The organism is Microbispora catharanthi (assembly GCF_006334915.2).
GTDB classification, from domain to species: Bacteria; Actinomycetota; Actinomycetes; order Streptosporangiales; family Streptosporangiaceae; genus Microbispora; species Microbispora catharanthi.
In genome coordinates, this window is the sequence record NZ_VDMA02000029.1 from 56,158 (window position 1) to 110,670 (window position 54,513).

Annotated in this window: 61 protein-coding genes (2 of these 61 cut by a window edge); 26 read left to right on the plus strand and 35 right to left on the minus strand. The window is 71.8% G+C overall.

Annotated elements, in window-relative coordinates:
* Window positions 1–836: the 5' portion of a choline/ethanolamine kinase family protein gene (locus FH610_RS37195; RefSeq protein WP_139579922.1), read on the minus strand. It extends 82 nt beyond the left edge of the window; the window shows 836 of its 918 coding nt (coding positions 1–836); the start codon lies at window positions 834–836; the stop codon falls past the left edge of the window.
* Window positions 837–908: 72 nt separating this feature from the next.
* Here FH610_RS37195 and FH610_RS37200 point away from each other — a divergent pair, with 72 nt between their 5' ends.
* Window positions 909–3,332: a GcvT family protein gene (locus tag FH610_RS37200; protein WP_139579923.1), complete on the plus strand. Its 2,424-nt coding sequence runs from the start codon at window positions 909–911 to the stop codon at window positions 3,330–3,332.
* A 4-nt stretch (window positions 3,333–3,336) separates the two neighbouring features.
* Here FH610_RS37200 and FH610_RS37205 read toward each other — a convergent pair whose 3' ends face one another.
* Both FH610_RS37205 and FH610_RS37210 read right to left on the minus strand, forming a co-directional pair.
* Window positions 3,337–4,215: a sugar kinase gene (locus FH610_RS37205; RefSeq protein WP_139579924.1), complete on the minus strand. Its 879-nt coding sequence runs from the start codon at window positions 4,213–4,215 to the stop codon at window positions 3,337–3,339.
* Window positions 4,216–4,282: 67 nt separating this feature from the next.
* Entirely contained in the window at window positions 4,283–4,828 is a 546-nt protein-coding gene (locus FH610_RS37210) for a type 1 glutamine amidotransferase domain-containing protein (RefSeq protein ID WP_139579925.1), read from the minus strand.
* Window positions 4,829–4,919: 91 nt separating this feature from the next.
* On the opposite strand from FH610_RS37210, the gene FH610_RS37215 reads away from it, so the two are divergent.
* Window positions 4,920–5,690: a DUF72 domain-containing protein gene (locus FH610_RS37215; RefSeq protein ID WP_139579926.1), complete on the plus strand. Its 771-nt coding sequence runs from the start codon at window positions 4,920–4,922 to the stop codon at window positions 5,688–5,690.
* A 34-nt stretch (window positions 5,691–5,724) separates the two neighbouring features.
* Here the strand turns inward: FH610_RS37215 and FH610_RS37220 are convergent, their stop codons facing one another.
* Window positions 5,725–6,273 carry a hypothetical protein gene (locus tag FH610_RS37220; protein ID WP_139579927.1) on the minus strand — a complete coding sequence of 183 codons (549 nt, stop codon included), beginning with the start codon at window positions 6,271–6,273 and terminating at the stop codon, window positions 5,725–5,727.
* Window positions 6,274–6,496: 223 nt separating this feature from the next.
* Here FH610_RS37220 and glnII point away from each other — a divergent pair, with 223 nt between their 5' ends.
* The 6 genes from glnII to FH610_RS37250 all read left to right on the plus strand — a co-directional run bounded on the left by glnII (window position 6,497) and on the right by FH610_RS37250 (window position 12,141).
* Entirely contained in the window at window positions 6,497–7,510 is a 1,014-nt protein-coding gene (gene glnII / locus FH610_RS37225) for a glutamine synthetase (RefSeq protein WP_139579928.1), read from the plus strand.
* 101 nt (window positions 7,511–7,611) lie between these two features.
* Window positions 7,612–8,625 carry a glycerophosphodiester phosphodiesterase gene (locus FH610_RS37230; protein WP_240809420.1) on the plus strand — a complete coding sequence of 338 codons (1,014 nt, stop codon included), beginning with the start codon at window positions 7,612–7,614 and terminating at the stop codon, window positions 8,623–8,625.
* A 132-nt stretch (window positions 8,626–8,757) separates the two neighbouring features.
* On the plus strand, window positions 8,758–9,681 hold the full coding sequence (locus FH610_RS37235; protein ID WP_205826344.1) for a metal ABC transporter substrate-binding protein: 924 nt from the start codon (window positions 8,758–8,760) through the stop codon (window positions 9,679–9,681).
* Window positions 9,678–10,439: a metal ABC transporter ATP-binding protein gene (locus tag FH610_RS37240; RefSeq protein ID WP_139579931.1), complete on the plus strand. Its 762-nt coding sequence runs from the start codon at window positions 9,678–9,680 to the stop codon at window positions 10,437–10,439. Before FH610_RS37235 ends, FH610_RS37240 begins: the two co-directional genes overlap by 4 nt.
* On the plus strand, window positions 10,436–11,317 hold the full coding sequence (locus FH610_RS37245; protein WP_139579932.1) for a metal ABC transporter permease: 882 nt from the start codon (window positions 10,436–10,438) through the stop codon (window positions 11,315–11,317). Before FH610_RS37240 ends, FH610_RS37245 begins: the two co-directional genes overlap by 4 nt.
* A complete protein-coding gene (locus FH610_RS37250) occupies window positions 11,314–12,141 on the plus strand; it encodes a metal ABC transporter permease (protein WP_139579933.1) in 828 nt (275 codons plus the stop codon). The genes FH610_RS37245 and FH610_RS37250 overlap by 4 nt, the downstream gene beginning before the upstream one ends.
* Window positions 12,142–12,144: 3 nt before the next feature.
* On the opposite strand, the gene FH610_RS37255 is transcribed toward FH610_RS37250, so the two are convergent.
* From FH610_RS37255 to FH610_RS37265, 3 genes are all read right to left on the minus strand, one after another.
* Window positions 12,145–13,326: a zinc-dependent alcohol dehydrogenase gene (locus FH610_RS37255; protein ID WP_139579934.1), complete on the minus strand. Its 1,182-nt coding sequence runs from the start codon at window positions 13,324–13,326 to the stop codon at window positions 12,145–12,147.
* A 50-nt stretch (window positions 13,327–13,376) separates the two neighbouring features.
* Window positions 13,377–13,652, minus strand: a complete 276-nt coding sequence (locus FH610_RS37260; RefSeq protein WP_139579935.1) for an isoamylase early set domain-containing protein — start codon at window positions 13,650–13,652, stop codon at window positions 13,377–13,379.
* Between the two features lie 76 nt (window positions 13,653–13,728).
* A complete protein-coding gene (locus tag FH610_RS37265) occupies window positions 13,729–14,547 on the minus strand; it encodes an SAM-dependent methyltransferase (protein ID WP_205826345.1) in 819 nt (272 codons plus the stop codon).
* A 172-nt stretch (window positions 14,548–14,719) separates the two neighbouring features.
* Between FH610_RS37265 and FH610_RS37270 the strand changes: the two genes are divergently transcribed.
* On the plus strand, window positions 14,720–15,709 hold the full coding sequence (locus tag FH610_RS37270; protein ID WP_139579936.1) for a zinc-binding dehydrogenase: 990 nt from the start codon (window positions 14,720–14,722) through the stop codon (window positions 15,707–15,709).
* Between the two features lie 6 nt (window positions 15,710–15,715).
* Here FH610_RS37270 and FH610_RS37275 read toward each other — a convergent pair whose 3' ends face one another.
* The 3 genes from FH610_RS37275 to FH610_RS37280 form a co-directional block, all read right to left on the minus strand.
* Window positions 15,716–16,774, minus strand: a complete 1,059-nt coding sequence (locus FH610_RS37275) for a sulfite oxidase (protein ID WP_139579937.1) — start codon at window positions 16,772–16,774, stop codon at window positions 15,716–15,718.
* A gap of 36 nt (window positions 16,775–16,810) precedes the next feature.
* On the minus strand, window positions 16,811–16,975 hold the full coding sequence (locus tag FH610_RS43110) for a hypothetical protein (RefSeq protein WP_161628180.1): 165 nt from the start codon (window positions 16,973–16,975) through the stop codon (window positions 16,811–16,813).
* 94 nt (window positions 16,976–17,069) lie between these two features.
* On the minus strand, window positions 17,070–17,405 hold the full coding sequence (locus FH610_RS37280; RefSeq protein WP_139579938.1) for an ArsR/SmtB family transcription factor: 336 nt from the start codon (window positions 17,403–17,405) through the stop codon (window positions 17,070–17,072).
* Window positions 17,406–17,497: 92 nt separating this feature from the next.
* On the opposite strand from FH610_RS37280, the gene FH610_RS37285 reads away from it, so the two are divergent.
* Genes FH610_RS37285 through FH610_RS37295 form a run of 3 tightly spaced genes read left to right on the plus strand, consistent with a single transcriptional unit; the run spans window position 17,498 to window position 20,349 of the window.
* Complete coding sequence (locus tag FH610_RS37285; protein ID WP_139579939.1) at window positions 17,498–18,595, plus strand: NADH:flavin oxidoreductase/NADH oxidase; 1,098 nt, start codon at window positions 17,498–17,500, stop codon at window positions 18,593–18,595.
* Between the two features lie 29 nt (window positions 18,596–18,624).
* A complete protein-coding gene (locus FH610_RS37290) occupies window positions 18,625–19,590 on the plus strand; it encodes an LLM class F420-dependent oxidoreductase (RefSeq protein ID WP_139579940.1) in 966 nt (321 codons plus the stop codon).
* Between the two features lie 45 nt (window positions 19,591–19,635).
* The gene (locus FH610_RS37295; protein ID WP_139579941.1) at window positions 19,636–20,349 is read left to right on the plus strand and encodes a dienelactone hydrolase family protein; all 714 of its coding nucleotides are present in this window, start codon (window positions 19,636–19,638) and stop codon (window positions 20,347–20,349) included.
* On the opposite strand, the gene FH610_RS37300 is transcribed toward FH610_RS37295, so the two are convergent.
* A complete protein-coding gene (locus FH610_RS37300; protein ID WP_240809421.1) occupies window positions 20,331–21,290 on the minus strand; it encodes a sulfite exporter TauE/SafE family protein in 960 nt (319 codons plus the stop codon). The genes FH610_RS37295 and FH610_RS37300 overlap by 19 nt on opposite strands.
* A 284-nt stretch (window positions 21,291–21,574) precedes the next feature.
* Between FH610_RS37300 and FH610_RS37305 the strand changes: the two genes are divergently transcribed.
* The 6 genes from FH610_RS37305 (at window position 21,575) to hypF (ending at window position 29,911) form a co-directional block, all read left to right on the plus strand.
* Complete coding sequence (locus FH610_RS37305; RefSeq protein ID WP_240809422.1) at window positions 21,575–22,516, plus strand: ROK family protein; 942 nt, start codon at window positions 21,575–21,577, stop codon at window positions 22,514–22,516.
* A 34-nt stretch (window positions 22,517–22,550) separates the two neighbouring features.
* Window positions 22,551–24,521 carry a cellulase family glycosylhydrolase gene (locus tag FH610_RS37310; RefSeq protein ID WP_139579942.1) on the plus strand — a complete coding sequence of 657 codons (1,971 nt, stop codon included), beginning with the start codon at window positions 22,551–22,553 and terminating at the stop codon, window positions 24,519–24,521.
* 139 nt (window positions 24,522–24,660) lie between these two features.
* Window positions 24,661–26,253 (plus strand): PP2C family protein-serine/threonine phosphatase, encoded by a 1,593-nt coding sequence (locus FH610_RS37315; protein WP_139579943.1) that lies wholly within the window; start codon window positions 24,661–24,663, stop codon window positions 26,251–26,253.
* Window positions 26,253–27,314 carry a cobalamin B12-binding domain-containing protein gene (locus tag FH610_RS37320; RefSeq protein WP_139579987.1) on the plus strand — a complete coding sequence of 354 codons (1,062 nt, stop codon included), beginning with the start codon at window positions 26,253–26,255 and terminating at the stop codon, window positions 27,312–27,314. The genes FH610_RS37315 and FH610_RS37320 overlap by 1 nt, the downstream gene beginning before the upstream one ends.
* Window positions 27,314–27,640: an STAS domain-containing protein gene (locus tag FH610_RS37325; protein WP_139579944.1), complete on the plus strand. Its 327-nt coding sequence runs from the start codon at window positions 27,314–27,316 to the stop codon at window positions 27,638–27,640. The genes FH610_RS37320 and FH610_RS37325 overlap by 1 nt, the downstream gene beginning before the upstream one ends.
* Before the next feature lie 12 nt (window positions 27,641–27,652).
* Complete coding sequence (gene hypF, locus FH610_RS37330; RefSeq protein ID WP_139579945.1) at window positions 27,653–29,911, plus strand: carbamoyltransferase HypF; 2,259 nt, start codon at window positions 27,653–27,655, stop codon at window positions 29,909–29,911.
* Here hypF and FH610_RS37335 read toward each other — a convergent pair.
* The 21 genes from FH610_RS37335 to FH610_RS37430 all read right to left on the minus strand — a co-directional run bounded on the left by FH610_RS37335 (window position 29,908) and on the right by FH610_RS37430 (window position 44,677).
* Complete coding sequence (locus FH610_RS37335) at window positions 29,908–30,231, minus strand: hypothetical protein (protein ID WP_139579946.1); 324 nt, start codon at window positions 30,229–30,231, stop codon at window positions 29,908–29,910. The genes hypF and FH610_RS37335 overlap by 4 nt on opposite strands.
* 18 nt (window positions 30,232–30,249) lie before the next feature.
* Window positions 30,250–31,332, minus strand: coding sequence for a hydrogenase expression/formation protein HypE (gene hypE, locus FH610_RS37340; protein ID WP_139579947.1), 1,083 nt, complete (start codon window positions 31,330–31,332; stop codon window positions 30,250–30,252).
* On the minus strand, window positions 31,329–32,453 hold the full coding sequence (gene hypD / locus FH610_RS37345) for a hydrogenase formation protein HypD (RefSeq protein WP_139579948.1): 1,125 nt from the start codon (window positions 32,451–32,453) through the stop codon (window positions 31,329–31,331). Before hypD ends, hypE begins: the two co-directional genes overlap by 4 nt.
* 7 nt (window positions 32,454–32,460) lie before the next feature.
* Window positions 32,461–32,709, minus strand: a complete 249-nt coding sequence (locus FH610_RS37350) for a HypC/HybG/HupF family hydrogenase formation chaperone (protein WP_352241253.1) — start codon at window positions 32,707–32,709, stop codon at window positions 32,461–32,463.
* Entirely contained in the window at window positions 32,684–33,091 is a 408-nt protein-coding gene (locus FH610_RS37355) for a hydrogenase maturation nickel metallochaperone HypA/HybF (RefSeq protein WP_139579950.1), read from the minus strand. The genes FH610_RS37350 and FH610_RS37355 overlap by 26 nt, the downstream gene beginning before the upstream one ends.
* A 5-nt stretch (window positions 33,092–33,096) precedes the next feature.
* The gene (locus FH610_RS45765; RefSeq protein WP_420813763.1) at window positions 33,097–33,201 is read right to left on the minus strand and encodes a DUF6893 family small protein; all 105 of its coding nucleotides are present in this window, start codon (window positions 33,199–33,201) and stop codon (window positions 33,097–33,099) included.
* The gene (locus FH610_RS37360; protein WP_139579951.1) at window positions 33,195–33,662 is read right to left on the minus strand and encodes a hydrogenase maturation protease; all 468 of its coding nucleotides are present in this window, start codon (window positions 33,660–33,662) and stop codon (window positions 33,195–33,197) included. The genes FH610_RS45765 and FH610_RS37360 overlap by 7 nt, the downstream gene beginning before the upstream one ends.
* Window positions 33,659–34,936, minus strand: a complete 1,278-nt coding sequence (locus FH610_RS37365; protein ID WP_205826346.1) for a hypothetical protein — start codon at window positions 34,934–34,936, stop codon at window positions 33,659–33,661. The genes FH610_RS37360 and FH610_RS37365 overlap by 4 nt, the downstream gene beginning before the upstream one ends.
* Window positions 34,933–35,583 carry a DUF6084 family protein gene (locus tag FH610_RS37370; protein WP_139579952.1) on the minus strand — a complete coding sequence of 217 codons (651 nt, stop codon included), beginning with the start codon at window positions 35,581–35,583 and terminating at the stop codon, window positions 34,933–34,935. Before FH610_RS37370 ends, FH610_RS37365 begins: the two co-directional genes overlap by 4 nt.
* Window positions 35,584–35,585: 2 nt before the next feature.
* A complete protein-coding gene (locus FH610_RS37375; protein WP_139579953.1) occupies window positions 35,586–36,197 on the minus strand; it encodes a DUF5947 family protein in 612 nt (203 codons plus the stop codon).
* Entirely contained in the window at window positions 36,194–36,664 is a 471-nt protein-coding gene (locus FH610_RS37380) for a NifU family protein (RefSeq protein WP_139579954.1), read from the minus strand. Before FH610_RS37380 ends, FH610_RS37375 begins: the two co-directional genes overlap by 4 nt.
* A complete protein-coding gene (locus FH610_RS37385; protein WP_139579955.1) occupies window positions 36,661–38,436 on the minus strand; it encodes a nickel-dependent hydrogenase large subunit in 1,776 nt (591 codons plus the stop codon). Before FH610_RS37385 ends, FH610_RS37380 begins: the two co-directional genes overlap by 4 nt.
* 2 nt (window positions 38,437–38,438) lie before the next feature.
* On the minus strand, window positions 38,439–39,491 hold the full coding sequence (locus tag FH610_RS37390) for an NADH-quinone oxidoreductase subunit B family protein (protein ID WP_139579956.1): 1,053 nt from the start codon (window positions 39,489–39,491) through the stop codon (window positions 38,439–38,441).
* Window positions 39,478–40,182, minus strand: coding sequence for a D-sedoheptulose-7-phosphate isomerase (locus FH610_RS37395; RefSeq protein ID WP_240809423.1), 705 nt, complete (start codon window positions 40,180–40,182; stop codon window positions 39,478–39,480). The genes FH610_RS37390 and FH610_RS37395 overlap by 14 nt, the downstream gene beginning before the upstream one ends.
* On the minus strand, window positions 40,179–40,388 hold the full coding sequence (locus FH610_RS37400; protein ID WP_139579957.1) for a HypC/HybG/HupF family hydrogenase formation chaperone: 210 nt from the start codon (window positions 40,386–40,388) through the stop codon (window positions 40,179–40,181). The genes FH610_RS37395 and FH610_RS37400 overlap by 4 nt, the downstream gene beginning before the upstream one ends.
* Window positions 40,385–40,954 (minus strand): D-sedoheptulose-7-phosphate isomerase, encoded by a 570-nt coding sequence (locus FH610_RS37405; RefSeq protein WP_240809424.1) that lies wholly within the window; start codon window positions 40,952–40,954, stop codon window positions 40,385–40,387. The genes FH610_RS37400 and FH610_RS37405 overlap by 4 nt, the downstream gene beginning before the upstream one ends.
* A 236-nt stretch (window positions 40,955–41,190) precedes the next feature.
* Entirely contained in the window at window positions 41,191–41,463 is a 273-nt protein-coding gene (locus FH610_RS37410) for a GlsB/YeaQ/YmgE family stress response membrane protein (RefSeq protein WP_139579959.1), read from the minus strand.
* 76 nt (window positions 41,464–41,539) lie between these two features.
* Window positions 41,540–42,190 (minus strand): response regulator, encoded by a 651-nt coding sequence (locus FH610_RS37415; RefSeq protein ID WP_139579960.1) that lies wholly within the window; start codon window positions 42,188–42,190, stop codon window positions 41,540–41,542.
* Window positions 42,187–43,344, minus strand: a complete 1,158-nt coding sequence (locus FH610_RS37420; protein ID WP_139579961.1) for a sensor histidine kinase — start codon at window positions 43,342–43,344, stop codon at window positions 42,187–42,189. Before FH610_RS37420 ends, FH610_RS37415 begins: the two co-directional genes overlap by 4 nt.
* 67 nt (window positions 43,345–43,411) lie before the next feature.
* On the minus strand, window positions 43,412–44,446 hold the full coding sequence (locus FH610_RS37425) for a LacI family DNA-binding transcriptional regulator (RefSeq protein WP_139579962.1): 1,035 nt from the start codon (window positions 44,444–44,446) through the stop codon (window positions 43,412–43,414).
* Between the two features lie 9 nt (window positions 44,447–44,455).
* Complete coding sequence (locus FH610_RS37430) at window positions 44,456–44,677, minus strand: hypothetical protein (RefSeq protein ID WP_139579963.1); 222 nt, start codon at window positions 44,675–44,677, stop codon at window positions 44,456–44,458.
* 90 nt (window positions 44,678–44,767) lie between these two features.
* Between FH610_RS37430 and FH610_RS37435 the strand changes: the two genes are divergently transcribed.
* Both FH610_RS37435 and FH610_RS37440 read left to right on the plus strand, forming a co-directional pair.
* A complete protein-coding gene (locus FH610_RS37435; RefSeq protein ID WP_183533961.1) occupies window positions 44,768–45,403 on the plus strand; it encodes a phosphoribosyltransferase in 636 nt (211 codons plus the stop codon).
* A 76-nt stretch (window positions 45,404–45,479) separates the two neighbouring features.
* Complete coding sequence (locus tag FH610_RS37440; RefSeq protein WP_139579965.1) at window positions 45,480–45,932, plus strand: DUF2267 domain-containing protein; 453 nt, start codon at window positions 45,480–45,482, stop codon at window positions 45,930–45,932.
* Here FH610_RS37440 and FH610_RS37445 read toward each other — a convergent pair.
* Together FH610_RS37445 and fbp are read right to left on the minus strand one after the other, a co-directional pair.
* Window positions 45,902–46,114, minus strand: a complete 213-nt coding sequence (locus FH610_RS37445) for a DUF1918 domain-containing protein (protein ID WP_139579966.1) — start codon at window positions 46,112–46,114, stop codon at window positions 45,902–45,904. The two genes, FH610_RS37440 and FH610_RS37445, sit on opposite strands and share 31 nt — an antisense overlap.
* A gap of 6 nt (window positions 46,115–46,120) precedes the next feature.
* A complete protein-coding gene (fbp, locus tag FH610_RS37450) occupies window positions 46,121–47,242 on the minus strand; it encodes a fructose-1,6-bisphosphate aldolase/phosphatase (protein WP_139579967.1) in 1,122 nt (373 codons plus the stop codon).
* A gap of 100 nt (window positions 47,243–47,342) precedes the next feature.
* On the opposite strand from fbp, the gene FH610_RS37455 reads away from it, so the two are divergent.
* From FH610_RS37455 to FH610_RS37480, 6 genes are all read left to right on the plus strand, one after another.
* On the plus strand, window positions 47,343–47,774 hold the full coding sequence (locus FH610_RS37455; protein ID WP_139579968.1) for a CBS domain-containing protein: 432 nt from the start codon (window positions 47,343–47,345) through the stop codon (window positions 47,772–47,774).
* Window positions 47,775–49,076, plus strand: coding sequence for an acyltransferase family protein (locus FH610_RS37460; RefSeq protein ID WP_139579969.1), 1,302 nt, complete (start codon window positions 47,775–47,777; stop codon window positions 49,074–49,076).
* A complete protein-coding gene (locus FH610_RS37465) occupies window positions 49,073–49,954 on the plus strand; it encodes a YihY/virulence factor BrkB family protein (protein WP_139579970.1) in 882 nt (293 codons plus the stop codon). Before FH610_RS37460 ends, FH610_RS37465 begins: the two co-directional genes overlap by 4 nt.
* Before the next feature lie 81 nt (window positions 49,955–50,035).
* On the plus strand, window positions 50,036–51,250 hold the full coding sequence (locus FH610_RS37470) for an AI-2E family transporter (RefSeq protein ID WP_240809425.1): 1,215 nt from the start codon (window positions 50,036–50,038) through the stop codon (window positions 51,248–51,250).
* 52 nt (window positions 51,251–51,302) lie between these two features.
* Window positions 51,303–51,983 carry a hypothetical protein gene (locus FH610_RS37475; protein WP_139579971.1) on the plus strand — a complete coding sequence of 227 codons (681 nt, stop codon included), beginning with the start codon at window positions 51,303–51,305 and terminating at the stop codon, window positions 51,981–51,983.
* Between the two features lie 95 nt (window positions 51,984–52,078).
* A complete protein-coding gene (locus tag FH610_RS37480; protein WP_139579972.1) occupies window positions 52,079–54,007 on the plus strand; it encodes an HNH endonuclease signature motif containing protein in 1,929 nt (642 codons plus the stop codon).
* Between the two features lie 177 nt (window positions 54,008–54,184).
* Here the strand turns inward: FH610_RS37480 and FH610_RS37485 are convergent, their stop codons facing one another.
* On the minus strand, window positions 54,185–54,513 hold the 3' end of the coding sequence (locus FH610_RS37485; RefSeq protein WP_139579973.1) for a hypothetical protein. The gene runs 514 nt beyond the window's last position; only the last 329 of its 843 coding nucleotides appear in the window; its start codon lies beyond the right edge, outside the window — the gene reads right to left on this strand; it ends in the stop codon at window positions 54,185–54,187.

The following is a 54,513-nucleotide window of genomic DNA, read 5'->3' on the forward strand; positions in this document are numbered from 1 at the left end:
TTGTCGGCGGCCTCGGCGGAGTAGTCGAATCCGGGCAGGGCCCCACCGCGGACCAGCCCCTCGTGGATGACGAACCAGAGCGTCCAGGTGAGGTTGGACATGATCAGGTTCAGCCGCACCCGGGGGACGTGCTCGTCGTCGCCGAAGTAGGCCCGCGTGAGCCGTACGACCTCGTCGGGGTCGAAGTCGGACTCGGCGGCGATGTCCCCCAGCTCGAAACAGGGGTCGTTGTCGCCGGAGAGCTGGTAGTCGACGATCCGGACGCCGTCGCCGGTGGCGATCAGGTTCTCGGCCAGCAGGTCGTTGTGGCAGGGGACCGTGGGAAGCGGGCACCGGGCCAGCGCCGCCTCGATGTCGGCCGCGACCGGCAGCACGTCCTCGTATCCGGCGGGAAGGGCCAGGCCGTGGGCACGGCACCGCGCCACGTACTCCCGGAGCTTGCCGAAGATCGAGAAGTCGTTGCCGAAGCGGGGGCCGGTGTGCAGGCGGCGGCAGGCGTCCGCCACCTCCTCGATCCGCGCGGCCACGGCCGGGGCGTCGAGGGTGACCCCCTCGACGTACTCCAGGAGGAGGACGCCCGGCAGCACGTGGACGACGCCGGGGCCGATCCCGGACGACGCCGCGGCGACCGTGTTGGCGATCTCCTGGTCGAGCGGGATGCCGAGTCCGGTCTCGGCGATGCGCGGGTCGAGCACCCGCAGGAGCCAGCGGTCGCCGTCCTCGCTGTCGACCCTGGCGATGTGGTGGCTGAGCCCGCCCTTGATCGTCGTGAAGGTCAGCGGCCGCCCGGCCCAGGCCGTGACGAGATCCATTGCGTCTGCGACGGGATCTGGCATGCCCGGCTCCTTTTGGTCTACCTTCAGACCATTGATCCGATTGTCTGGGCCGGGTGTTACAGGACGGTACCGATGTCGCAACTTCCCGCAGACGCCCGCGCCGTCGTCATCGGCGGCGGAGTGGCCGGATGCAGCGTCGCCTATCACCTCGCCCGGCTCGGCTGGACCGACGTGATCCTGGTCGAGCGGCACGGCCTCACCGAGGGCACGACCTGGCACTCCGCCGGCTTCGTCGGCCAGCTCAGGTCCACCGTCACGCAGACCCGGATGATCATGTACTCGGCCGGCCTCTATCCGGAGTTGCGCGAGCTGACCGGGCTCGATCCGGGCTGGCACGGCGTGGGCGGCCTGCGCCTGGCCACCACCCCCGAGCGCATGGAGGAACTGCTGCGCCAGGCAGGGGCCGCCGAGACGTACGGGCTCGACCTGGAGGTGCTCGACCCCCGGGGCACACTCGACCGGCTGCCGCTGCTGGAGGTGGGCGACGTCCTCGGGGCGCTGTGGCTGCCGGGGGACGGGTGGCTCGACCCGGCCCGGCTCGGCCACGCCCTGGCCGAGGGCGCCCGCACGCTCGGCGTACGGATCTTCACGGGCGTGGAGGTCACCGGCGTCGACGTCCACGACGGCCGCGTGACCGCCGTACGGCTGCGCGGCGAGGACGGCGAGCACGTCGTGCGCACGGAGACCGTCGTCAACGCGGCGGGGGCGGCGGCCGGGGTGGTCGGCCGGATGGCCGGGGCCGACATCCCGATCGTGCCGATCAAGCACCAGTACGTGGTGACCCCGGCGTCCGGTGTCCCTGCGGACACGCCGACCGTCCGGGACCCGGACAACATCGTGTACTTCCGCGAGGAGGACGGCGGCATCCTCGTGGGCGGCTACATCAGGAGCCCGCAGGTCTGGGACGCCGACCGGCCGCTGTCCGAGCCCCGCACCCTCTTCACGCCCGACATGGCGAAGTTCCGCGAGTCGTGGGACTCGGCGGTCCGGCGGGTGCCGTCACTGAAGCCGGTCGGCGACGGCGACGACCCGGCGGCGTTCCGCAAGGTCGTGCACGGGCCGGAGGCGTTCACGCCCGACGGGGAGTTCCTGCTGGGGGAGACCGCGGTCGCCGGGCTGTGGGTGGCGGCCGGCTTCTGCGTGCACGGCCTGGCCGCCGCCGGCGGCGTGGGCAAGGTCATGGCCGAGTGGATCGTCGAGGGCGCTCCCGAATATGACGTCTTCGGCATGGATGTGCGCCGTTTCGGGGGGCATGCCCGATCCGTACGCTGGGCCCGCACCCGCGCCTTGGACTCCTACAGCACGTACTACGACATCGTCTATCCCGGTGAGGAGCGCACCGCCGCCCGGCCGCTGCGCCGTTCGCCTGCCTGGGTGCGGCACGAGGCGCTGGGCGCGTCCTTCGGGGAGAAGGCCGGTTGGGAGCGGGTCAACTGGTACCCGCCCACGTCGGACGCCGAGACCGCACGGACCGTACGGCCGAGGGGCTGGGCGGGCCGCGTATGGTCTCCCGCGATTCGCGAGGAGTGCCTGGCGACGCGGGACGCCGCCGGACTGTTCGATCAGACGTCCTTCGCCAAGCTGGAGATATCCGGATCCGTCGCTGACCTGGAACGGCTCGCGGGTAACACGCTGGACCGGCCGGTCGGCTCGGTCGTCTACACCCAGTTGCTCAACCGGCGCGGCGGCGTCGAGGCGGACGTGACCGTGACCCGGCTGGCGGAGGACCGGTTCCGCCTCGTCACCGGCACCGCGTTCGGGGCGCACGACGCCGCGCTGCTGCGCCGTCACGGGCTCGCGGTCGCCGACGTCACCTCCGCCTACGCGTGCTACTGCCTGTGGGGGCCTCGGGCGTACGGGATCCTGGCGTCGCTGACCGACGACGACCTGACCTTCGGCTACCTGCGGGCCGCCGAGATCAGCGTCGGGCACGTCCCGGTGCTCGCCCAGCGGGTCACGTTCGTGGGCGAGTTCGGCTGGGAGCTCTACTGCCCGGCCGAGTATGGGCTGACGCTGTGGGACGCCCTCATGGAGGCGGGCCTGCCGCACGGTATGCGGCCGGCGGGCTACCGCGCGCTCGACTCGCTGCGACTGGAGAAGGGCTACCGCGTCTGGGGCCTCGACGTCACGCCCGAGACCACCCCGCTGGAGGCCGGGCTCGGCTTCGCCGTACGGCCGGAGCGCCGGGCCGCCCTGCCGCGTCCCCGCACGGCGCTGCGCTGCCTGGTGCTCGACGACGAGCGTGACGTCTGCCTGGGCGGCGAGCCCGTCCGGCTGGACGGCCGTCCGGTATCCCGTGTGACCAGCGGCGGGTTCGGCCACCGGGTCGGCCGCTCGATCGCGTACGCCTATCTGCCGGTGAAGGTGGGGCCCGGCGAACGTGTCGAGGTCGGCGTCAACGGCCGCCGCGTGGCCGCCACCGTCACCCGTGAGCCGCTCTACGACCCGGACGGCTCCCGCGTCAAGGCCGAGCCCTGGGCGGCAGCCGGCAGGTGACCGGTCACGGGGGCAGTTCGCCGCGGGTGGGCAGGCCCTGCCAGGAGCTGTGGCTGGCGACCGCGAAGGCGGCCACCGAGATGCCGCGCTTGAGGCGGTCCGACGGGTGCAGCCCGTCCAGGATCGCGCTGAGGTAGCCCGCGACGAACGCGCCGCCGACCTCGGAGGGATCGACTGCGGTCACCGGGGCGGCCTGGGTGTCGTAGCGCAGGCCCTCGATGGTGGCGCTGGCTCCCTTGGCGCCCCGGGTCACGACCAGTTCGGGCGTGGACGCGAGCACGGGCTCCACGAGCATGAGCTCGTCCTGGGTCGCGAAGAGCACGTCGGCCGAGGCGGCGAGCTCCGTGAGCCCCTGCCGGGCCTCCTCCACGCTCTCCCACAGGTTCGCGCGGTGGTTGACGTCCACCGAGACGAGCACACCGGCGTCCCTGGCGATCTTGACGGCATGGTGGACGGCGCTCCAGGCGAGGCCGCTCAGCCCGAGGGTGACGCCGGTGACGTGCAGGATCCGCGCCGACTGGACGGCCTCACCGGGCACGTCGCCGGTCGACAGGTGCGACCCGGCCGAGCCCTCCCGGTAGTGGACGGCGTGCGACGAACGGCCGATGCGCCGCTGGCGGAGGATCAGCCCGGTCGCCGCCGTCTCGTCCACGCGTACGTGGGAGACGTTCACGCCTTCGCCGCGCAGCACGGTCAGCGTGCGCATGCCCAGTTCGTCGGCGCTGACCCGGCCCAGCCAGCTCACCGTGTGGCCGAGCCGGGCCAGGCCGACCGCCGTCGTCAGCTCGGGCCCCTCCACGTCGAGGCGGATGGTCATGTCATGCCGGAGCCGGTCGCCGGAGACGACGCCCAATGCCTCTCCGAGCGTGAAAACCTGGGTCATGCCGTAAGTCCGCGGGATCGCACCCGGAAAGCATGACAGAGCCTGATCTGCCCGGGAAAGTCCTCGCTCAGGCGCGGAACGCGTCCACGGCGGCCTGGCAGAAGGCCTTCAGGTCGTCCGGCTTCCGGCTGGTCACCAGGGTGTTCGGGCCACCCGTGCAGACCATGACCTCCTGGTCCACCCAGGTCGCCCCCGCGTTGCGCAGGTCGGTCTGGAGGCTGGGCCACGAGGTCAGCGTGCGCCCGCGCACCACGCCGGCCTCCACGAGGGTCCACGGCGCGTGGCAGATCGCCGCGACCGGCTTGCCCGCGTCGAAGAACTCCTTGACGAACCGTACGGCCTCCGGCCGCATCCGCAGGAAGTCGGGGTTGGCGACCCCGCCGGGGAGGACCAGCCCGTCGAATTCGGCGGCGGAGACCTCTCCGGCCACGGCGTCCACGGGGAAGGTGCCGGCCTTGTCGAGGTGGTTGAACGCCTGGATCTCCCCGCGCTCCACCGAGACCAGCCTCGGCGTGCCGCCCGCCTGCTGGACGGCCTGCCACGGCTCGGTGAGCTCGACCTGCTCGACCCCTTCGGGGGCGACGAGGAATGCGATCGTCTTGCCCTGGATCATCGTGCTCCCCTTTCGGCGCGTTTTTGCTTCTTCTTGACGTCGCGTGCCCCGCTGGCCGCGATCTATGCCGTCCGCTGGGTAGGGGAGGGACATGCCCGTGCTGGTGGGGACCTCTGGGTGGCAGTACGCCGACTGGCGCGACCTCGTCTACGGCGGCGTACCCCAGCGACTGTGGCTGGAGAGCTACGGCGAGATCTTCGCCACGGTCGAGAACAACAACGCCTTCTATCGGCTGCCGAAGCGGGAGACGTTCGAGTCGTGGCGGGAGCGCACGCCGCCCGACTTCGTCATGGCGGTCAAGGCCAGCCGCTTCCTGACGCACATCAAGCGGCTGAAGGACCCGGAGGAGCCGGTCGAGCGGCTGATGGGCGTGGCCGAGGGCCTCGGCCGGAAGCTGGGTCCCATCCTGCTGCAACTGCCGCCGACCCTGCAGGTGGACGCCGGGCGGCTGCGGGCCTGCCTGGCCCGGTTTCCGCGTGCCGTACGGGTCGCCGTCGAGCCGCGGCACGCCTCGTGGTGGACCGACGAGATCCGCGCCCTGCTGACCGAGTTCGGGGCCGCGTTGTGCTGGGCGGACCGGCTCGGCCGGCCGGCCGGGCCCCTGTGGCGTACGGCCGACTGGGTCTACCTGCGCTTCCACGAGGGAGGGGCGGAACCCTGGCCCAACTACGGGCGGCGTGCGCTGCGCAGTTGGGTGGACCGCCTGGGGGACGTGCCGGACGCCTACGTCTACTTCAACAACGACCCCGGTGGCGCCGCCGTACGCAACGCGATCACCTTCGCGGAGCTGGCGTGCGCGCAGGGGCGGGACGTCAGCAGGGCTCGGCTTCCCGAGCGGGCCCCCGAGCCCGTCCGGTCATGACCGGACGGGCGAGTGTCACCCCCGGCATGACGGATCAGGCGCGGCGCTCGTCGGACGCGTGACGCCCGCCCGCCACCAGCTGGTCGGGGGACGACTGCTGGGCGGGTACGGAGAGGCGGTTGTGCGGCGCGGTGGGACGCTCGGCCCGCTCCGCGCGCTCGGCCCGGTCGTCGACTCCGTCGCGGTCCCGGTCGACCTTCGGATACTGCTTGGTGACGGGCTCGGCGGCCGGGGTGGTCGTCGAGGTCGCCGAGGTGGCCGAGGTCGTCGTGGTCGTCTCGAGACGGCGCTCCAGGTCGCGCTTCTCGGCCTCCAGGCGGGACACGCGGTCGCGCTCCGCCAGGCGCGTTTCACGCATCCGGCGGCGCTTGACGGCGGCACGGCGCATGCCGCCGGTGATGAGCAGCAGGCCGGCGACGAACACGGCGGCGGTCACGACGCCGGCGATGAACAGCTCGAACGGGCTGAGATTGAACGTACGGTCCAGGACCGTGATCGGCATGGTGTTCGCGGTGTCGTTGACCGACACCTCGATGACGGCCGCCGCCGCGATCAGGATCAGAAGCAGGCCCAATAAGACCATTTGCCCTCACTCCCAAATACTGGTTGCCGTGCGGTTGCGATTCGTGGACGCTTCTCCGACTGCCCGCAGGGACGCGGATCATGTGCGCCGGGTCACAGCAGGGCCAAGGCAAAGGATGCGCGTTAACACCGTGTTCACAAACGGGCAAAAGCTACGAAATCCCAGAACGGCAATCTCGACGTGGCGGACGAACGCCAGGCCGCCTCGTTCGAAAGGGATCGACGTGACCTACAAGGCCGAGTACATCTGGATCGACGGCACGGAGCCGACCGCGAAGCTCCGCTCCAAGACCAAGGTCCTTGCCGACGGCGCCGAGCCGTCGCTGTGGGGCTTCGACGGGTCCAGCACCAACCAGGCCACCGGTCACTCCTCCGACTTGGTGCTCAAGCCGGTGTTCACCTGCCCCGACCCGATCCGCGGCGGTGACAACGTGCTGGTCATGTGCGAGGTCCTGCACACCGACATGACCCCGCACGCCAGCAACACCCGCGCCCCGCTCGTCGAGGTGGCCGAGCGGTTCGCCGAGCAGGACTCGTGGTTCGGCATCGAGCAGGAGTACACCTTCTTCAAGGAGGGCCGCCCGCTCGGCTTCCCGCTGGGCGGCTTCCCCGCCCCGCAGGGCGGCTACTACTGCGGGGTCGGCGCCGACGAGGTGTTCGGCCGTGACATCGTCGAGTTGCACCTCGACCGCTGCCTGGCCGCCGGCCTCGCGATCTCCGGCATCAACGCCGAGGTCATGCCCGGCCAGTGGGAGTTCCAGGTGGGGCCCGCGGGTCCGCTGGAGGTCGGCGACCACATGTGGGTCGCCCGCTGGCTGCTCTACCGCACCGCCGAGGAGTTCGACGTCGCCGCCACGCTCGACCCGAAGCCGGTGAAGGGCGACTGGAACGGCGCGGGCGCGCACACCAACTTCTCCACCAAGGCCATGCGCGAGGGCTACGAGCCGATCATCACCGCGTGCGAGGCCCTGGCCGACAACGCCATGGAGCACGTCAAGAACTACGGCCACGGCATCGAGGACCGCCTCACCGGCCACCACGAGACCGCCCCGTGGGACAAGTTCAGCTACGGCGTCTCCGACCGTGGCGCCTCGGTCCGCATCCCGTGGCAGGTCGAGGTGGACAAGAAGGGCTACATCGAGGACCGGCGCCCCAACGCCAACGTCGACCCCTACGTCGTCGCCCGCCTGATGGTCGACACCTGCTGCACCGCTCTGGAGAAGGCCGGCCAGGTCTGATCGGCTCCACGAGGAACTGACCCGGTTCCCCCATCTCCGTACGGCTCCCGCGTCCCGGCGCGGGAGCCGTACGCGTATACGGTGGCCGTACAGTGACGGCTGTGCCACATCTGCCGGAACCCGTCGTCATCGGCCACCGGGGCGCCAGCGCGCTGCGGCCCGAGCACACGCTGCCGTCGTACGAGACGGCGATCGCGCTCGGGGCCGACTACATCGAGCCCGACCTGGTCTCCACCAAGGACCACGTCCTGGTGGCCCGCCACGAGAACGAGATCTCGGGGACCACCGACGTGGCGAGCCACCCCGAGTTCGCCGGCCGCCGCACGACCAAGACCATCGACGGGGTGACGGTCACCGGCTGGTTCACCGAGGACTTCACGCTCGACGAACTGCGCACGCTGCGGGCCGTCGAGCGCATCCCCGACCTGCGCCCCGGCAACGCCGCCTTCGACGGCCTGGCCCCGATCCCGACGTTCGACGAGGTCGCGGAGCTGGCCAGGCGGCACGGCGTGGGCGTGTATCCGGAGACCAAGCACCCCACCTACTTCGCCTCCATCGGCCTGCCGCTGGAGGGGCCGCTGCTCGACGTGCTGGGCCGGCACGGCTGGCGCGACCGGCACGACCCGGTCTTCATCCAGTCGTTCGAAGCGGCCAACCTGCGCGAGCTGCGCGGGAAGACCCGGCTGCCGCTGATCCAGCTCGTCGGCGGCTCCGGCGCGCCGTACGACCGGATGGTCACGCCCGATGGGCTCGCGGAGGTCGCGACGTACGCGGACGGCATCGGCGTGGCGACCTCGCGGGTCGTCCCCACGGGACCCGACGGCCGCCTCCTCGCCCCCACGACGCTGGTGCGGGACGCTCACCGGGCCGGGCTCGACGTGCACGTGTGGACCGTGCGCGACGAGAACGCCCAGCTCCCGGCCGACTTCAGGCGCGGCGACCCGGCCTCCCCGGCGTACGCGCGGGCGACCGGCAACGTGATGGGCTGGCTGGCGATGCTCTACGACCTCGGCGTGGACGGCGTCTTCGCCGACAACCCCGGCACGGCCCGGGCCGTGCTGTCCGCGACGTCCATGGCCGCGCGGACGAAGGCGGCGATCTCAGGCCGGGGGTAGCGCCCTCGTGTTCCAGGTCGTGATCGCCAGGCCGAAGTGTCCTAAGTTGACAATGATTTTCATTTGCGAGACATTTGGAAGGGATGTTTCCCCTGATGCACTGACTTTGATATGCCGACTCGAGGATTCGTCGTGCTCTCGCCGCTCGCCCGTACGTTGTCGTCCGCCGCCCTGCTCGTGCTGTTCGCCGCCGGGTGCGGCGGCGGAGACAAGCCCCCTTCCCCCTCCGATCCGGCCCAGCCGCTGAAGGTGGTGGCGACCACCACGCAGGTGGCCGACTTCGCCCGCAACGTCGGCGGCGACCGGGTCAGCGTCCACCAGTTGCTCAAGCCGAACGTCGATCCCCACGACTACGAGCCGTCCCCGGCGGACATGCAGGCCATCGCCGAGGCCGACGTGCTCGTCAAGAACGGGGTGGACCTGGAGAAATGGCTGGACGAGACGATCTCGGCCGCCGGTTTCGACGGGCCGGTCGTCGACGCCTCCCAGGGCGTACGGATCCGCAACGGCGATCCGCACATCTGGCACAACCCGCTGAACGTCAAGACGATGGCCGCCACGATCGAGAAGGGGTTCGCCGCCGCCGATCCTGGCGACGCCGCGGCCTACCAGGCCAACCGGGTGGCGTACGACGCGAAACTGGACGCGCTCGACGGCGAGATCGCCAAGAAGATCGAGTCGGTCCCGGCCGACCGGCGCAAGCTCGTGACCAACCACGACGCCTTCGGCTACTACCTCGACCGTTACAAGCTGACGTTCGTCGGCTCGATCATCCCGAGCTTCGACACCTCGGCCGAGTTGTCCGCCAAGCAGGTGTCCGACCTCGTCGCCAAGATCAAGGCGACCGGGGTGGCCGCCATCTTCTCGGAGGCGTCGCTGCCGCCCAAGACGGCCGAGGCGATCGGCCGCGAGGCCGGAGTGACCGTCGTGGCCGGAGAGGACGCGCTGTACGGCGACTCGCTGGGCCCCGAGGGGTCGGCCGGTGCGACCTACCTGCAGATGGAGGAGCACAATACCGACACCATCGTCAACGCGTTGAGGGGGACCGCCGCATGAGTGAGCGCGCGCCGACCCTGGTGCTCGACCGGGCGAGCGTGGCCTACGGCGACGTCCCGGTCCTGGAAGAACTCGACGGCGTCGTCCACGAGGGCGAGGCCGTGGCGCTGATCGGTCCGAACGGCGCCGGGAAGTCCACGCTCATCAAGGCGCTGCTCGGCCTGGTGCCGGTCGTGCGCGGCCGGATCGAGGTGCTGGGCCGGCCCCCGGCGCAGGCCCGCCGCGACGTCGCCTACGTGCCGCAGGCCGACACGCTCGACCCGGACTTCCCGGTGTCGGTCGAGCAGGTGGTGATGATGGGCCGCTACCGGCGGATCGGCTGGCTGCGCCGCCCCTCCGCCGCCGACCGGGCCGAGGTGGCCGACGCCCTGGAGCGGGTCGGGCTGGCCGGGCGGGCCCGCGACCGGTTCGGCACGCTGTCGGGCGGGCAGCGCCAGCGGGTGCTGCTGGCCAGGGCCATCGCCGCCAAGCCGCGGATGCTGCTGCTCGACGAGCCGTTCAACGGCGTGGACGCGGTCAGCCAGCACGCGTTGCTGGAGGCGATCGGCTCGCTGAAGGCGCAGGGCGCCTCCGTCGTCGTCAGCACCCACGACCTCGCCATCGCGCACCTCGCCTGCGACGAGGTGTGCCTGCTCAACCGGCACCAGTTCGGGTTCGGCCCGACCGGCGACGTGCTGACGCCCGAGCGGCTGCGCGCGACGTACGGCGGGCACGCGCTCGAACTGCGCGGCGACCGCGTGATCGTGACCCAGACATGATTCTCTTCGAACCCTTCCACCTGCCGTTCATGGCCCGCGCGCTGGTCGAACTGGTCGTCCTCGGCGCGCTCGCGGGCACGGTCGGCGTGCTGGTGCTGCTGCGCCGGCTCGCCTTCGTCAGCGACACCCTGACGCACACCGTCTTTCCCGGAGTGGTCATCGGCCACCTCATGGCCGGAGACGGCGGCATCTTCTGGGGTGCGCTGGCCGCAGGAGTCGTCACGGCCGTCCTGCTCACGCTGCTCACCCAGCGCCGCCGGGTCAGCGAGGACGCCGCGCTCGCCATGCTGCTGACCACGCTGTTCGCGGTCGGCGTGGTGCTGGTGTCGCGGCAGACCGGCTTCACCTCCGACCTCACCGCGTTCCTGTTCGGGCGGGTGCTGACGGTCACCGAGGCGCAGCTCGCGCAGACCGCCGTCGTGACGGTCGTGGTCGTGGCGTTGCTGGCGGTGCTGCGGCGGCCGCTGCTGCTGCGCGCCTTCGACCCCGAGGGCGCCCAGGCGGCCGGTGTGCGCGTGGGCCTGCTCGACCTCGTGCTGAACATCGCGGTCGCGCTGGTCGTCGTGGCCGCCGTCAAGGCGGTCGGCACGGTTCTCGTGATCGCGCTGCTCATCGTGCCGGCCGCGGCGGCGCGCAGCCTGTCGGACCGGCTCGCGGTCATCGTGCCGCTGGCCTGCCTCGTCGGCGCGGCCGCCGGGTGGCTCGGGCTCGTCGTGAGCTACGAGGCGTCGGTCGGATACGGCGTCAGGCTCGCCTCCGGCGCGACCGTGGTGCTCGTCCTGGTGGCGATGTACGGCCTGGCCCACGCCGCCGGGTTCGTCCGCAGGAAGGCGGGGCTGAGCCGGGCCCGCCGCCGCTCGGTCCTGGAGGCGGCGTGAACTGGCTCGACTCCACCGTCCACCGGGCCCTCGTCGAGGCCGTCCTGGTCGGCGCGCTGGGAGGGGTGGTCGGGGTCTTCGTGATCGCGCGGCGGCTGCCGTTCTTCACGATGGCTCTCACGCACGCGACGTTCCCCGGCATCGTCGTCGCCGCCCTGCTCGGGGTGAACCTCTACCTCGGCGGCGGGCTGTTCGGGCTGCTGGTGGTCGCCGCCGTCCTCGTGTTCGGCCGGGGCCGGGGGCAGGACTTCACCACAGCGACCGGCATCGCGCTGTCGGGCGGCTTCGCGCTCGGCGTGGTGCTGGTGTCGGCCCAGGACGGCTTCACCAAGGACCTGGCGGCCTACACGGTGGGCGACGTCCTCGCCGTCGGCACGGGCGACCTGGTGGCGACCACCGCCGTCGCCGCGGGCGTGCTGCTCCTGCTCGCCCTGGTGGGCAAGGAACTGCTGCTCGCGGCGTTCGACCCGGTGGGGGCGGCGGCGCTCGGGCTGCCCACCGTGCTGCTGGACTTCGCGCTGCTCGCGGTCGTCGAGGTGACGGTGGTCGCCACCGTGCCCGCGCTGGGGACGATCCTCGCCGTGGCGCTGATCGTGGGCCCGGCCGCGACCGCCCGCCTGCTCACAGACAGGCTCGCGCCGCTGTTCCCGCTCGCCGCCGCGATCGGGGTCGCGTGCGCCCTCGCGGGCGTGTGGGTCTCCACGCAGTGGAACGTCGCGACCGGGGCCTCCATCGCCCTGTTCGTGGGCCTGGTGTTCGGGGCGGTCTTCCTCGGCACCGCCGTACGCGGCCGGGTCAGGCGGGCCGCGGCCGTCAGGGCTTGATCGTCAGGGCTTGAGCAGCACCTTGATCGCGCCGTCCTCCTTCTTCTGGAAGATCTCGTAGCCGTGCGGGGCCTGGTCGAGCGGCAGGCGGTGGGTCGCCAGGTCCTCGACCCCCAGGGGATCGCCGTCGCCGGTGAGGAGCGGCATGAGATCGTCCACCCACCGCTTTACGTGGGCCTGGCCCATCCTGAGCGTGACGCCCTTGTCGAACAGCTGCAGCATGGGCATGGGGTCGGTCATCCCGCCGTACACACCGCTGATCGAGATCGTGCCGCCGCGGCGTACGGTCTCGATGGCGTCCTGCAGGGCGGCGAGCCGGTCGAGGCCGGCGCGGGTCATCATGGCGGCGGCGGCCTTGTCGGGCAGCATCCCGGTGACCGTCTGGGCGAGCTTGCCCACGGTGTAGCCGTGCGCCTCCATGCCGACGGCGTCGATGACCGAGTCGGTGCCCCGGCCTCCGGTCATCGACCGGATCGCCTCGGGCACCTCGTCGGTCTCGTTTCCGTCGATCACCTCGATGCCGTGCCGCCGGGCCATCTCCAGGCGTTCGGGGACGATGTCCACGCCGATCACCCGGTAGCCGCGGTGGCGTGCGATGCGGGCGGACATCTGCCCGATCGGGCCGAGGCCGAAGACCGTGACGCTGCCGCCGTCGGGCACCTCGGCCCACTCGACGGCCTGCCAGGAGGTGGGCAGCACGTCGGAGAGGTAGACGAACCTCTCATCCGGCGGCCCGTCCGGCACCTTGATCGGCCCGAAGTGCGCCTGCGGGACACGCAGGTATTGCGCCTGGCCGCCGGGCACCTCGCCGTACAGCTTCGTGTAGCCGAAGAGCGCGGCGCCCGTGTCGTACTCACGGACCTGGGTGGTCTCACACTGGGCGTACAACGCGCGGTCGCACATGTAGCAGTGGCCGCACGAGATGTTGAACGGGATCACGACGCGGTCGCCGGGGGAGATGTGGGTGACCTCCGCGCCGACCTCCTCGACGATGCCCATCGGCTCGTGGCCGAGGACGTCGCCCTCGCCGATGAACGGGCCGAGCACCTCGTAGAGGTGCAGGTCGGAGCCGCAGATCGCGGTCGTGGTGACCCGGATGATCGCGTCGGTGGGTTCCTTGATGGCCGGGTCGGGGACCTCCTCCACCCGTACGTCGCGCTTGCCGTGCCAGGTAACTGCCTTCATGGTCTCCCCGTATGCCCTGCTTCCGGCGGGAGAAACGGTGTCCCTGTCTGTCAGAGGTGCAGCACGCTGCCCTGGTCGTCCACCTGGTCGGCGTTGTCGTCGTCGAACCACACGCCGCCCGTCGCGAGGTAGCGGAACCGGTGCGCGCCCGGCGGGAGGATCACCGACACGGTGCGGGTGCCGTTCCTGCGCCGCAGCAGTTCGTGGCGGCCGGGCAGCCACTCGTTGAAGTCGCCCACCACGCTGACCGTCCCCGAGGGCTCGTCAACGGGCAGGGTGAAAGTGATTCGGGTCTTCCGCCCGAACAGCCTGGTGCGCTTGAGCATGCCGCATAGCCTGGCGTATCACACCTAAAGGAAGAAACAAGTACACACAGGACGTAACACAATATTCACGGCCTTTTCAGAGCGCGTGCCCGACCCCGCAGAGGAACCACGTGGGCAGGTGGCGGCGGGCCTGCCGGGCGAGCAGGTTCTCGTCGTCGGGCCGCCAGTCGTCGAGCGGGACGAGCCCCGGTTCGATGAGCTGGAAACCGTCGAACAGCTCGTGGATCTGCTCGCGGCTCCGCAGCGTGATACCGCTGCTGGCCTGCCGGTAGACGGCCGCCCCCTCGCGGGCGTCGCCGGCCCGTTCCTCGTCGGTGACGTGCGACAGCACGAGGTGGCTTCCCGGGGCGACGGACTCCCTGAGGCGGGCCACGAGCTCGGTCGGCTTGTCGTCGTCGGAGAGGAAGTGCACCACGGCCACGAGCAGGATCGCGACCGGCTCCGCGAGGTCGATCACCGACCGCAGCTCCGGCTCGGCCAGGATCTCCTCGGGGCGCCGCAGGTCCCCCTGCACGGTGACGGTGGTGGCGGCGGTGCCCGACAGCAGGGCCCGGGAGTGCGCGAGCACGACCGGGTCGTTGTCCACGTACGCCACCCGGACGCCGGGGTCCATCTCGTGTGCCACCTCGTGGACGCTGCCCTCGGTCGGCAGCCCGGTGCCAATGTCGACGAACTGCCGGATCCCGGCCTCGGCCACCAGGTGGCGTACGGCCCGGCGCAGGAAGGCGCGGTTGCGGCGGGCGAGCGCGGGAGCCTCGGGTGCGACCTGCATGACCCGCTCGGCGGCTTCCCGGTCGGCCGCGAAATTGTCCTTTCCGCCGAGAAAGTAGTTGTACATGCGCGCGGGATTGGGGACGCGCGCATCGATACCGGGTGGCGGCGCGTCATCAGCCACGCAACATCTCCTCACTCACGGTAGTAAAGAGGACTTGGTGCGAGCATAAGGGCCGCCGGGAAAAAACCCAACGAAGAACGCCATAACTCTGTGACTCCACCTATCGGGCCGCGTGAGACCTAGGACCATCGCCCGATGTGGGGGCGTGGCTCGGAGCTCTATAACGGGACACATGTACGCCATTCGACTTCACGCCTTCGGCCCCGCCGAGAATCTCGTCTACGAGGAGGTCGAGGATCCCGAGCCGGGGCCCGGCCAGGTCCGCCTGGCCGTAAGGGCGGCCGGGGTGCACCTGGTCGACACCACGTTGCGGGCCGGGAAGTACGCCGGCGGCCCGATCCCCGTCCCCGACCTGCCCACGATCCCCGGCCGGGAGGTCGCCGGGGTCGTCGACGCCGTCGGCCCCGGGGCCGATCCCGGCCTGGTCGGCAGGCGGGTGGTGACCCACCTCGGCATGGCTCCCGGCGGCTATGCCGAACTGGCCGTACGGGACGCCTCGGCGATCCACGAGATCCCGGAGGGCCTCGGGTACGGCGAGGCGGTGGCGATGATCGGCACCGGCCGGACGACCATGGGCATCCTCGACGTCGCGGAGATCCGGGCGGACGACGTCGTCCTGGTGACGGCGGCGGCCGGAGGCATCGGCAACCTGCTCGTGCAGGCGGCGGCGAGGGCCGGCGCCACGGTCGTCGGGCTCGCGGGCGGCGAGGAGAAGACCCGCCGGGTGCTGACGCTGGGGGCACACCACGCCGTCGACTACACCGCTCCGGGCTGGCCCGACGAGGTGAGGGCGATCCTCGGCGACCGGGAGGTCACGCTGGCGCTCGACGGCGTCGGCGGGGACCTCGGGCGGACGACCCTGGAGTTGCTCGGGGTCGGCGGCAGGATCGTGCTGTTCGGCTGGGCGGACGCGCAGGGCGGCCCGACCGCGCTGACCACGGAGGACCTGTACGCGCGCGGCATCACCGCGGCGGTGGCGGTCGGCCCCCGGGTGCTGAAGCGGCCGGGTGGCCTGCGGGGCCTGGAGGAGCGGGCGCTGGCGGCCGCGGGGTCGGGCGCGCTGGTCCCGCTGGTGCAGAGCTTCCCGCTCAAGGACGCCGCCGCCGCGCACGCCGCCCTGGAGACCCGCGCGACCACGGGCAAGGTGGTGCTCGTCCCCTGAGCCCCGTCAGGCCACGAGCACGGGGTGGGGGAGCACCGAGTTGTGGCAGTAGCCGAGGTCGTTCCAGGGGGTGGCCTCGGGCTGGGAGCGGCCGTGCTCGTCGGTGGCCCGCACCCGCACGACATGCGCGCCGGGGGAGGGATCCCAGGGGAACCGCCAGCGGGTCCAGACGCTCGCGAGGCCGGGCCCGTCGAGGGCGGCAGGCCGCCATGGGCCGTCGTCGATCCGGTAGTCGACGGCGGCGACGCGGTCCTCCCCGGCGTACGCCCGGCCGCGGATCGTCTGCGGGCCCGGGTGCAGTCGCCCGGGCCAGGGCAGCTCGACCAGACTCGCGACCGGCGTGGAGGTGATCGGCACAGCCGGCCGGCCGGGGGCGAGGATCACGTAGTCCTCGGTGTTCCACGGCACGCGCAGCGGCCGGTCGGACACCTCGATCCGGCCCACCCACTTGATGCTCGCCGCGCCGAGCCAGCCGGAGACCACCACGCGGGCGGGGAAGCCGTGGTCGGGCGGCAGGATCTCGCCGTTCATGGCGAGCACGAGCAGGGTGTCGGGGGCCAGGGCCTTGGCGAGGGGCATCGGGCGGCGCCCGCGCGCCTCGTCGAGCCCTTCGGGCATGACCTCGACGGCGGCGTCCGTCAGGCCCGCCGGTTCGAGCAGGTCGCGCAGCGGGATCCCGGTCCACTCGGCGGTCGCGATCGCGCCGCGGCCCCATTGCACCCCGCCGAAGCGGTGGTCGTGCTCCGCGCCGAAGAGGGCGCGCCGGTTGCCCGCGCACTCCAGGGTGCGGACGACGGACACGAGCGGGAACCGGCGCCACAGGTCGTCGTAGGTGTACCGGACGGTGCGGCGCACACCGCCGCCCTCGACGCGCAGCGTCCAGGTTCTCGCGTCGAGACGGGGGGTCGGGGCGTGGTTGCGGACGAAGAAACGGTCAAGGGGAGTGAGCAGTCCCGGCAGGCGGTCGGGCCGGGTGCCGTAGTCGAGGCCGGTGCCCGCGTCCTCCATGAGGGCGGCGATGACCGGCTTCACCACCGCCGTGCGGATGTCGCGTGTCGCACGCATCGGCCCTTCCCTTCCGGACCGACGCGGTGACGGCCGTCAGCCCAGGTCGTGGCTCGCCCTCTGGGCCTGACGCTGCGCCCAGGACGCGAGGCGCGACCAGCGCCGGGCCGCGACCAGGCGGCTGGCGACGCGTGCGTTGTCGGCCTCGCGGTGCAACTCGGTGATGCGCTCGGTGGCCAGGGAGTAGTCGTAGAACATCATTACCGTCCAGGTCGCCGTTGTAACCGTCTTAAATTTCTTTGGCAGTTACCAAGGTACGGCAAAGGGGAGTAACTGGTCAACTCAATTTGGGCAGTTACGAGAGCCTGGCCCGCTGGGCGTCGTACGCGGTGACCACGGTGTCGAGCAGGCCGGGGAAGAGGGCGTCGAGGTCCTCGTGGCGCAGGGAGCTCATCTTCGCCGTCCCCCGGTAGACCTGCCTGATCACGCCCGCCTCGCGGAGCACCCGGAAGTGATGGGTGGTCGTCGACTTGCTGACCGCGAGGTCGATCGCCGAGCAGGAGGACTCGCCGCCGGCGGCCAGGAAGCACACAACCTGCAGGCGTACGGGGTCGGAGAGCGCGTGCAGCACGTCCTCCAGCCGGATCTCGGACCGGTCCGGATGGTCGAGCGTCCGGGGCTGAGGGGTCATCGGGGCCTCCTCTTGTACGAAGGTCTTCGTAGTTTGACAGATGCCATACTACGACAGCTATCGTACAAGGGTCCCGATGAGAGGAGCGCGGCGTGAGCGCGTTGTTCGAGCCCCTGACCCTGCGGAACCTGACCATTCCCAACCGCGTCTGGATGTCGCCGATGTGCCAGTACAGCGCGGCGGTGGAGGGGCCGGGGCAGGGCGTGCCCACCGACTGGCATCTCACCCATCTCGGCTCCCGGGCGGTGGGCGGGGCCGGGCTGATCATGGTCGAGGCCACCGCCGTGTCCCCCGAGGGCCGGATCAGCCCCGCCGACCTCGGCCTGTGGAACGAGCGCCAACAAGCACAGTTCGGCCGCATCACCCGGTTCCTCGCCGAGCACGGCGCGGTGCCCGGCATCCAGCTCGCCCACGCCGGGCGCAAGGCGTCCACCGACCGTCCGTGGCGCGGCGGCGCGCCGGTCGGCCCCGATGACCACGGCTGGCGGCCGGTCGCGCCCAGCCCGATCCCGTTCGACGAGGGCCACCCGGTGCCGCACGAGCTGAGCGAGGCGGACATCCGGCGGCTGGTGGACGGCTTCGCGGCGGCCGCGCGCCGCGCGCTCGCGGCCGGCTTCCGGGTGGTGGAGATCCACGGCGCCCACGGCTACCTGATCCACGAGTTCCTGTCGCCGTTCAGCAACCGGCGCACCGACGCGTACGGCGGCTCCTTCGCCGGCCGCGCCCGCTTCGCGCTGGAGGTGGTCGACGCGGTGCGCGCCGAGTGGCCGGACGAGCTGCCGGTGTTCTTCCGGGTCTCGGCCACCGACTGGCTGAGCGAGAACCCCGAGGACCCCCGCGAGGGCTGGACGGCCGACGACACCGTGCGGCTGGCCAAGGAGCTGCTCGCCCACGGAGTGGACCTGCTCGACGTCTCGACGGGCGGCAACGCGCCGAAGGCCCGGATCCCCGTGGAGCCGGGATATCAGGTGCCGTTCGCGGCCCGGGTGAAGGCGGAGACCGATCTGCCCACGTCGGCCGTCGGCCTCATCACCGAGCCGCGCCAGGCGGAGGAGATCGTCGCCTCCGGGCGGGCCGACGCGGTGATGCTCGGCCGTGAGCTGCTGCGCACCCCCTACTGGCCGAACCTCGCGGCGCGCGAGCTGGGGGCGGTTGGGCGCCGGCCCGACCAGTACCACCGCGCCGTCTGACCGGCGCGGACATGGGTAGGGGTGGCCGTATGGCAGAGATCGGTTTCACCCTGATGTGCGAGCAGACGCCCGCGAAGGAGCTGGTGGAGGACGCGGTCACCGCCGAGCGCGTGGGCTTCGACTACGCGGTCATCTCCGACCACTACTTCCCGTGGCTGGAGGAGATGGGCCACTCTCCGTACGCCTGGTCGGTGCTGGGCGCGGCGGCGCAGGCCACCGAACGGCTGCCGCTGATGACATACGTGACATGCCCGATCATGCGCTACCACCCGGCGGTGGTGGCGCAGAAGGCGGCCACGATGGGAGTGCTCAGCGACGGCCGCTTCACCCTCGGCGTGGGCGCGGGCGAGAACCTGAACGAGCACGTGGTGGGGCACGGCTGGCCGCCGGTCAACACCCGGCACGAGATGTTCCGCGAGGCCATCGAGGTCATCAAGGAGCTCTTCCAGGGCGGTTACCGCAACTACCGCGGCGAGTACTTCGACATCGACTCGGCCCGGCTGTTCGACCTGCCGGAACGGCCGGTGCCCATCGCGGTCGCCGCGTCCGGCGAGCAGTCGGTGGACATCGCGGCCGAGCTCGGCGACGGCCTCGTGGCGACCGACCCGGACGGGTCGCTGGTGGAGAAGTTCGCCGCGTCCGGCGGCGAGGGCAAGCCCGTCTACGGCCAGCTGGCCGTCTGCTACGACCCCGACAAGGACGCCGCGGTCGAGCGGGCGCACCGCCTGTGGCGCTGGTCGGTGGCAGGCTGGAAGGTCATGTCGGAGCTGCCCGCACCGGTCAACTTCGCCGCCGCGACCGAGACCGTACGGCCGGAGGACGTGGCGGAGAAGGTGCCCTGTGGCGCGGACGTCGGCGCCGTGGTCGAGGCCGTGCGGCAGTACACCGAGGCCGGCTTCACCCACCTCGCGCTCGTGCAGGTCGGACGGGAGCGCCAGCGGGAGTTCTTCGAGTGGTCGGAGAAGGAGCTCCTTCCCGCGCTGCGCGACCTGTAGGACGAGACGCGTATGATCGCCGTCGGCACGCGGATGGGAGGAACGATGCCCGAGCGCACGCAGACGGTGACGGTCGCGGACGGCGGCTTCGACCTGCGCCTGTGGATTCCGGAGCGGGGGAGCGGCCCGGGGCTGCTGCTGATCCCGGAGATCTGGGGCGTGAGCGACTACATCAGGGCGGTCGCCGCCGACCTCGCCGAGCTCGGTTACGTCGTGGGCGTGCCGGACCTGTTCTGGCGGCTGCGCCCCGGCTGGGCAGCCGCGCACGACGAGGAGGGGCTGCGCGCCTCGCTGGAGCTGTCGGCGGACTTCGACCCGGAGAAGGGGGCGGACGACTGCGCCGCCGCGCTGGCCGCGCTCGCGGCGCGGCCCGAGGTGACGGGCGGGACCGGCGCCCTGGGCTTCTGCCTCGGGGGCTCGCTGGCCTACGCGGTCGCCGCCCGCGCCGGCGGGAGCGACCTGTCGGCCGTGGTGTCCTTCTACGGCTCGGCCGTGCCGGACGCGCCGCAGCTGATGGGCGACGTCCGCTGCCCGATCCAGTTCCACTTCGGCGGCCGTGACCCCTACATCCCCCGCGACAGGGTGGCGGTCGTGGAGGACGCGGCGGCCGGACGGCCGAACGTGGAGGTCCACGTCCAGGAGGAGGCCGGCCACGCCTTCCACAACTTCTTCGCGCCGATGTTCCACAATCCGGAGGCGGGCCGTACGGCGTGGGGGCTGGCCATGGACTTCCTGCGCCGTCACCTCCCGGCGGCCTGAGCCTCCCGCCTCCAGGGGAGCGCGGGCAGGCCGCACCGCACACGCAGGACCATCCAGAAGGCCGGGGCGAGCAGCAGCACGGCGACCAGCGCCCAGACGGTCTGGGTGTTGCCGACGCCGAACATCTTCAGCGCCGACGCGAGCAGCACGAACGCCAGGACGCGGCGGATCAGCCCGCCGGGGGCGCGCGAGGAGATCCGCGAGCCGAGGTAGACGCCGGGGATGGAGCCCACCAGCAGCGCGACCGTGACCGACAGCGTGAACTCGCCGAAGAGCAGGTGTCCGAGCGCGGCCGACATGACGAGCGGCACGGCCTGGACCAGGTCGGTCCCGACGAGCTGGTTGGCCTTCAACGCGGGGTAGAGCGCCAGCAGGGCCACGATGATCAGAGAGCCTGAGCCGACCGAGGTGAGGCCGACCACCAGCCCGCCGACGGCCCCCACCAGCGCGGTCGGCAGCGGCCGCACGGTGACGGAGGGCATCTCGGTCGCGGCCGGTTCGCCGGGGGCGGCGGTGCGGCGGCCGGTCGCGGGGGTGCGGCCCTCGGCGCGGTCGCGCATCGCGAGGTAGCCGCGTACGGCCAGACCCCCGGCCGCGATGAGCAGGGCGATGCCGAGGCCCTTCTGAATCACCTCCTGCACGGCCTCGCCCTTGCCCAGGGCGCGGGCGACGAGCACTCCGCAGAACGCCGCGGGGACCGAGCCCGCGCACAGCCAGGCGACGAGCCGCAGGTTGACCGTCCCCCGGCGCAGGTGCACGAGGCTGCCCACCGGTTTCATGACGGCGGCGGCGACGAGGTCGCTGGAGACGGCGGCGAGGGGCGGCACGCCGAAGAACGTCACGAGCATGGGCGTCATCAGGGCGCCGCCGCCCATGCCGGTGAGGCCGACGACGACGGCGACCAGGAACGAGCCGATCGCCATGGTGTAGTCGAAATGCACCCGCTAACCCTACCTAACCCATCGGAATTATGGATACCCCCTGTCGTGGTGAACCTTTCTCCACTGAACCGGTTCGGCCGATCCGTCGCGGCGTACCCCGCGACGGGCTGCTCACCCGTGCCTGGCTGCGCTTTCTCGCCCCGGTCGGGACTCGTGAAGGTCGCGGGGGGATCACGCCGATGATCGCCCGTTGACGTGGTGGTCGCGCACCGAATACCTTGGCCGGACCTTATCCGGTTAAGTGGCGCGTTCGTCAGGCACGAGGCGGGAGTCAGCGTGGTTGAGTGGCCGGGGACCCGGCGATGACCGTCCTCGCGGTGGACATCGGCGGCACGAAGTTCGCGGCCGCGGCCGTCGCGCCCGACGGCGAGATGCTGGCCCGCGCCGAGGTGCCGCTGCGCGGCCCGGGATCGGCCGATCGGACGCTGTCGGAGGTCGTGGGCCGGATCACCGAGCGCGTGCCGCCCGCCCGCCTCGACGGGATCGGGGTCGGCTCGGCCGGGCCGCTCGACCCGGGCAGGGGCACCGTCAGCCCGGTGAACATCCCGGCCTGGCGCGAGTTCCCGCTGGTGGACACGCTCGGCGAGGTGCTGCCCGGCCGGCCGGTACGGCTCGCGGGCGACGGCCAATGCATGGCGCTCGGGGAGTGGTGGCGCGGCCTGAGCGAGGACGGTGCGGCGCGGAGCCGGGCCATGCTCGGCATGGTGGTCTCCACCGGTGTCGGCGGGGGCTTCGTCCTCGACGGCGTGCCGTACGTCGGCCCGACCGGCAACGCCGGGCACATCGGCCACATCACGGTCGATCCCGGCGGCGAGCCGTGCCCCTGCGGCGGCGTCGGCTGCGTCGAGACCATCGCGAGCGGGCCCGGCATGGTCCGGTGGGCCGCCGCGAACGGCTGGACCGGTGAGGACGCGCGGGCGCTGGCCGCCGACGCCCGGGCCGGGCACCCCACCGCCACACTCGCCTTCCGGCGCGCGGCCGGCGCGCTGGCCACCGCCGTGCTCACGGCGTCCGCCCTGTTCGACCTCGACCACGTCGTCATCGGAGGGGGCGTGGCCGCTGCGGGGCCGATCCTGTTCGACCCGCTCAGGCAGGCGATCGAGAGGAACGCCGGGCTCGGCTTCCTGCGGCGCCTGCGGGTGGACCCGACCTCCCTGGGCCGCGACGCCGGACTGTTCGGCGCCGCCGCCCTCGTCCTGTTGCAGGACGACGACCCGGGCACCTGACCGGCCCGGGCCTCCCCGACCACAAGGAGCGTCGATGAGAGGACTGCGTACGGCTGCCGTGTTGGCCGCCGTGCTCGCGGGGCTGACGGCCGCGCCGGCCACGGCGAGCGCCGCGACCGGGGATTCCGGCTTCGTCAAACGCGTGGGCGCCCACCTCACGCTGAACGGCAAGCCCTTCCGCTTCGCCGGGGCCAACAACTACTACCTGATGTACAAGTCGCACGCGATGGTGGACGACGTGTTCGCCCGCGCGAAGGCCGCCGACCTGTCCGTGATCCGCAACTGGGGGTCGCTGGACATCGGCGACCAGGACGGGTCCGACTCCATCCAGGGCAAGGCGGACGGCGTCTACTTCCACTACTGGGATGGGACCGGACCCGCCTACAACGACGGGGCGGACGGCCTGGAGCACCTCGACTACGTGCTGTGGAAGGCCAGGCAGTCCGGGATCAAGCTGGTCATCCCGTTCGTCAACAACTGGAACGCCTACGGCGGCATGGACCAGTACGTCCGCTGGGCCAAGGGCCAGTATCACGACGACTTCTACACGAACCCGACGATCAAGGGCTGGTTCAAGGACTGGATCAGCCACCTGCTCAACCGGGTCAACACGCTGACCGGCGTCGCCTACAAGGACGACCCCACGATCATGGCCTGGGAGCTGGCCAACGAACCCCGGTGCAAGGGGTCGGGCAACTACCCGACCTCGCCCGGCTGCACCACGGCCACCGTCACGGCCTGGGCGGACGAGATGTCCCGGCACATCAAGTCGGTGGACGCCAGGCACCTGGTGGGCGCGGGTGACGAGGGCTTCTACTGCACCGATCCCGGTGGCTCCGACTGGACCGACAACTGCGGCGAGGGCGTGGACACCGTCGCACTGGCGAAGCTGCCGAAGATGGACCTGATGTCCCTGCACCTCTATCCGGACGGATGGGGCAAGGACGCCGCCTGGGGGACGACCTGGATCAAGAAGCACCTCGCCGACGGCCGCAGGATCGGCAAACCGGTGATGCTCGGCGAGTTCGGCCTGCTGAGCAAGGCCGAGCGCAACCCCGTCTACCGGGAGTGGACGGACGCGTTCGTGTCCGGCGGCGGCGCGGGCTTCCTGTACTGGCTGATCGCGGGCACGCAGGACGACGGCACGCTCTATCCCGACTACGACGGCTTCACCGTCTACTGCCCCGGCCCGGTGTGCACGACGATCACCAACGCCTCGGCGGCGATCCGCGGCAGGCCGCCGCTCTTCCCGCCGGTGGCCGACGACGACACGGCCGTCACGACCTTCGGCACGCCGGTCACGGTGGACGCCACCGCCAACGACATCGCGTACCTCTCCAGGATCAGGCCGGAGACGCTCGACCTCGACCCGGCCACGGCGGGCCGCCAGGCGAGCCTGACGGTGACCGGCGGCACGTTCACCGCCGACGCGTCGGGGACGGTCGCCTTCACCCCCGCGGAGGGCTTCAGCGGCCGGGCCACGGCGACCTACCGGGTGCGTGACAGCCTGCTGCGGTGGTCCGGCACCGCCACGATCACGGTGACCGTCAAGCCTGACCCGGGCGCGGCGATCAGGCTGTTCTCCTTCGAGGACGGCGTGCAGGGCTGGGCGCCCGGCAACTGGCAGAGCGACGCCGGCGCGGTCGCCCAGTCCGCCGAGTGGGCCACCGACGGCACCCACGGGCTGCGGGTGGACGCGACCGGCGGCGGCTGGTTCGGCGCGGCCTTCCCCGAGCCCGTCGATCTGTCGGCCAAGGGCACGCTGAAGTACGACATCAGGACGGGGGCCGCGGGCACCTCGACCAGTGTCGCGCTGCAGACCGGCTCCGGCTGGGCCTGGTGCCAGTCCACCTGGGGCTGGCAGAACCAGGACGGCACGGGGACGGTGGAGATCGACCTCACCTCGGCGATGTCCTGCACGACGGAGGACCTCAAGGACGTGCGTGGCATGTTCGTCTGGGTGAGCCCCGGCACCTTCCACATCGACAACATCCGGGCCGAGTAGGGGGCGGAGCGGGCCCCGGCGCGGCGCGCCGGGGCCGGAACACGACCCCGGCCCGTCGTCAGGCTGTCGATTTTGGGACAAAGGTAGTCTGGAGCGACGAACAGGAATCGGGGGGCGCGGCCATGACGGGAACGCACGGGTGAAAGGCGCCGCAGGTTCGGCCGACCTGGTCCCCGACCTCGTGGCGGCGCTGCTCGAAGGCAGCGGCGAGGGCATCGTGCTGTGCGACGCGGACGGCGTCGTGACGCTGGCCAACGCGGCGGCGGCCCGCCTGGTGCCGGGGGTCGAGCCGTGCCTGCCCGCACCCGCGCCGCTCGACTCCGTCCCGTCGGCCCCCGAGGGCCGGACCGTGATCCACGGCGGCCGGGCGATCCGGATTCGCGCAAAGGCGGTCAGCGGCGGCCGGCTCGCCTGGTATCTCACCGACCTGAGCGCGGCGCGGCGCACCGAGTTCCTGCTGGAGGCCGGCCGCCGCCTGTCCGCCTCGCTCAACCCGCACCGGTGCGCCCGGGCCGCGACGGAGCTGGGCGCCGAATTCCTGTCCGACATGGCGATCGTGCTGCTGCCGCCCACCTCCCGCCGCCGGATGGAGTGGGTGCGCGCCGTCTCCGGCCGGTACGGCCCGGAGGAGGGCGCCCTGCCGGCCGCAGCGGCGGCGGAGGTGCCCGGCCTGACCGACGCGCTCGCGGGCCTGCGGCACGGCGTCGCAGGACAACAGGACCCGGGCGGCGCGCCGGACTGGCTGCTGCCGGAGGGGTTCGGTCCGGCCGGCCACCTGCTGGTGCTCCCGCTGCCCGGCAACGGCGTGCCCGCCGGGGCGATCGCGCTCGCCCGCCGCGCCGGACGGCCGCCGTTCGACGACGACGACCAGATGATGGCGCGCGACCTCGCCACCCGGGCCGGCGCCGCGATCTCGGCGGCATCCCTGTTCCGGGAGCAGAGCACGATCAACGCCATCCTCACCGGCGACCTGCTGCCGCCCGAGCTGCCGGAGATCGAGGGCATGCGGGTGGCCGGTCGGCTGCGGGCCTCGCAGCAGGCGGGCGCCATCGGCGGCGACTTCTACGACGTCTACCTGCCCGACGCGGCGCCCGACAGCGGGATCGTGGAGCGGCCGCCGCTGGTCATCCTGGGCGACGTCTGCGGCAAGGGCGCCCGCGCGGCGGTCCTGGCCGGCCAGGTCCGTCACAGCCTGCGCACGCTGCTGCTGCTGGAAAGCCGTCCCGACCGGCTGCTCGAACTGCTCAACCGGTCGCTGCTCGCCTCCCCGTCGCCGAACTCCTTCGTCACGATGATCCTCGCCGCGCTGCGGACCGCACCCGGAGATCATGTGCTGGTCGACCTGGCCGTGGCCGGGCACCCGGCGCCGCTGGTCCTGCGCCGGGACGGCACGGTGGAGGAGGTCGCCGTCCGGGGTTCCATCCTCGGCGCGTTGAAGAAGATCAGCCTGTGGCCCGTCACACTCGACCTGGCGCCCGGCGAGGTGTGCCTGCTGTACAGCGACGGCATCACCGAGGCGTTCGGCGGCCCGAGCGGCCGGGAGATGTTCGGCGAGGAACGGCTGAGGGAGGCGCTGGCGACCTGCGCCGGAATGCCGGTCGAGGCCCTGGTGGAGCGGCTGGAGCAGCTCAGCACCGAGTGGCTGGGCGGCGGCCCGGGCGGCGGCGGGCAGCAGGACGACCGCGCCCTGCTCGCCGTACGCGCGGGGACGGGACGGACGGAGACATCGTGATGAGTCAGGACCTGGAGGCCGCCACCGGGCGCTACCTGGACCTGATCGGCCGGGCCGACGAGTACGGCGCGGTCGACCTGGTCCTGGGCCTGATCGACGAGGGCGTCCCCGCCGAGGACGTGCTGCTGCGGATCGTCGCCCCGGGCCAGCGCCGGGTGGGCGAGCTGTGGGCGTCGAACGAGTGGTCGGTGGCGCGCGAGCACGGAGCGACCGCGGTCAGCGAGCGCGTGGTGGCCGCCGTCAGCGGGCGCGTCCGGCCCACGGCGACCCGCGGCCGGGTGGCCGTCGCCTGCGCCGACGGCGAGTATCACGCGCTGCCCACCCGCATCATGGCGGAGGTGCTTCGGCTGCGGGGATGGCACGTCGACTTCCTGGGGGCCAGCGTGCCCGGCCCGCACCTGATCACGCACCTGCACCAGACGGGGCCCGAGGTGGTCGCGCTCGGCTGCACGCTGCCGACCCGGCTGCCCCGCGCGCACGCCACCATCGCGGCCTGCCAGGCCGTGGGCATCCCCGTGCTCGCCGGTGGGGCCGGGTTCGGCGTCGACGGCCGCTTCGCCCGCCTGCTCGGCGCGGACGCGTGGGCGCCCACCGCCGACGCGGCGGCCGACCGGCTCGCCGCCGGGCTGCCGTCCTTCCCCGCCGCCCACGACGGCCACGGCGACGCCGCGGTTCATTTCGGTGGCGAGGAGTACGCGTACCTGACCCGGCACCGCGCCGACCTGCTGGCCCGCGTCATGGACACGCTCAAGGAGGCGTACGCCCCGATGGGCGGCTACAGCGCGCGGCAACTGGAGCACACCGCCGAGGATCTCGGTTATATCGCCGACTTCCTGATCGCCGCGTTGTACGTCCACGACGCCGCGCTGTTCACCGATTTCGTCACCTGGACCTGCCAGGTGCTGGCGGCCAGGAAGGTGCCTGCGGAGTCCGTCGTGCTCGGGCTGCGTGTTTTCCATGACGTACTGACAGACTGCCCCCACGCCCGGGCGCTGCTGAACGAGGGCGTCGCCGCGGCACGGACGTGCTGTGCGGATCAGCGAACAGAGACGAGCGTCTGATGCAGGACACGCCCCCGTTGCAGGTCGAGTCGCTCACTCCCGAGCCCGGCGCGGCCCGCCTGGTGATGACCGGCGAGCTCGACTACACCACCGCGCAGGACGCGTCCGCCGAGGTGGCCAAGACGCTCGCAGAAGGCGTCGACGTGCTCGAATTCGACCTGGCGGGGCTGAACTTCATCGACTCATCCGGCATGGCCGTCGTGATGAACGCCTACAGTGACGCGGAGGAGCGCGGGACGGCCTTCCGGATCGTCGCCCTCACCCCCTACCTGCGCCATCTGATCGAGGTCGTCGCCCTCGACGACGTGCTCGACCTGCCCGGCTGAGACAATGGGCAGGTGAGCAGGCGTGCCGTCGCCGTCCGGGTCGAGGGGATCGTGCAGGGGGTCGGCTTCCGGCCCTTCGTGTACGGCCTGGCCATGCGGCTCGGCCTCGCCGGGCTGGTCGGCAACGACGAGCGCGGAGTCTTCATCGAGGTCGAGGGCGGCAGCGCGCTGGTCGAGGAGTTCCTCGCCGCGCTGACCGGCGACCCGCCGCCGCTGGCGGTCATCGAGCGGATCAGCACGGGCCCCGCGCCCGTCACCGGCCGCAGGACCTTCGTGATCGCGCCGAGCGCGGCCGGCGGGGACCGGCACGCGCTCGTCTCGCCGGACACGGCGACCTGCGACGCCTGCCTGCGCGACCTGACCGACCCGGCCGACCGCAGGTGCGGCTACGCCTTCACCAACTGCACCGGCTGCGGCCCGCGCTTCACCATCGTCCGCGACGTGCCCTACGACCGGGCCAACACGACGATGGCCGGTTTCCCGATGTGCGCGGACTGCGCCCGGGAATACCACGACCCCGCCGACCGGCGCTTCCACGCCCAGCCCGTGTGCTGCCCCGCCTGCGGGCCCTCGCTGCGCTTCGCCGGCCCCGTCGGCGGCGGCGACCCGCTGGAGCGGGCCGTGCGGCTGCTGCGGGAGGGCGGCGTGCTGGCGGTCAAGGGACTCGGCGGCTATCACCTGGCTGCGCTCGCGGCGGACGAGCCCGCCGTGGCGGCGCTGCGATCCCGCAAGCATCGCGAGGACAAGCCCTTCGCGGTGATGGCGGGCGACGCGGCCGCGGTGCGGCGGCTGTGCGTGGTGGACCCGGCCGAGGAGCGCCTGCTGACCGGTTGCGCCCGCCCCGTCGTGCTGCTGCGGCGCCTGCCTGGCGCGTCCGTCGCGCCGTCCGTAGCGCCGGGCAACCGGTGGCTGGGCGTGCTGCTGCCCTACACCCCGCTGCACCATCTGCTGCTCCGGGCGCTGGGCCGGCCCATCGTGCTGACCAGCGGCAACGTCTCCGACGAGCCCATCGCCTACCGGGACGACGACGCTCTGGAACGGCTCGGCGGCATCGCCGACGCCTTCCTCACCCACGACCGCCCCATCCACATCCGTACGGACGACTCGGTCGTACGGGTCTTCCGGGGCCGCGACCTGCCGATCAGGCGGTCGCGGGGATACGTGCCGCACCCGCTGCCGCTCGCCCGGGCGGCCCGCCGGCCCGTGCTCGCCTGCGGCGCCGAGCTGAAGCACACGTTCTGCCTGGTCAAGGATGACCGTGCGTTCGTCTCCCACCACATCGGCGACCTGGAGAACTACGAGACCCTGCGGTCGTTCACCGAGGGCGTCGAGCACTTCCGGCGGCTGTTCGACATCACGCCCGAGGTGGTCGCCCACGACCTGCACCCCGAATATCTGTCCACGAAGTGGGCCCTCGATCAGGACGCGGACCTCATCGGCGTGCAGCACCACCACGCCCACGTCGCCTCCTGCCTGGCGGACAACGGCGTCGCCGGGCCGGTCGCAGGAGTGGCCTTCGACGGCCTCGGCTACGGCTCGGACGGCACGTTGTGGGGCGGCGAGTTCCTCGTCGCCGACCTGGCCGGCTTCGAACGGGCGGGCCACCTGACGCCGGTGCCGATGCCCGGGGGCGCGACCGCGATCCGACAGCCCTGGCGCATGGCGGCCGCCTACCTCGATCTCGCCTACGACGGAGACGTCCCCGAGGACCTGGACGTCGTACGCCGCAACGCCGGGCAGTGGGCGGCCGTCGTCGCGCTGGCCCGCCGGGGCGGGAACGCGCCCCCCACCTCCAGCATGGGCCGCCTGTTCGACGCGGTGGCGGCGATCGCGGGCGTCCGCGACACGATCACCTACGAGGGCCAGGCGGCGGTCGAGTTCGAGCAGCTCGCCGACCCCGCGGTGGACGACGCCTATCCCTGCGGCCTCGTTTCCTCGGGCACGCGGTTCGCCGTCCCGGGCGCGGAGCTGGTCCGCGCGGTCGCCGACGACCTGCGCGCGGGTGTCCCGCGCGACGTCGTCGCCGCGCGGTTCCACAACGCGGTGGCCGGGATCGTGGCCGCCGGATGCGCGTGGATCCGTCACGCCACGGGCCTGTCCACGGTGGCCCTGTCGGGCGGCGTGTTCCAGAACCTGCTGCTGCTCGGCCGGGCCGTGACCCTGCTGGAGGAGCGCGGCTTCACGGTGCTCACCCACCACCGCGTCCCCCCGAACGACGGCGGCGTCAGCCTCGGTCAGGCCGCCGTCGCCGCCGCCCGCGACACGACCTAGCCGCCCTGGTCGCCCGCGGGCAGCGGCGGGCTCTCCTCGTCGATGGGCCCCTCCGGTGCGATGCCGGTGGAGTCCTCGAGGGTCGAGCGGCCGTGCGGACGGTCGGTCTTGCCCTTCACGCCCGCCTGGTCACGGCCGGGTTCCTGCTTCTGCTTGGCGAGCTCCTCACCGCCCCGGGTGAGCGTCTCGCCCGCGGTCACGCCCGTCTCCTCCTCGGCGGACGGCTTCCGCCCGGGTCCGGGCTCGCCCGCGGCCTCCGGCCGGAACGCCAGGTCGCCCGCCCGCTTGGCCTCGGTGTCCGGTCGTTCGGTTTCACTCATGATGAAGTCACCTCCCGGTCAGCAGATCCGCGGCAGCGGGTCGCCGACCAGCACGTCGATGATCCGGGTGCCGCCGAAGGCGGTCTTCAGCAGCACCAGGCCCGGGGGATCGTCCCGGACGCGGCCGACGATCGCGGCGCCCGCGCCGAGCGGGTGGCCCCGCAGCGCGGCGAGCGCGGATTCGGCCGCGTCCCCGTCCACGACCGCGACCATCCGGCCCTCGCAGGCGACGTAGAGCGGGTCGATGCCCAGCAGCTCACAGGCCCCGCGTACGGGCGGCCGTACGGGCACGGCGTCCTCCTCGACCACGACGGCGACGCCGGCGGCGCGGGCGATCTCGTTCAGTATCGTCGCGACGCCGCCCCGGGTCGCGTCCCGCAGGCACCGAACTTCCTCGCCGACAGCGGCCTGGAGGGCGGCGACCAGGCCGTTGAGGGGAGCGGTGTCCGACGTCACGTCGGCCTCGATGTCCAGCTCGCCCCGCGCCAGCATGATCGTGACACCGTGCTCGCCGACCGGGCCGGACACGAGGACGGCGTCACCGGGACGGGCGTGTGCGACGCCGAGGCGCGCGTCCCGCTCCAGCAGTCCCACGCCGGCCGTGGTGACGTAGCAGCCGTCGGCCTTGCCGCGCTGCACCACCTTGGTGTCCCCGGTCACGATCGACACCTCCGCCGCCGCGGCGGCCCGCGCCATCGACGCGCTGATGCGCCGCAGGTCCTCGACCGGGAACCCCTCCTCGAGGACGAAGCCGGCCGACAGGTACAGCGGCCGGGCCCCGCACACCGACAGGTCGTTCACGGTCCCGTTGACGGCGAGGTCGCCGATGTCGCCGCCGGGGAAGAACAGCGGGGAGACCACGTAGGAGTCGGTCGTGAACGCGAGCCGCGCGCCGCCCGCGCCGAACACCGCGCCGTCCTCCAACGGCTCGAGCAGCGGGTTGCGGAACGCGTCGAGGAAGACCGCCTCGATCAGGGTCTGGGTCGCCTTGCCGCCGGCGCCGTGGGCCATCGTGATGCGCTCCTCGCGCACGCGGGCCTTCCGCTGCCGGGCGCGGTCGATGCGTTCGAGAACCTGCTGCTCACGGGTCGTCTCTGTCACCGGGTCGCCTCCCTCACCCGCTGGCGGGAGAACCGGCCGAAGTTGTAATAGGCCGCGCAGGCGCCCTCGGACGACACCATGCAGGTGCCGATCGGCGTCTCCGGCGTGCAGGCCGTGCCGAACACCTTGCACTCCCACGGCTTGAGCACGCCCTTGAGCACCTCGCCGCACTGGCAGGCCTTGGGGTCGGCCACCCGGTTGCCGGGTATGTCGAACAGCCGCTCCGCGTCGTACGCCGCGTACTTCTCGCGCATCCGCAGCGCCGAGTGGGAGATGAAGCCCAGGCCGCGCCACTCGAAGTAGGGCCGCAGCTCCATCACCTCGTTGACGGCCCGCAGGGCACGGATGTTGCCCGCCCACGGTACGACCCGGGCGTACTGGTTCTCGACCTCCGACCGGCCCTCGGCGAGCTGGAGCAGCAGCATGTAGACCGACTGGAGGATGTCCAGCGGCTCGAAGCCCGCCACGACCAGCGGCTTGCCGTAGCCGCGGGCGATGAACTCGTACGGCCGGCAGCCGATGATCGTGGAGACGTGGCCGGGCCCGATGAAGCCGTCGAGACGCAGGTCGGGCGAGTCCAGGATCGCCTTGATCGCGGGAATGATCGTCACGTGGTTGCAGAAGACCGAGAAGTTCCGCACGCCCTCGGCCGCCGCGCGCAGCACGGTCATGGCGGTCGACGGCGCGGTGGTCTCGAACCCGATGGCCATGAAGACCACCTGGCGGTCCGGTTCGCGCCGGGCGATCTTCAGGGCGTCGAGCGGCGAGTAGACCATGCGGATGTCGGCGCCCTGGGCCGTGGAGTCGAAGAACGACCCGCGCCCGCCCGGCACCCGCATCATGTCCCCGAACGACGTCATGATCACGTCCGGCCGTTCCGCGATGTGGATCGCGTCGTCCACGCGGCCCATCGGGATCACGCAGACCGGGCATCCGGGGCCGTGCACCAGCGTGATCGTCTCGGGCAGGTAGTCCTCCAGCCCGTGCTTGTAGATGGTGTGGGTGTGGCCGCCGCACACCTCCATGAACTTGTAGGCCCGGCCCGGCTCGCACAGGCTCGCGATCCTGGCGGACAGCGCCCGCGCCTTGTCCGCGTCGCGGTACTCGTCGACGAAGCGCATGGGTCCCTCACCTCTCTATGGACGAGTCACGCAGCGCGGCCAGCTCGTCCTCGTACGCCTGGCCGATGCCCTCAAGGAACTCCAGCGCGGCCCTGGCCTCGGCCTCGTCGATCTTCGACAGCGCGAAGCCGACGTGGATCAGGACCCAGTCGCCGGGCCGCAGGGGCTGCCCGTCGAGCAGGCCGATGTTGACGGCCCGCCGGACCCCGCTCACGTCGACCCTGGCGAGGTCAGTCTGGTCGGGCGGAATCTCCACGATCTCGCCCGGAATGCCCAGGCACATAGGACGCCTCCGCAGTGATGTCGGGGTCGAGCTGGATGGATTCGAGGACGAGGCTGTCGCCGCCCTCGGTGTCGACGTCGATCCCGCCGCACAATCCGCAGATCGTGAGCGGGTCGGCGCACATCGCGGAGTGCCCGCAGCCCCGGCAGATGAGCCGTACGGGCTCGATGACCAGGTCGAGCGTCGCGCCCTCGGCGACCGTGCCGGCGGAGGCCAGGCAGAAGGCCTGGTCGAGGGCGTGCGGGGCGATGCGCAGCAGCGCGCCCGCCCGCACCCGGGCGCGGCGCACCCGCCTGCCGGCGGCCCGGCGCTCGACGGCGTCGACCACGGCCTCGGCGATCCCGAACTCGTGCATCGGGGTCACATCCTTCTGATCCGCAGATAACGTCGGATGTCGGGCAGCGACTGGACGACCAGCACGGCCAGCCCGGCCGCCAGCAGCGCGAAGACCAGGCGTTTCACCATCGCCGTCCCTCCTCCGCGATCAGTTCGAGCACGAGGCCGGCGGCCTCGGGGACGGCCGCCGCGACCGGCGGGCTCAGGTCCATCCCCGGCGTCACGTCGGCGGGCTCGCAGCCGACCAGCAGGACTCTGCCGCCCCGCGGGAGATCGAGGCCGGAGGCCAGCGTGAGCACCGCGTCGGGGGTCATCGCGTGCGCGTCCACGAAGGCCGGCGCCGCTTCCGGGAGGGTGGGCTCCAGGACGCTGAGCGTGCCGGGGGCCCGTCCCGCAGGGATCGCGTCCACGAGGATCGTGAGGTCGTATCCCGAGGTCAGCTCGTAGGCGAGATGGATGCCCCGGATGCCGAAGTCGCCGACCTCCACGCCGTCGGGCACCCCGGTGGCGGCGAGGCGGCGGGCCACCGCCACGCCGAAACCGTCGTCGCCGAGGAAGACGTTGCCCACACCGGCCACCAGGGTTCTCATGCGGGTTCCACCTCGTCCGGCGCGAAGTAGAGGAAGCGTCCCTGCTCGCGTTGGAGATCGGAACCGGGATCGTCCTCCAGCGTGACGGCCAGGTGGCGTAGCCCGTCCACGTCGAGGAACACCGCCTCGACCCGGGCGATCCGCCCGGCCAGGAACATGTCGTGCGCGTCCGCGCGGCGGTGGCCGGGCCGCAGCCGCACCCGGCTCCCCCTGGCGATCCGCACCCCGGCCACGGTCACGGCGTCGTCCTCAGGTGTCGTCCTGGTGGGGACCTCCAGGTGACGAATGGCGCCGTGGAGGCGTTCGAGCAGCTCCGGTGGCAGGTCGGCGGCCCGTTCGAGGATCTCGGCGGCGCGCGGGTCGGTGACCCGGGCCTCCCGCTTCTCCTCCTCGGTCAGGGTCAGCGTGCGCAGCGTGAGCAGTTCGTCGATCTCGGTCGAGTCGAACAGGTCGCCCGGGCTCTCCGGGGCGATGGCCGGGTGGTCGTACAGGATGATCGGCGAGGACAGCACGACGTCGCGGCGGCCGGGCTCGCCCACCAGGACCGGCCAGGTGTTCTCGTTGCGGCACTGCCGCGCCGCCGCCTCGGCCCACATCGGCGGGTCGAGCAGCGACACGAAGGCCCCTCCGCTCACCCCGATCAGCAGGTGGGCGGCGACCAGCGAGCGGCGCAGGGCCTCCTCGCGCGGCGCGTCCGCCCGCTCCCAGTGGGCCGTGTTCTCCACCTCGACCCGCAGGCGGACCAGCCCGTACGGCCCGGGCAGCCGTTCGGCGGAGATCCGCATCTCCGCGTCGAGCTGCTGGTGCTCGCAGACGATCCGGCCGGTGCGTTCGCCGCCGGGGCCGGCGATGTTCTCGATGACGCGGTCGCCGGGCACCCGGACCTCGATCGTGCGCCGCCCACTCGTCACGTGTGTCAGGCTCAGCCCGGTCCGGGCCTCCCGCTCGGTGGCCTCGTCGAAGCTGAGGTAGTCGCGCCCGCCGACGGTCAGCTTCGGCACGGGCCAGTAGCCGTCGTCCTCCTCATGCTCGACCGTCCTGCTCCTGACGTGCAGGAACCGCAGGCGCAAGTCGAGCTGGGCCTCGCCGGGGGCCTCCAGCAGGCACTCGGTCACGCTGCCCGACGGCTCGCCGGGGTAGTTGGGCGGCACGAGCACGCCGAACTGCCAGCGCATGCGATTCTTGGCGGCCGAGGCGCGGTAGGGGTAGAGCAGGTAGCCCTCGTACAGCACGGCGTCCGCGACGCGGCGGGCCGCCTCCATCGGCGCGGTCACCGCGCTCCCTCCTTCAGGCCCGCCTCTTCAAGAAGCAGCTCGATCGCCTCATCGACGGTCGCGAGCACGCGTTCGGACTTGAAGCGGAGGACCTCGCGCACGGTGTCGCGGCGCAGCCGCAGCCACCCGGAGCCGGGGAAGGCGGTGTCGATCGTCTCGCGCCACACCGCGACCGGCAGGCGGTGGCGGGTCTCGCAGTGCCAGGGGATCTGCCGCATGCTCACCCCGGCGCCGGAGCGGGCCAGCACGGTCCCGCTGAACAGCAGCAGCAGCGGGATCTCGCCGTCGTCCAAGGAGGCGAAGTATCGGCCCGCGGCCACCTCCAGGTCGTAGCCGCACGGCACGGTCACGTCGATCTCCGTGCTCGCGGTGAAGGCGGGCACCATCGCCTGCGCCATGGCGAACTGCACCGGCCGCAGCGTGTCACCCCACCGGGCCGGCTCGCCGAACAGGTCCGCCAGCAACGCCGCCTCCTGCGGCCCGTACGGCCTGCGGCGCGGCTCGATCCTGATCTGGCAGCGCAGCGCGATGGCGTGGACGCCCTCGGGGGAGGGGTCGGTGACGCGCAGGCGGAAGACGAGCGTGGGCGAGGCCGCGTACGGCTCGGGCCGGGCGCCCAGGCAGTCGAAGCGGAGATCACCGTCCAAGTTCAGCCCCTTTCAACGATGCGGGCCCGCCGGCGCAGGGCGGCGAAGAAGCCGTCGATGGCCTCCCACGCCTCCCGCCCGCCGCCGAAGCCCTTCCAATGCAGCCGCACGAGGCCGACGAGCCGGTAGCAGGCGTCGATCGGCACGAGATGGCAGGAGAACGACCCGTCGGGAGCCCGGTCCACCAGCAGCGCCTCGACGTCGGGCTCGGCGTCCGCCAGCGCCGGGTTGGCCGCGAGCACCCGCTCCCAGGTCGCGAGCGGGAGCAGCGATTCGGTCGCCCCGGCCGGGCTGGGATAGAAGGCCACGGTCCGGCCGAGTGAGGAGTTGTGGAAGAAGAACGCCGTACGCACCGGGATGCCCAGGTCGTCCCAGTCGGCGGGGGAGACCTGGAAGGACGGCGCGTAGAGGAAGCGGTCGGGCACGGCGCGATACCGTCCCTGGCCCGGCCGGACGAACAGCAGACGGCAGCCCCGGCACACGCACATCAACGCCCGGGTCTCCAGGTCGACGACATGCCCGTGCTCGCCGTCCAGGAGTTCGGCGCACATCTCGCACCGCTCCGCCGACTCGGCCCGGGCCGGTTCGCGGAAGCGGCGCAGGCCGGTGCTCATGCCGGGCGCCTGCCGATCTGCAGCAGGGTCACGGCGCTCTCGACGTCCACCCGCGCCACCTCGGGGGCCACCCGGGCGATGGCGCGCTCGATCGACTCGGTGACGGCGATCCGCGACGAGGGGCAGCCGCAGGCCCCCTCCAGGCGCAGCCGTACGACGCCGCCCTCCACGCTCAGCAGCTCGGCGGGGTGGCCGTCGAGCGCGGCCCGCACCCGCTCGGCGGTGGTCAGCGGGTGCAGGTCGTGCAGCACGAGCAGGCCCGAGACCAGCGGGTCCTCCGCCAGACCGCGCAGCGCGCCGGCCGCCCCGGCCTCGGTGACGATCGCTATGACGCGTTCGAGGCCCGCGCCGTAGAGGCCGACGATCTCCCGCAGGAGTTCCTCCGCCGTGGCACGGGTTTCCGAGCCCATCAGCGCACCGAGCAGTCGCTCGATCCGCTCGCCCGACACGGCCACGTCGTACGTCATGGCGTCCCCGTGAACGCGTGCGGGCTGTGCACCACGCGCAGCTGCCTGCCCCGGCCGAGGTACATGTGGACGCCGCAGGGCAGGCACGGGTCGAAGCTGCGGACGGTGCGCATGATGTCGATGCCCTTGAAGCTCTCCGGCGGGTTCTCCTCGAAGATCGGCGTGTTCTGCACCGCGTCCTCGTACGGCCCCGGGGTGCCGTTGAAGTCGCGCACGCTGGCGTTCCACGGCGTCGGCGGGTACGGGTGGTAGTTGGCGATCTTGCCGTCCCTGATCACCATGTGGTGCGACAGGACGCCCCGAACGGCCTCGGTGAAGCCGCAGGAGATCGCCTCGTCGGGCACGGTGAACGGCGACCACGTCTGGGTGTGCCCCTGGCGGACCTCGCCCAGCGCCTGCTCCGCGAAGTGCAGCGCGCACGCGGCGGCGTACGCCTGGAAGTACGTCCTGGCCCGGTTGCGCTCGATGGCGTTGGACAGCAACTCCCCGTTGCGCCGGGGAATCCGCCACTCGAAGGACATCTGCGGCCGGGTCGCCGTCCTCGGCAGGTTGATCTCCACGCTGTGGCCGGTGGACCGGACGTAGCCGATGTCCACCAGGCCCGACAGGGCGGTGACCCACAGACGGGCGAGCGGCCCGCCGCCGGTGTCGAGCGCGAGCAGGTTCTGCCCGTCGAACCAGCGCGGCGACATCACCCAGCTGTACTTGTCGGTGAAGTCGCGCTTCTGCGGATGCGGGATCGTGTGCTGGTTCCACGGATGGCGGATGTCCACCGGGTTGCCCAGCGGGTCCTCGGTGACGAACGGCTCCCTGTCGGCCCAGTCGTCGTAGTAGGAGCTGCCCAGCAGGATGCGGATGCCGAGGTTGATGTCCACCAGGTCATTGGTGACGAGTTCCCCGTCCACCACGATCCCTGGGCTGACGAACATCCTGCGGCCCCAGTCGTTCATGTTCCGGTAGTCGAAGTCGCAGTGCTCGGGGTCCTGGAAGCTGCCCCAGCAGCCGAGCATCACTCGCCGCCGGCCCACCTGCTCGTAGCCGGGCATCGCGTCGTAGACGAAGTCGAACAGGTCGTCGTGCATCGGGACGACCCGCTTCATGAACTCGACGTACCGCATCAGCCGGGTGAGGTAGTCGGTGAACACCTGCACGGTCGCGACCGTCCCGATCCCGCCGGGGTAGAGCGTGGAGGGGTGCACGTGCCTGCCCTCCATCAGGCAGAACATCTCCCTCGTGGTGCGGCTCATCGCCAGCGCCTCGCGGTAGAACTCGCCCTCCAGCGGGTTCAGCGAGCGCATGATGTCGGCGATCGTGCGATATCCGTGGTCGGCCGCGTGCGGGGCCTCGGTGCGCTCGGCCTGCGCCAGCACGCCCGGGTTGGTCTCGCGGACCATCTTCTCGCAGTAGTCGACCCCGACCAGGTTCTCCTGGAAGATGTTGTGGTCGAACATGTACTCGGCCGCCTCGCCGAGATTGATCATCCACTCGCCGATGTGCGGCGGGCGCACGCCGTACGCCATGTTCTGGGCGTAGACCGAGCAGGTCGCGTGGTTGTCGCCGCAGATCCCGCAGATGCGGCTGGTGATGAAGTGCGCGTCGCGCGGGTCCTTGCCCTTCATGAAGATGCTGTAGCCGCGGAACACCGACGAGGTGCTGTAGCACTCGGCGACCTCGCGGTTGGCGAAGTCGACCTTCGCGTAGATGCCGAGGCTCCCGACGATCCTGGTGATCGGATCCCAGGCCATCTCGACCAGTTCGCGTTCCTGCGTCATCGCTAACTCCAGGGGGCCTTGTAACCGGTGAGCAGTTCGCGGCCCTTCTTGTGCCACTTCGGCTCTTTGTCGACCGTCTTGAACGTGATGCTGCGCAGCGTCCGGATCACCGTGCCGTACGCCGCGCTCGCGGTGGAGGAGACGCGGGCGCCGGGCGGCTCGTCCATGAACGGCATGAACTTGTCGGGGAAGCCGGGCATCGTGCAGGCGATGCAGATGCCGCCCACGTTGGGGCAGCCGCCGATGCCGTTGATCCAGCCGCGCTTGGGCACGTTGCACTTCACGACCGGCCCCCAGCAGCCGATCTTCACCAGGCACTTCGGCGAGCCGTACTCGGTGGCGAACTGGCCCTGCTCGTAGTAGCCCGCCCGGTCGCAGCCCTCGTGCACGGTCTGGCCGAACAGCCAGGTGGGGCGCAGCATGTGATCCAGCGGGATCATCGGCGCCTGCCCGGCGAGCTGGTAGAGCAGGTAGAGGATCGTCTCCGACAGGTTGTCCGGGTGGATCGGGCAGCCGGGCACGTTGACGATGGGCAGCCCTGCCTTCGATCGCCAGTCCCAGCCCAGGTAGTCGGCCACGCCCATCGCCCCGGTCGGGTTGCCCGCCATCGCGTGGATGCCGCCGTACGTCGCGCAGGTGCCGGCGGCGAGCACGGCGGTCGCCTTGGGCGCGAGACGGTCGAGCCACTCGCTGGTCGTCATCGGCTGGCCGGTGTCGGGGTTGTTGCCGAACCCGCACCAGTAGCCCTCGCGCTTGATCGACTCGTTGGGGATCGATCCCTCGATGACCAGCACGAACGGGTCGAGCTCACCCCGGTCGGCCTTGAAGTACCACTCGATGAAGGTGTCGGCGCCCTGCATCGGGCCGCACTCGAAGTCGATCAGCGGCCAGTGGACCGCGACCTCGGGCAGGCCGGGCAGCGCGCCGAGCACGATCTCCTCGATGCTCGGCTGGGTCGCGGCGGTGAGCGCGACCGAGTCGCCGTCGCAGCTCAGCCCGGCATTTATCCACAGGATGTGGATGACGGGCTCCTTCTGTCCGTCAGGCGCCGTCATCGCTGTCACCAGCTTCCGATCGGATCAGCGCTTGCTGGGTCAGCTCCCAGAGCGCGTGGTAGATGGTGGTCTGGGCCTCCTGGATCCGGTGGACCGAGGCCGAGGGCACCACGAACAGGTGGTCGATGGTGCCGAGCTCGGCCATCTGGCCGCCGCCGTAGCCGGCCAGCCCGACCGTGAGCATGCCGCGCCGGTCGGCCTCCTCGAACGCGGCGATGAGGTTGCGCGAGTTACCGCTGGTGGACAGGCCCAGTGCGATGTCTCCCGCGAAGGCGGACGCGGCGAGCTGCCGGGCGAAGACCACCTCGAAGCCGATGTCGTTGGCCAGCGCCGTCACGACCGCGATGTCGGCCGTGAGGGCGAACGCGGGGAGGGGCCGCGCGGTCCCGCCGGTGTTCATGAAGCCGGTGTTCGTGAAGCCGGGGTTCATGAAGAGCGTGGCCACGTCCTGGGCGTCGGTCGAGCTGCCCCCGTTGCCGAAGGCGAACAGCCGGGCTCCCGCCGCGAACGCCCCCGCCATGGCCTCGGCGCAGGCGGCGATCCGCTCCCCGTCGCGCTCCAGCACCGTCCGGCGCAGGGTGACGATCTCGTCGACCTTCTCCACCGTCGACTCGCGTACGGAGGTCATCACCGCGTCGAGGTCCGTGGACCTCGAGTAGAGGAAGGGGTACAGCGCCTCGATGTCGCTCACTGCCTCATCTCCCTCACGACCGCGATGGCCTCCTTGGCGTGGACCAGGATGGTGTCGCCGGGCTCGGCCTCCACCAGGGCGACGCTGACCACCTCCCGGCCCCGGCCGGTGTCGACGAGGGCGAGGTCCCGCTCCAGGAGCCGTACGACGGTCACCGCGACGGCCTCGTCCGAGCAGGTGACGCATGTCTCGTCGTGGCAGTTCATGGGAGGACCCGTGGATCCAGCACGCCGGGCTGCTCGAAGAACACGTGCACCAGCTCCCAGAGGATGTGGTAAGTGGTGACGTGCACCTCCTTGACCACGCGGGGATCGGCGGAGCGGGCGATCAGGACGTGGTCGACGGCCGGGCTGCGGCCGATCGGGCCGCCGTCGTCGCCGCCGGTCAGCGCCAGCGTGAGCAGGCCGAGCCGGTGCGCCGTCTCCAGGCCTCTGAGCACGTTCACGCAGCCGCCGTCGGAAGAGATGCCCAGCGCGATGTCCTGCGGCGCGGCGAGACGGCGAAGCTGGTGGGCGAAGACCTCCTCCAGGCCCGCGGTCGCGGCCACCCCCGTGATCGTCGCCACGTCGCTCGTGAGCGAGAACGACGGCAGCGCCCGTTTGCCCACGATCACCGGGTGGACGAACTCCACCGAGATGTGCTGGGCGTCGGTGGCGGCCTCGCCGTTGCCGAAGACGATGAGCCTGCCGCCGCCGTGGAAGCGCGTCGCCATCGCGTGGCAGGCCCTGGCCACCACGTCGGCCTCGTCGGCAAGGCCGAGCGCCGGCCCCACACGACGAGCGAAGACCTCCGGAACACGTGCAAGGACCGCCTGGTCCATCGCGGACCACTTCCCCCGGATCGTTCCCGCGGACCGCTGCTTCCCTCAGGAAAGCCCCTGGTTAACGACCGTACGCCGAGCCGTGACGGGGGGAATCAATAGATGTCGGTGATTTCGCAAAGACCACTACAGTCCGGGCACGCCGATGGCCCCGGTCCGAGAGCCGGGGCCATCGGCGGAGTGAGGGCCTACCCGACGCTTCTGCGGCGGTACAACGCCACCGCGGCCGTGACGCCGACGGCGGCGAGGGCCACCTGGATGATCAGTTCGATCCAGTCGATCCCGGGAGTGGTGGCGACTCCCAGGCCCCGGGCGATCGCCGAGCCGATGAGGGCCGCGATGATACCGATGACCACGGTCAGCCAGATAGGGATGGCCTGACGCCCGGGAACGACCAGCCGGCCGAGAGCGCCGATGATGAGTCCGATGATTATGGCGGAGATGATGCCGCTGACGGCCATACTGCCACCCTCCTTGTGTTCGGCTGCCTGCCTTCTGCCCAGGCAAAACCGGACAAAACGCGATAAAACGGGACGATCAGGGCCGAGCGATGCGGTTCTCCCAGGCCCAGGCCGCGACCTCGACCCGGTTGCGCAGGCCGAGCTTGGCCTGGATGCCGGCCACGTGGCTCTTGACCGTGCTCAGTGAGATGAACAGCTCGGCCGCGATCTCCTGGTTCGTACGGCCCCGGGCGACGGCCCGGACGACCTCCAGCTCGCGGTTGGAGAGCGGATGATCCGCCCCGCCGGAGGCCGGCAGCTGAGCCGTCAGGTGGCGCAGCAGCCGCAGGGTGACCGACGGGGAGACCAGGGCGTCCCCCTGGTGGGCGGCCCGCACGGCCTCCACGAGCAGGGCGGGGCCGCAGTCCTTGAGTACGAAGCCGGTCGCACCCGCCCGCAACGCGCCGTAGACGTACTCGTCCAGGTCGAACGTGGTGACCACGACCACCCGCAGCGGGTCGGGGACGCCGGGCCCGGCCAGGGCGCGGGTGACCTCGATGCCGTCGAGCCGGGGCATGCGCACGTCCACCAGGCACACGTCGGGCCGCAGCCGCCGGGCCGCCTCCACTGCCTCGGCGCCGTCGGCCGCCTCGGCGACCACCTCGATGTCGGGCTGGTCCTCCAGGATCAGCCGCAGGCCGCCGCGGACCATCGCCTGGTCGTCGGCCACCAACACCCTGATCGTCATCGGCGTGCCCGCTCCGGCAGCGCCTGTGACCGGGGCACGGGCAGGGTGGCGAGCACCGACCAGCCGGACCCCGGACTCGGCCCGGCGCGCAGCGTGCCGCCGAGTGCCTCGACGCGCTCGCGCATCCCGATCAGGCCGTACCCGCCGCGCTGGTGGTGCCGCGAGGGGCCCCGCGGCGAGTCGTCGGCGACCTCGACGGTGAGCGTCTCACGGTCCCGCTCCACGCTGACCGTGACCGCGCGGGCGTGCGGGGCATGGCGGGAGACGTTGGTCAGCGACTCCTGCACGATCCGGTAGACCGTGCCGGCCACCTCGGACGGCCACGTCGCCGTCTCCTCCTCGCCCGGCAGCCGCAGGCGCACCGCACGGCCGCCCGCCTCGAAGCGCCCGACCAGCTCGCCGAGCCCGCCCAGCCCGCCGGGCGCGGGGGCGGCGGGCTCGTCCGGGTCGCGCAGCAGGCCGACGACGCGGCGCATCGCGGCCAGCGCGCCGGACCCGGCGGCCTCGATCTCGGCCAGGGCGTCGCCCGCCTTCTCGGGGCTCTTCCGCGCGACCAGGCGGGCGGCCTGGGCCTGCACCACGATGCCGGTGACGTGATGGGCGACGACGTCGTGCAGCTCGCGGGCGAGCCTCAGCCGTTCCGCGCGGCGCACCCTGTCGGCGACGGCCCGCCTGCGGGCGTCGAGCAGCCGCGGGCACAGCCCGGCCACGACGGCGACGGCCCAGGTCAGGACGTTCATCAGGGTGACCGAGGGCACTCCGGCGGCGAGCGTGTGCGCCGTCAGCAGGCTGCCGGCGGCCACGGCCAGCCCGCCGGCCGCCACGCCGCAGGCCGTGCGGACCGGCAGTGCCCTGACCGCCGTGCCGACCAGCACCGCCAGGCCGAGGGCCATCCCGGGACCGGGCTCGCTGGGCAGGTCGACGAACCTGGCGGCCAGGACGGCGGTCGCCGCGACGGCCAGACCGGCCGCGGCCGCCCGCGCCGGGTCGAACCGGCGCGCCAGGGCGATCACGCACACCACCGCGCCCGCGGCGCAGTCGAACCGCCAATAGCCGCCGCCCCAGCTGTCGGCGATCCGGGAAGCCCAGAAGCCCAGCACCGCGGCGAAAACGGCGCCGAGTCCGACGTCGGCCGCCCATCCCCCTACACGCACAGCAGCGAGGCTACGAGATCGGCCGCCCGGGCAGAACCGGCCAAAAGTACTGTTATCGCTGTGCCGGCTATTGGTGTGGCGGTGCGGTGCTCTCCCGTACGACGAGGGTGGTCGCGAGCTCGACCCGGTGCTGTTCGAGCGGCTCGCCGTCCGCGAGGGCCAGGACCATCCGCGCGGCCGCGGCCCCCATCTGCACGAGCGGCTGCCGTACGGTCGTCATGGGCGGCCCGGCCCACTGGGTGAAGGACAGGTCGTCGAACCCGACGACGCTCAGGTCCTCGGGGATGCGCAGCCCGGCCCGCCTGGCGGCCTCGTACACGCCGAGCGCCTGCAGGTCGTTGGCGGTGAAGACGGCGGTCGGGGGATCGGGCAGGCGCAGCAGTTCGGCCCCGTCACGCAGGCCGCCCTCCACGTACAGGGTGCTCACGCGCACGAGCTCGGGGTCCACGGGCACGCCCGCCGCGTCCATCGCGGCGCGGTAGCCGTCGAGCCGCGCCCGGCAGCACGGCCACTGCGTCGGCCCGCTCAGCATCGCGATGCGGCGGTGGCCGAGGTCGAGCAGGTGGCGGGTCGCGGCCATCCCGCCGCTCCAGTTGGTGGCGCCGACCGACGGGGTCTCGTGCAGCGGCTCGCCGGTCGGGTCGAGCACGACCAGGGGGATCGAACGGGTGGCGAGCTGCGACTGCTGCTGCACGGTGAGCTCGGAGAAGACCGCCACGACGCCGGTGGGGCGGCGGGCGAGCACCTGCTCGGTCCACGCCCTGCCCGGAGTGAGCCGGCCCTGCATCTCGGTGAGCACCACGGCCAGCTCATGCTCCCTGGCGACCTGCTCGACACCCTGGATGATCTCCAGTGCCCACAGGCTCTCCAGGGCGTGGAAGACGAGCTCGATGATCGCCGCGGGCTCGCTGTCGCGGCGCCGGTATCCGTGCTCCCGCAGCACCGCCTCCACCCGCTGCCGGGTGGCCAGGGCGACTCCCGCATGCCCGTTGAGCACCCGCGACACGGTCGGCGCGGACACTCCCGCCAGGTGGGCGATCTCGGCCACGGTCAGCCTCTGACGTGGAAGCTCCCCGTCGAGGGCCCGGTCGGTCGAGGTCACGGCGACAGTCTATGGGCCTTCGCTCTCTTTCGGCTGGATCAGGCCGGCCGCGAGCAGCAGTTCGTGGGCGAGCCGGGCGGCGTGCTCGGGCCGGGCCTGCCCGGCCTCCTCCAGCGGCCCGCCCTCCAGGCCGCCCGCCAGCACCCGGACGGCCTCGGCGAGCGTGCGCACCTGCCGTTCCGTCGCGTCGAGCCTGGCTCTCAGCTCGTCGATCTCTTCAGGATGGGACATGCTCCAAGTCTTCCCCGGGCCCTTCGGCCCTACCGCGGACGGCGGCGGGGGCCGACGGTGAAAGACAGGGTGAAAGGCAGGGTGACCGCCGTGTTCGTCGATCGTCGTGACGCGGGCCTGCGCCTGGGCGAGCGGTTGCGCGGACTCCAGGGGGCGGAGGACGCGGTCGTCCTCGGGCTGCCCCGAGGGGGCGTGCCGGTGGCGTTCCAGGTGGCCAGGGCCCTCGGCGCCCCCTTGGACGTGATCGTCGTACGCAAGCTGGGCGTGCCGTACCAGCCGGAGCTGGGCTTCGGCGCCATCGGCGAGGGCGGGGTGCGGGTGGTGAACCCCGACGTCGTACGGCTCGCCAACATCACTCACGCCGAGATGGCCGAGGTGGAACGCCGCGAGCGGGCCGAGCTGGAGCGCCGCGCCCGCCGCTTCCGGGCCGGCCGCGAGCCGGTGGACCTGGCCGGCCGCACGGCGATCGTGGTGGACGACGGGATCGCGACGGGCGGGACGGCCCGCGCCGCCTGCCAGGTGGCCCGCGCGCACGGGGCCTCCCGGGTGGTGCTCGCGGTGCCGGTCGGCGCCCCCGAGACGATCGCGAGCCTGCGCAGGGACGCCGACGAGATCGTCTGCCTGGACACGCCCGACCACTTCTACGCGATCGGCGCGTGGTACGACGACTTCACCCAGACGAGCGACGAGGACGTGGTCGAGTGTTTGCGGCTTGCCGCAGAATAGGGACCATCGGCCCTGGTAGAAGACGTGGCCGGGTGCGCAGCGTGGGATGGAGTGACTGTCAGCTGAGGAGGACGTCATGTCCACCACCCATCACGTGCACAGCCTTGACCACACGGTCCAGACGACCAACCGGTGGCTGGCCGCCCTCGCGGGGGCCATCGGCACCGAGGACAGGGAGTTCGCCCACCGCGTGCTGCGGACCTGGCTGCACGCCGTGCGCGACGGCCTCCCGGTGCCCGCTGCGGCGCACCTCGCCGCGCAACTGCCCGATCTGCTGCGCGGGATCTACTACAACGGCTGGGATCCCACGGCGGTGCCGATCCGCCGGGACCGCGAGGAGTTCGCGGCCCATTTCGCCGCCACCGGCCGCATCGCCAACGCCGACGTGCCCAAGCTCGCCAGGGCGGTGACCGCGGTGATGTACGAGGAGCTGACGCCGGGGGTGGTCGACCACGCGCTCGGTCAGCTACCGCGCGAGGTGCGTGACCTGCTGGGCGGTCAGGGGCTCTCCGGCACCCGCTCCCAGTAGTGCTCGATCCGGGCGTCGGGCCCGGGATAGAAGCACAGCGTCTCCCGCTCCTCGTCGAGCCATCGCACGAGGTAGGGAGGCGAGCCGTCGGTGTGGTAGAGCGCCATCACGATCCCGATGCGGCCCGCCCTGCCCCGATGGATGCTCTCGACGATCAGGCGGTCGCCGACCGACGCTTTCATGGTCAGTCACGACCCGACCGGGGTCGCGACCTCGGTCGTGATCGGCGTCCAGCGGTGTGCCAGGCGCTTGGTGATGGAGGTCATGGTGGTGTATTCCAGGTCCTCGAGCGGCAGCCGGTGCGGCTCGAACGGGCCGTGACGGCGCAGGTAGTCCATCACCTCGACGGCCTGCCGCCGGGCTCCGTCGAACGCCGGGTCGTCGAACATGTCGCGCGGGCCGATCAGCCGGCCGTCCTTGATCTGGAAGCCGAGCGCGACCACCCGCGGCGGGCCGTCGAACCGCGACGGGTGCGCCTGTCCGGTGGCCACCGGCATCAGCGGCGCGTGGTGCGAGCCGCGCATGCACCCGGCCACCGAGTAGGCGAAGGCGAACGGCTCCAGCGCCTCGCCCACGGCCGGCAGGCCCGACTGGCAGCGCACGATCATGACCGGGTCGTCCTTGCCGACGTACTTGCCGGCGATCAGCGACAGCCGCTGGGTGCTGGTCGCCGCCGCGGTCATGCCCAGCGTCTTGGAGCGGACACCGTGGATCACGTAGCGCGCCGGGGCGCCGATGTACATCAGCATGTCGTACAGGTCCGCCGGGCAGTCGAAGACGATGCGCCGCTCCTCGTACAGGTCGTACACCTCGAACGCGAACCCGGCGTGCATCTTCTCGTCGATCACCAGCCCGGCGGTGTTGGACGGGTCGGCGAACATCTTGTACAGCGGGAGGTTCCACGCGCCCGGCTCGGTCTTGTCCGCCAGGAAGCACAGCACCGGCTCCGACGGCCGCTCCTCGAACTCCAGCTCCGCGTAGCCCGGGCCCATGCCGCGCAGGTTGCCAGAGAAGGCGTCCGACAGCAGGTCCTGGCCGGCGCCGTACAGGCCGAGTTCCTTGGCGAGGTGGGTGGTCGCCTGGAAGGTGTCCCAGGCGAAGGAGTGGATCAGCCCCGCCTCCTGGCCGTAGGTGTGGGTCATGATGAGCGAGATGTCGTCACCGCAACTGTCCGCGTGGCCGTCGATGAGGAGTCCGGAGGACTTCGCCCGCTCGATCTCCCGCCTCGCCTCGGCCATCAGCCGGGGATGGACGGCGGTGTGGCCGACGAACCCCCCTGTGTCGGCCTTGATGATGCTCAGCGTGATCATGAGGATCACCTCCATCTCCACGTTTATTCGGACTTGAGGGGATAAATAGGGCATTAGGTCACAAGCGGGGCGGACTTCCGTACGAGGGGGAGAGCCGGCCATGAAGATCAAAGATGTCATGTCCACGCCGGTGGTCGTGGTCCCGCCGATCACGCCGGTGCGGGACGTCGCGCGGCACATGGACTACTCGGGCGTCGGCTGCGTCGTGGTGTCGGAGGGGCGGGGCATCGCCGGCATAGTGACCGACCGTGACCTCGCCGTACGGGTGCTCGCCCAGGACAGGGACGGGGACACGCCGGTCGGCCGGGTGATGTCGGAGCACCCGGTGGTGGTGCAGGCGGAGGACGAGGTCGAGGTGGCCTTCGACACGTTCCGCCGTCACTCCTTCCGCAGGCTCCCGGTGGCCGCAGAGGGAGGCGTGGTCGGCATGCTGACGATCGACGATCTGCTCCTCCAGATGCACCAGCTCACCGCCGACCTGCTCACGCCGGTGGTCAAGGAGATCAGCGAGCCGCAGCATCAGAGCGACTAGATGTTCACACCGCTGCGGCGTGCGGCGGAGCGCACGCCGCCCGGCCGCGACCGTCACATCGATCTGCTGCGCGCCGTCGCCATCGCGCTGGTGGTCCTCGGGCACTGGCTGGCCGTCGTGGTGACGTACGGCGAGCGGGTCGGAGGCGACACGGTCCTCGCGTTCGTCTCCTGGGCCAGGCCGCTCACCTGGCTGTTCCAGGTCATGCCGGTCTTCTTCCTGGTGGGCGGCTTCGCGGGAGCCGCCTCGCTCGGCTCCTACCGGCGGCGGGGTGGCGACGCGATCGGCTGGTTCCTGTGCCGCACCGACCGCCTGATCCGCCCGACGACGGCGTTCCTGCTCACCCTGGGCGGCGCGGCCCTGCTCGCGCTCCTCCTGGGGACCGACCCCGCCACCGTGGGCATGGGAGTCTGGCTCGCCTGCCTGCCGTTGTGGTTCCTCATCGCGTACGTCACGGTCGTCCTGCTGACCCCGATCCTGCTGGCGCTCCACCGCAGGGCGGGCCTCGCGGTGCCCGCCGCGTTCGCGGTGCTGGTGGCGTTCGGCGACGCGGCGCGGCTGCTCGGCGGCCCGGCCGTGCTCGGCGCGGCCAACTACCTGCTGGCCTGGGCGGCGGTCTACCAGCTCGGCATAGCCTGGCGGGAGGGGGCCCTGTCCGCCCGTCCCCGCGTGGCCGTGCCCATGATCGCGGGCGGCCTGGCGGCACTCGTGCTGTTGACCGTCCCGGGGCCATACCCGGTGAGCATGGTGACCGATCCCGGCGACCGCCTGCAGAACACCTCGCCGCCGACGCTCGCGCTGCTCGCCCTGGCGGTCGCGCAGACGGGGATCGCCCTGCTCCTGCACGATCGCGGTGGCCGCATGCTGCGCCGTACGCGCCCGTGGACGGCCGTCGTCGCGGCCAACTCCGTGATCATGACGGTGTTCCTCTGGCACATGACCGCGGTCGTGATCGCCGTGCCCGCCCTCTACATCACCGGCCTGCTGCCGCAGCCGCCTCCCGGATCGGCCGCCTGGCTGCTCCTGCGCGTGCCCTGGCTCGCGTTCCTGACGGCGACCCTCGCGATCCTCGTCGCCCTGTTCGCCTTCATAGAGCGGCGTGGGGGCCCCTGCCCGGCGCCGGGCGCCGGGAAGACGGGGGCAGGGACGGCGGCCGTGACCCTGGCGGGGACCGGCCTGGTCGTCGCGGGCCTGCTCGGCGCCGCGCTCACCGGCTCGGCGGGCCTGCCCGCGCCGATGCTCCCGGTCTATCTCATGGGCGCCGCGCTGCTGCGGGCCGCCCGATCGTCGCACCGGCCATGAGAGTGCCGGTGGAGGACTGGAAGAGGATCGCCGGGCGGGTGCGGGAGGAGGCGAAGCGGGAGCGGCTGTCCCTGCTGGCCGCCGGCATCGCCTTCTGGGGGACGCTGTCGATCTTCCCGATGCTGCTGGTCGTGGTGTCGGTCTACGGGCTGGTGGCCGACCCCCGGCAGGCGGCCGGGCAACTGGCGTCGCTGACCCGGCCGCTGCCCGGACCTGTCGCCCGCCTGCTGGTCTCCCAGCTCGCCGCCGCCGTGCGCGCCGGAGAGAGAGGGCTCAGCATCAATCTCGCGCTGAGCCTCGTCGGCCTGCTGTGGGCGTCGTCGAGGGCCGTCCAGGCGCTCATGCGGGGCCTGAACACGGTGTACGGAGGCCGGGAGAGTCACGGCCTCGTCGGCACCCGTCTGCTGGCGCTGCTCTACACGGTCGTGGCGATCGCCGGAGTGTCGATTCTGCTGGCGCTCGTCGCCGCGTTCCCGGTCGTGCTGGGACACATCGGCCTCGGTCGGGTGGCCCGGGCCGCCGTCTCGGTGGCGCGCTGGGCGGCGCTCGTCCTGCTCATCGGGGCGGGACTGGCGCTGCTCTACCGGTTCGTCCCCGGCAGCCGCCGGGAGTCGCGGTGGCGGTCGGTCACCTGGGGGGTGGGGCTTGCGATGCCCGCCCTGGTGGTGGTCTCGGCGGGCCTGTCGGTCTTCGTGACCGGCTTCGGGCGCTTCAACCAGACGTACGGCGCGGTCGCGGCCGTGGCCGTGCTCATGCTCTGGCTGTATCTCTCCACGCTGATCGTGCTGCTGGGCGCCGAGGTCAACGGAGCGATCGAGCGCCATCTGGGGGACGCGGCTCTCACCAACCAGGGACAAAAGGGCGACTTGTCCGGATAAATCCGTGTCGAGTGACCTTGATGGGGCAGCAGTGGGGGCGTGTCCGACAGCGGTCTATCCCCAGGAAGCGGCATCTCCAGCGTGTTCCCCTCGCTCCCCGGCCAGGGGGAGACGACGCCGGAGACGACGCCGGAGCCGACCGGCTCCCCGGCGACCCCCGACCAGTCCCCGGACGGCGTGAGCCGGCCGGGCGTCGATCGCGTCGATCGCGTCGATCACGGCGCCGACGGCGCGATGGCCTCCGACCGGCCGTTCGGCCTGCCGGGACGCCCGCTGCGCAGCAACCCTTTCATGTTCGGCCTGACCGGCGCCCTGGGCGTGCTCACCGCATGGCTCCTGGTGCAGGCGATCGCCAGCGCCGGCTCGGCGCTCGTGCTGATCGTGATCTCGCTGTTCCTGGCCATCGGCCTGAACCCCGCGGTCGAGGCGCTCCAGCGGCGCAACCTGTCCCGCCGCCTCGCGATCACGATCGTGTTCGGGTCGGCCATCGCGTTCTTCGTGGTCTTCGGGCTCGCGGTCGTGCCGCCGCTCACCGAGCAGACCACAGGGTTCGCCCGGCAACTGCCCGACTACGTGCAGCAGCTCCAGAACCACCCGCTGATCCGCTCGGTGGACGAGCGCTACCAGATCCTCGACAAGATCCAGCAATACGTCGCGGGCGGCGGGCTGGCCACCCAGATGTTCGGCGGCCTCCTCGGTGTGGCGAGCATAGTGATCAGCGCGCTGTTCAGCGCCTTCACCGTGCTCGTGCTCACGCTCTACTTCCTCGGGTCGCTCAACTCCATCAAGGAGACGGCCTACCGGTTCGTGCCCCGCTCACGCCGTACGCGGGTCCGCCTGCTCGGAGACGAGATCATCAACCAGATCGGCGGTTACGTCGCGGGCAATTTGATCATCTCGCTGATCGCCGGCGTGGTGACCTTCCTGTTCCTGGCCATGCTGAAGGTGCCGTACGCGCTCGCGCTGGCCATCTTCGTCGCGGTCACCGACCTGATCCCCCTCGTGGGCGCGGTCATCGGCGCGGTCGTGGCCTCGGGGGTGGGCTTCCTCTCCTCGGTGCAGGTCGGCATCGCCTGCGTGATCTTCTTCGTCGTCTACCAGCAGGTCGAGAACTACTGGATCTCCCCGAAGGTGTTCAAGTCGTCGGTCGACGTGCCGCCCGTGGCGACCATCGTCGGAGCCCTGCTCGGCGGGGCGCTGCTCGGCATCGTCGGGGCCCTGCTCGGCATCCCGCTGGCGGCGGCCCTGCTCCTCCTGGCCCGCGAGGTGGTGCTGCCCCGCCAGGACCGGCTGTAGCCGTCTTCGGAAGAGGGATGCTGTCGCGCGCCCGCTGAGGGAAGCTCGGGTCATGCGACTTCCGTACCGAATCGCGGGGCTATGGGTGCGCGTGGCGTTGCTGGTCGTGCTGCTGTGGGGCGCTCTGGTAAGCGTGCTCAGCATGACCCCGCGCGAGCGCACCCTGGCCGACTTTCACACCGCGCTCCGGAGCGGGCAGGTCACGTACGTCATCTACTACGGCACCCCGGTGGATCTGCGGTGGTCGACGGGCCCTCTGTTCTGGTATCACGCCGACCGCTCCGCGAACGGGGCCTACACCCCTCGCAAACTCCAGCGCGACCTGAACGCCGCCGTTCCCCGCCCGGAGGCCACGCTCGCTCACTCGCGCCAACGGCTCTTCTCGGGCTGGCCGTTCCTCGTGCCGTTCCACGGCGCGACCTGGCTCGTCGGCGGGGCCTGGATCGCCGCGCTCTTCATCATGATCGGTACGGGCCGGCCCAGGCTGGGAAACAGATGGGCCTGGTTCTGGCTGTTCACCGTGGGCGAGGTGGGCGCGATGCTGTTCCTTCTCCTCGAACCCCGATCGCTGTGGCGTGGGCTGGAGCCACAGGATCCGGTTCCCAACCCGATGGGCGCAGGTAGTGGCTGCGTGCTGGCTCTCTGTCTCAGCCTGGCGATCCCCGTTCTCGTCGTGGTCGGGCTCTCCTCGGTGTTCCACACCCTGCTCGATCTCCTCTTCTCTGCACCGTAAGCCTGTAGCTCCAACAAATCGTGGTACACGGTTGCTCAGTGTGAGGTTGACGGGAGAAAATTAAAACAGAATTTCGAATCTTGCGAGGAGATGCGATGGATCTGTTCGACCTCGATCCCGAGCACCTTCGTCGTTCGAATAGTTCTGGCGACTGGTGGGACCGGTTGACCTCCGGCTCCCGGTTGTGGTCTGCGGATGACTCGGTCGCCCGTGAGCATTTTCCGATCATCGATTCCGAGCTGCGGCAGGACGCGGGTCGGGACACCAGCGACAGCCCACCCGGTGCCGGCCGGTCGTCGTGGGTGCTGGTGGGTTCTCTTCGTGAGTCGACGCAAGCGTTGGCGCTGACGGCGGTGCCGGACGATGTGGATATCTGTCTTGCCGAGGCGGAGGAGTTGCTGTTCGCGCGGGATCGGATCACGTGCGCTCTTGCTGAGCGGGTGGGGCGGGTGCATGGTGCGGGGCGGGCCAAGCGGCATGGGCATGCCTCCACCCGCAGCTGGCTACGCACCGCCGGAGGCATGAGCGTCGCGGGGGCGGGCCGCCTGCTCACGCTGGCGGTGGAGTTGGCGCGTCTGCCTCGGGTGCGGGAGAAGTTCGCCACGGGTGGGTTGGCGGCGGGGGTGGTGGAGGCGATCTGCGCGGCCACCGCGCAGTTGAGCGATGAGCATGCGGGGTTGGCTGAGTCGATTTTGCTGGAGTTGGCGGGTCAGGCGGGTGCGGCGGAGGTGGCCAAAGCCGGGCGTTATCTGCGGGCGGTGCTGGACCCCGACGGTGAGGACCGCGATGAGCGGGCCGACTATGGGCGGCGGTTTTTGAGGGTCCGCCCGACCAGGGGTGGGGGCGTGGAGGGGGAGTTCTACCTGCCGCGTGAGGCGGCCGCCCGGCTGCGGGCCCTGTTGGACGCCTACGCCAAGCCGCGCGCGGAGGGCGATGACCGGCCGTTGCGGGTCCGGCAGGCGGATGCGTTCATCGCGTTGCTGGAGCAGAAGATCGCCGCCGAGCTCCTGGTCCTGGTCACCGCCGAATCCCTCCCCACCGACCCCGAACCCGCCGCCCCCGGCACCGACCACCCCGAAGACATTGACGACACCCAGGACGCCGAGCGTACCGAGGACGCGGAGGGCGCCGAGGCCGACAAGAACGGCCGGGACCGCCAGGGCACCAGCGCCACCAGCGCCACCGGCGACATCGAAGACACAAACGCCAGCGACGCCGACCCGGGCGAGGCCGGGGCAGCTGCCGGTGGCAGTGCCCTCGGCGAGATGGGCGACCCCTGCGATGTGGGCAGCACCGGCGCTGCCGCACCTGCTCAGGATGAGGGCCTGTGCCATCCTGCCGACCCTGCCGACCCCGCCCATTGTGGCGACGCCGGGGCAGATGCCGGTTCACCTTCGCAGACAGCGCGGCCTGATCCTCCTCCCGAGGATGCCTTCGCGCATCACGCCCACGCCGGGCATCGGCCTGCGGGGGACTGCCGGCATGCGCAGAGCACGCCCGAGGACAACGGCGACGTGCGCCGTGGACAGTCGTCAGCAGGGACGGCGCAGGAAGCGTCACCGGGAGCGTCACCGGGAGCGTCACAGGGGGCGGTGCCGGGGACGGTGCTGGGGGCGGCGCCGGGGGTGTTGCTGGCGACCGGGCAGATGCTGCCGGTCTCCAGCGTGCACCGCCTTGCCCGCACCAGCAGCCTGGTCCGCCTGGTGATGGACGCCGAAGGGCAGGTGCTGGACATGGGCCGCAAGGTCCGCCTGGCCACCCCCGCCCAACGCAGGGCCGTGTTCGCCCGCTACGCCACCTGCTGGATCGACGGCTGCCCACTGCCCGCCACCATGTGCCAGATCGACCACGCCGACAACTGGAGCAACGGCGGGCTCACCGACCTGAAGCTGCTCGGACCGGCCTGCCAGTTCCACAACCGCGACCGCTACCGCCACCCCGACCGCTACACCCGCCGCAAAGCCGGCACCGACCGCTGGGCCTTCACCTACCAGCCGACCCACATCAAGCGGCTACGGATTTAGCGGGCCGGATGGCGACACGGACACGCGCAGACCGGGGCGCCGGGGCCAGGGCGCCGGGCCGGGTGCCGTGGCCGCTGGGTGCTCTGCGCGGCGGTGGCGTTCGTGTCGTCTAGCAGCGGTGTCGTCTAGCAGCGGTGTCGCCTGGCAGTGGTGTCGGCGGCACCGGACGGTCCGGGGTCAGCCCTTCAGCTCCCGGACCCGCTCCGACGGGGGAGCGTTGACCATGCAGGTTCCCCAGTCCGAGAAGGCCATCTCGGTCCGTGTCTTGGCGGACAGGACGTAACGGACCGGACGCCCGCTCAGGTCCACCCACAGCTCGTAGTCGGCGGAGGGACCGAGATCGCCGGCGATGCGGGCACGGAGCCGTGCCTGTGCGGCCGGATCGCCTGCCCGCACCTTGGCGTACTCCTCCTCGGTCCGCTGGTCGAGCGGCATGGGGTTGGTGTAGGCGATGTAGGCCGGGAGATTCAGGCGTTCGACGGCTCGGCGCACGTCGATATGGACGG

Coding starts and splice junctions, on each gene's coding strand:
- FH610_RS37200 (WP_139579923.1), top strand. CDS start 909: ATGTCGCAACTTCCCGCAGACGCCCGCGCCGTCGTCATCGGCGGCGGA.
- FH610_RS37205 (WP_139579924.1), bottom strand. CDS start 4,215: ATGACCCAGGTTTTCACGCTCGGAGAGGCATTGGGCGTCGTCTCCGGC.
- FH610_RS37210 (WP_139579925.1), bottom strand. CDS start 4,828: ATGATCCAGGGCAAGACGATCGCATTCCTCGTCGCCCCCGAAGGGGTC.
- FH610_RS37215 (WP_139579926.1), top strand. CDS start 4,920: ATGCCCGTGCTGGTGGGGACCTCTGGGTGGCAGTACGCCGACTGGCGC.
- FH610_RS37220 (WP_139579927.1), bottom strand. CDS start 6,273: ATGGTCTTATTGGGCCTGCTTCTGATCCTGATCGCGGCGGCGGCCGTC.
- FH610_RS37240 (WP_139579931.1), top strand. CDS start 9,678: ATGAGTGAGCGCGCGCCGACCCTGGTGCTCGACCGGGCGAGCGTGGCC.
- FH610_RS37245 (WP_139579932.1), top strand. CDS start 10,436: ATGATTCTCTTCGAACCCTTCCACCTGCCGTTCATGGCCCGCGCGCTG.
- FH610_RS37255 (WP_139579934.1), bottom strand. CDS start 13,326: ATGAAGGCAGTTACCTGGCACGGCAAGCGCGACGTACGGGTGGAGGAG.
- FH610_RS37260 (WP_139579935.1), bottom strand. CDS start 13,652: ATGCTCAAGCGCACCAGGCTGTTCGGGCGGAAGACCCGAATCACTTTC.
- FH610_RS37270 (WP_139579936.1), top strand. CDS start 14,720: ATGTACGCCATTCGACTTCACGCCTTCGGCCCCGCCGAGAATCTCGTC.
- FH610_RS37275 (WP_139579937.1), bottom strand. CDS start 16,774: ATGCGTGCGACACGCGACATCCGCACGGCGGTGGTGAAGCCGGTCATC.
- FH610_RS43110 (WP_161628180.1), bottom strand. CDS start 16,975: ATGATGTTCTACGACTACTCCCTGGCCACCGAGCGCATCACCGAGTTG.
- FH610_RS37280 (WP_139579938.1), bottom strand. CDS start 17,405: ATGACCCCTCAGCCCCGGACGCTCGACCATCCGGACCGGTCCGAGATC.
- FH610_RS37290 (WP_139579940.1), top strand. CDS start 18,625: ATGGCAGAGATCGGTTTCACCCTGATGTGCGAGCAGACGCCCGCGAAG.
- FH610_RS37295 (WP_139579941.1), top strand. CDS start 19,636: ATGCCCGAGCGCACGCAGACGGTGACGGTCGCGGACGGCGGCTTCGAC.
- FH610_RS37310 (WP_139579942.1), top strand. CDS start 22,551: ATGAGAGGACTGCGTACGGCTGCCGTGTTGGCCGCCGTGCTCGCGGGG.
- FH610_RS37320 (WP_139579987.1), top strand. CDS start 26,253: ATGAGTCAGGACCTGGAGGCCGCCACCGGGCGCTACCTGGACCTGATC.
- FH610_RS37325 (WP_139579944.1), top strand. CDS start 27,314: ATGCAGGACACGCCCCCGTTGCAGGTCGAGTCGCTCACTCCCGAGCCC.
- FH610_RS37335 (WP_139579946.1), bottom strand. CDS start 30,231: ATGAGTGAAACCGAACGACCGGACACCGAGGCCAAGCGGGCGGGCGAC.
- hypD (WP_139579948.1), bottom strand. CDS start 32,453: ATGCGCTTCGTCGACGAGTACCGCGACGCGGACAAGGCGCGGGCGCTG.
- FH610_RS37355 (WP_139579950.1), bottom strand. CDS start 33,091: ATGCACGAGTTCGGGATCGCCGAGGCCGTGGTCGACGCCGTCGAGCGC.
- FH610_RS45765 (WP_420813763.1), bottom strand. CDS start 33,201: ATGGTGAAACGCCTGGTCTTCGCGCTGCTGGCGGCCGGGCTGGCCGTG.
- FH610_RS37360 (WP_139579951.1), bottom strand. CDS start 33,662: ATGAGAACCCTGGTGGCCGGTGTGGGCAACGTCTTCCTCGGCGACGAC.
- FH610_RS37375 (WP_139579953.1), bottom strand. CDS start 36,197: ATGAGCACCGGCCTGCGCCGCTTCCGCGAACCGGCCCGGGCCGAGTCG.
- FH610_RS37380 (WP_139579954.1), bottom strand. CDS start 36,664: ATGACGTACGACGTGGCCGTGTCGGGCGAGCGGATCGAGCGACTGCTC.
- FH610_RS37385 (WP_139579955.1), bottom strand. CDS start 38,436: ATGACGCAGGAACGCGAACTGGTCGAGATGGCCTGGGATCCGATCACC.
- FH610_RS37390 (WP_139579956.1), bottom strand. CDS start 39,491: ATGACGGCGCCTGACGGACAGAAGGAGCCCGTCATCCACATCCTGTGG.
- FH610_RS37400 (WP_139579957.1), bottom strand. CDS start 40,388: ATGAACTGCCACGACGAGACATGCGTCACCTGCTCGGACGAGGCCGTC.
- FH610_RS37410 (WP_139579959.1), bottom strand. CDS start 41,463: ATGGCCGTCAGCGGCATCATCTCCGCCATAATCATCGGACTCATCATC.
- FH610_RS37415 (WP_139579960.1), bottom strand. CDS start 42,190: ATGACGATCAGGGTGTTGGTGGCCGACGACCAGGCGATGGTCCGCGGC.
- FH610_RS37430 (WP_139579963.1), bottom strand. CDS start 44,677: ATGTCCCATCCTGAAGAGATCGACGAGCTGAGAGCCAGGCTCGACGCG.
- FH610_RS37440 (WP_139579965.1), top strand. CDS start 45,480: ATGTCCACCACCCATCACGTGCACAGCCTTGACCACACGGTCCAGACG.
- FH610_RS37445 (WP_139579966.1), bottom strand. CDS start 46,114: ATGAAAGCGTCGGTCGGCGACCGCCTGATCGTCGAGAGCATCCATCGG.
- fbp (WP_139579967.1), bottom strand. CDS start 47,242: ATGATCACGCTGAGCATCATCAAGGCCGACACAGGGGGGTTCGTCGGC.
- FH610_RS37455 (WP_139579968.1), top strand. CDS start 47,343: ATGAAGATCAAAGATGTCATGTCCACGCCGGTGGTCGTGGTCCCGCCG.
- FH610_RS37460 (WP_139579969.1), top strand. CDS start 47,775: ATGTTCACACCGCTGCGGCGTGCGGCGGAGCGCACGCCGCCCGGCCGC.
- FH610_RS37465 (WP_139579970.1), top strand. CDS start 49,073: ATGAGAGTGCCGGTGGAGGACTGGAAGAGGATCGCCGGGCGGGTGCGG.
- FH610_RS37475 (WP_139579971.1), top strand. CDS start 51,303: ATGCGACTTCCGTACCGAATCGCGGGGCTATGGGTGCGCGTGGCGTTG.
- FH610_RS37480 (WP_139579972.1), top strand. CDS start 52,079: ATGGATCTGTTCGACCTCGATCCCGAGCACCTTCGTCGTTCGAATAGT.